This is a genomic window from Streptomyces sp. HUAS TT7 (assembly GCF_051550175.1).
In the GTDB taxonomy this organism is placed as follows: domain Bacteria; phylum Actinomycetota; class Actinomycetes; order Streptomycetales; family Streptomycetaceae; genus Streptomyces.
On the sequence record NZ_CP196175.1, the window covers coordinates 732,940 to 787,860 of the forward strand.

Here is a 54,921-nt window from a genome sequence, read left to right on the forward strand (position 1 = left end):
CGCGAACCGCAGCGGGAGATTGGCGATCGAGGGGTGGGCGCGGAGGGTCTCGTCGACGACGGCGTCCCAGCCGATCGCACCCGAGCGGACGGCCGCCAACTGCTCAGGGGCGTCCAGGAGCGCGACGATGGCATTGCCGATGAGGTTGACGGTGGTCTCGAACCCGGCGCCGATGACCAGGAGCAGCGTATGGACGAGTTCCTCGGCACTCAGCCGGTCGCCGTCCTCGTTGCGCACCTTGATGAGTTCCGTCGTCATGTCGTCGCCGGGCCGCTCGGTCTTGTAGGCCACGAGGGCGGGGAGCACGGTGGCGATCTGCTCCTGCACGAACGCGGCGTGCTGCGGGCTCGGGTCGGAGGTGTCCATGATGGCGGCGATCAGCGCCCCGGTGGACTCGGTCAAGTGGTCCGGCACGCCGAAGAGTTCGCAGATGAGGCGCATCGGCAGCGGGTGGGCGTACCCCGACTTGAGGTCGACGGGCCCGCCGGACGCGGCGGCCTCGCCGAGGCCGTCTAGGAGTTCGGCGGTGATCGCCTCGACCCGGCCGCGCATCGCCTCGGTGCGTCGCGCCGTGAAGCTGGGCGCGACGAGCCTGCGCAGCCGGGTGTGGTCGGGCCCGTAGGAGGACAGCATGTTGATCACACCGACCCAGCCCAGGATCCAGCCCCACTCCGGGTGTTGGCCCAGCTCCGGAAAGAGCGCCCAGTGCCGGCGCGGGTCCTTGCTGACCCGGGGGTCGAGGATCAGGTTCTTGAGGGTGTCGTAGCCGGTGGGCGCCCAGGCGGGGATACCGCCCGGTAAGGTGACCGGAACGATCGCCCCGAGCGCGCGCAGGCGGGCGCTCTCGGCGGCTATGTCCGCCCCGAACGGGTCGAGGGGCACACGGGTGGGCACGGTCGTCATCCTCGGTCACTCCTGACTATGTGGGTGATGAACCTGCCCAGTACACAGCGCTGTTGACCGCTCCAGCGCGCTTCCTGAGCGAGTCATGATCAAGTTAGCGAATCTCCCTGGCCTTTCCCCCGCGTCTTCACACCCTCCTCCAGTGCGTCCGCGACCTGGCCGAACCAGGCGGCGTGGGCGCGGGCGCTGCACGGGGATTCGGGGTTCCAGGCCAGGATGCGCGACCCGGCCTCCAGGGCGCGCCACGCGGCGTCGGACCGCAGCTCGCCGAGCGGGGCCGCGTTCGACCGGACATCGACGAGGACTATGTCGGGCCGTAGTTCGGCCGCCGCCGGCCACCCGGCCGTGAACCAGTTGGCGCCCGCTCCCTCCCCCGGTTCGATGAGATCCACGCCGTACTCCGCGAGGGCCCGCAGCTCGGGCCAGGCCTGCGGGCGCGCCAGGTGCACCTCGTCCGGACTCGCCGGGGAGAGGGCGAGGACGCGCGGCCGGGGCGTGCGCGCGGCGGCCGCACGCAGGCGGCTCTCGGCGGCGAGCAGAGCGGCGGCATCCTCCTGCGGACCTCCCAACGACTGTGCCAGGTCGGCGAATCGGCCCCGTATTCGGGCCGGCGTGTGCGCCTGGCCCACGTCCAGGACGACCACCGGGACCCGCTCCTCCAGGTGCTTGGCCGTCTCGGGGTCGAGCCCGTACACCTGGCCGCCGCCGTAGCTGACGGCGACGACGAGGTCCGGCCCCGGGGCGAGCAGGGCCTCCACACCCAGGTCCGCTCCCGCCCCCAGGTAGCCGACCTCGTCCAGCGGCAGCGCGCCGGACTTGGCCGGGTCGGGTTCCGGGCCGTCGTGGAAGGACCCGAACACCGCGAGGGGGCGTATCCCCAGGTCCTCCAGTGTCGCGCCGGCCTGGATGTAGGCCACCACGCGGGACGGAGGTGCTGCCGCCGCCGACATCTGTCCACGGTCGTCCGAGAATCGCCAGGCCGTCTGCTCCATGACGTCATCAGCCCCCAATGCGGTCGCGTTGCCGGCTCGTGCGAAGCCGGTTCCCCGCTTGACTGCCCAACGCATGGGATCGTCACGCCAGTTCCCGCTCCGGGCCGCCAACTGCCGCTCGGGCCAGGCTTCCTGTACCGAGGGCCACGCGTGCGGGGTGCGCCGTTTCCGCCGCGTGCCACCGCATCCGTCATGTCGACGCACGGCCCGGCGGGGGTCACCACAATCCCCGCGCTGTACTGCGAGAACCCGCCCGGACAGCACCTGCGCGGCGGAACCGCCCGGCACGGCCGTTTCGAGCCGTACGGCAAGGATGTGGGCGACGGCGGGCCCGGCGGCTTCTAGTCTGCGAGGCCATGAACACGACACGCCTCGTGGGTCTCGGCCTCGCCGCGGCCCTTACATGCGCCGGCGCCCTGTTGTTCAGCGTGGACACTCCGGCGAACGCCGACACGGCCGACCTGACGTTCAGCACCGACCGGGACGCGGTCACCCCCGGCTCCACCGTGGACCTGACGATGACGCTCACCAACACACAGTCGACGGAGATCCGGTTCGTCTACCAGTCGATCCAGCCGACCTGGGACACCAGCAGCCAGGCGGGCCTCAACTACGCCCTTGTCTCGTGCGAGACGGCGGGCACCGACTGCAAGGACACCGCCAAACTGGGCCTCAACTACGAGGTCCCGCTGGCTCCCGGGGCGAGCCGCACGGTGACCCTGACGTACCGCATCGCCGCGGACTCCGCCTGTGGGCGCGGCCTGGGCTTCTCCTCGTACCTCTACTACGAGTACGGCAGCGGCCTGTTCTCCACGAGCGACACCTACAGCACCCCGGACATCCGGGTGGACTGCCCGCCCGCGCACTCCTGAGCCGTGCCCTCGCACGGCTGTGGCCCCGGCATCGGCACCGGGGCCACGACCCTTGCCTGTGCGCTAGCTGTATTGACTCGCAGGGTTGTTGACGCGGGTGATGGGCGGGTGTCCGTCGAGTGCGGTGTGGCAGCGGTGGTGGTTGTAGGTGTGGAGGAAGTCTGTCAGGGCCGCTGTCCGCTCGTCGTTTGAGGTGTAGGGCCGCAGGTAGGCCCACTCGTCCAGCAGGGTGCGGTTGAAGCGTTCGACCTTGCCGTTGGTCTGCGGCCGGTAAGCGCGCGTGAGTTTGCCGGTCGCGCCGAGGTCGGTAAGGACGGCTTTCCAGGCCAGGCCCTTGCGGTAGGCCCACGCATTGTCCGTCAGGACCCGCTCGATGCGGGGGATGCCCTGGCTGTGGAAGAACGCGGCCGCGCGGGTGAGGAAGCCCGCGCAGGTCGCGACCTTCTCGTCAGGGTGGACCTCGCTGTAGGCCAGGCGGGAGTGGTCGTCGACGGCGGAGTGGATGTAGTCGAAGCCCATGGCGGAGCGGGTTGCCCGGCCGGCCTGACGGCCCAGGGTCTTGTGGCCGCCGTCGGGGATCCGGCCGAGTTTCTTGACGTCGACGTGGATCAGCTCGCCTGGGCGGTCGCGTTCGTAGCGGCGGATCACGGTGCCGGTCGGGCGGTCGAGCCAGGAAAGCCGGTTCAGCCGGTGGCGGGTGAGGATCCGGTGCACAGTGGATGCGGGCAGTCCCACGATCGGGCCGATCCGGGCGGGCCCGAGCTTGCGGGTCCGCCGCAGGCCACAGACCCGCTCTTCCAGTGCGGCCGGTGTCCGGTGCGGGGTTGTGGCCGGTCTGCTGGGCCGGTCGGCCAGGCCCGCGTCGCCTTCGGTCTTCCAACGTCGGACCCATTTGTGGGCTGTGGGCCGGGATATGCCCATCTCGGCCGCCACATGCGCGACAGGACGGCCGGAACGGACACGTTCGACCAGCAGCCGCCTGCCGTGCATGGTCAGGCGGGCATTACGGTGGGACACGAAGACCTCCGTGCGTGGTGTGGAGCCTAGACACCTCCACCACACCGGAGGTCTTCGCCATGATCAAGACCAACCAGCGTTAACAACGCTCGTGATCAATACAGCTAGCGCGTGGCGCCGCGGAAGCGTCGGTAGAGGACGCCGCCTCCCAGGAGCAGCGCGGCCGACGCGGGGATCGCGAGGCCGATGCCGTCGGCGCCGGTGTGAGCCAGCGTGGCGCCCTGCGCCACGGGGAGCGCGGGGGCGGCCCGCACCGGGGCGGGCCGCAGGTGGACGGGAGGCGCGGCCGGGTGGTGGCGAACCGGCGTGGAGTGGTTCACCGAGGTGTTTCCCACGGACGGGTTCAGCGCGCCGACGACGCTGACCGAGTTCCCGGAGACGTTCACCGGGAGATCAACGGGGAGCTGGAGGCCGTTGCCCGAGAGCACCCCGGGCGAATCCTTTCCTCGACCCGACGCGGAGGCTCCGCCGGTGCTGCCGGTGTGGCCGGAGTGCTCGGAACCCGCCTTGGCGCCGTGGTGGGCGCCCGAGGCGTTGACGCACGTGTTGCCCGCGCTGGGGTTGAGCAGCCCGAGCACGTCGACGGTGTTCCCGCACACGTTGACCGGGACGTTCACCGGAAGCTGCACGGAATTGCCCGCCAGCACGCCCGGGGAGGAGTCAGCGCTGCCGCCCGCGTTGGAGTCCGCGTAGGCGTAGCCGGTAGCGGCCAGCACACCGCCCGTGGCCACCACCGTGACCAGGCCTTTCATGGCGACCCGTCTCATTGGTTTCCTGCCTTCCGGAGGTTGTCACGGGCCACTCGCCCGCACCGCCATCAACTCCGGAGAGGCCTGATGGGTTATGCCTAATACGCCTTTCACCCCATCGAGTGGCCTGATTATCGATTTGAGTCAACTACGTAATGTTTGGTGGTTTATGTACCCTTATATACGCCCGCGACAAGGAGCCGCACACCTGGTCGAATGGGCCCGGGGGCGGCCCCCGACCCGTGTCCGCCCCATGGCAGGATCGACGACCGGAGGTCGGTGGGGAGTCCCTGGCCGGAGCGGGTCTGGGGGTTGTTGGTGAGCGTGGACGCGGAAGCCCGGATGCGGGCTGCGGGGCCGGAACCGGCCCTCGCCGGAGTTCGGCGGCCTGTCGCCGCCCCGGCGCTCCGACCGCTCGGCCGAGCCGAACGCAGCCTCAAGAGCTTCGTACGTTTCCTCGGACGAAACCTGCTCCGCGAGTTCCGCTCCATCGTCACCGAGCCGGTACGCGAGCTCGTGCGGCGCGGTCTGTCCGGCATTCTCATCGCGATCCTGGCATCCGCCGCGGTGCTCTCGCTGCACGCGGTGGACCAGTACCGCACCGGCGCGGTACTGGTGCGGTTCGTCTCGCACGTCCGGGGCGACATCCCGATCCCGCTCGTGCTGCTGCGTACGCCGCTCTCGCTGTTCGTCCCGGCCCGCGACATGCCCGCCCTGCCGGGCATCCCCGTGCTGTTCCTCGGATTCGCACTGGCCCAGCTGGTGCTGGGGCGCAGGCGGACCCTGATGGTGGCGTACGCCGTGTCGCTCGCGGGCACGCTCAGCGCCCGCGTCATGATCGCGGTGGGGCCCCAGTGGTGGGGGCTGCCGCCCGAGGCCGCCCATGTCGTCGACACCGGGGCCTCCGCCGCCGTGGTGGGCCTTTTCGCCCACATCGCCACGGTGAAGCGGGCGCCCGTCCTGTTCTTCTTCGCGGTCACCCCGACCGTGATCAGATCCTTCGAGAAGCCGAATCTGGCAGGACGCGAACACATCGTCGCCATCACGTTCGCCGTGGTCCTCGGCCTCCTCGCCACCCGCAGGCCCAGGAAGAGAGCACCCATCGGCACGGCTCGTCCGGCCTGAGGCCGGGACACGGCTCACTCGTCCTCGTTGCCGCCACGCGTGCAGGCCACGACACCGGCCACATCCGCGAACCGGGCGGTGAGGACGGCCGGGTCGCCGCGGCCCACCGCCGAGATCAGCACCTCCGCCGGATCCCCGGTGCCGCCCGCCCTCAGCATCTGGAGCCCCGCGACGGTGAACCCGGCCCGCTCGCACTGCTCCATGAGCTCCTGAAGCAGCCCGGGCCGCTGCTCGTACGCGATCCGGAAGGCCGACGCCACCGATCGCATGGCGGGCAGCCGGTGGGCTATCGGGCGGACCACGTAGGCGGCGACGAAGTACGCGGCGGTCGCCAGGACCGAGAGCAGCGGCAGGCCCGCAGCCGCGGCAGCGCCGACGGCCGCCGTCAGCCAGATCGTGGCCGCCGTGGTGAGGCCCTGGACGGAGCCCCGGTGCACGAAGATCACCCCGGCCCCGATGAAGCCGACCCCCGACACGATCTGCGCCGTCACACGGGACGGGTCGAGCTCGATGGTCCCGACGTGCAGGACATCGGCGAACCCGTACTTGCTGACCAGCGTGAACAGCGCCGCGCCGACGCCGACCGTGGTGTACGTCCGCAGCCCCGCGGCCTTCTGGCGGATCTCCCGCTCCAGGCCGATGGCCGCGGAGAGCAGGAACGCCAGGCCGAACTCGCCCGCCTGGAGCCAGCCCTGCCCACTCGGCTCCAACGCACCGGCCGCCAGCACCATCCCGTGCCCCTTCCCACGCCAACCGTACGAACAGGCTCCGCCTACCCGTACAGCCACATTCCATGGCGCCCCGCCCGCTCGGCTCAGCGGCAGCGGAGCGCGGCGTACAGGTCGAGCTTGTGCTCCAGGCGGGAGAGGTCGCGGCCGGTGAGGACCTCGATGCGCTGGATGCGGTAGTGGACGGTGTTGACGTGCAGGTGCAGGGCCTCGGCGGTGCGCGCCCAGGATCCGTTGTGGGCGAGGAAGGACTCCAGGGTCTCCCGGAGCATCTGCGAGGAGGTGTTGTCGTCGTCGGCCAGCGGACCCAGGACGCGGTCGTGGTAGGCGGCCCGGACATCGGCGGGGATGCCGGCGAGCAGCCCCTCCAGCGTGGTCAGGTCCTCCACGGAGCCCAGCCTCACCCCGTCGGGTGCCTTCGAACGGGCTGTGGCGAGGGCGTATCGGGCGCCGGTCAGGCTGGAGTTGAGCCGGTCCGGCGAGGTGACCTCGGCGCCGATGCCGCAGTGCAGCGGGACCAGGGGTGCGCAGGCGTGCACCACGGGCCACAACTCGCCCAGTTCTGCGGCCACTTCGGGCCCGCCCTGGACTACGGCCACCACCTCTCCGTGCGGGAGCCGGCCGAGGGCGAACGGCCGGCCGGAGGTGTGGCGCAGCGCCTCGGCGAGGGCGTCGGCCGCCGCGCCCTGGTCGGCGTCGGCCTTGGCGGCCGCGGTGACGACGTGGAACGGGCCGTCGTGGGACAGCCCGCAGGCGGTGAGCGCGCCGCGCAGCGCGGAGAGGTCGGGGGTCCGCGCGTCGATGAGCCGGACCAGGTCACCGGCCCGCCGCCGGGCCTCCTTCCTCGCCCGGTCCCGGGCGTACCGGTGGTCGGCGAACACGTCCGCCGTCTCGTGCAGGAGGCGGGGCGGGGCGGCAGCCGCGTCGGCGAGGTGCAGGTGCCAGCTGTCGTACGGCGAACTGTCGGTGTCTATCCGCAGGGTGAGGCCGTCGGGCGCCCGGCGCAGCAGCTCCCGGGCCCGCCGCGCGGGGATCTCGGGGGCCTTCGGGGTGCGAGCGACGGTGCGTCCGGTGGGTGTCAGTACGTAGCAGTCCGGGGCGCCGAGGTGGGCGAGCGCGCGGTCGAGCAGAACGTCGGGTTCCGCACCCGCCCGGACGAGGTCGCTGAGCTCGCTGCGGACGTTCTCCGGCAGGGCGTAGCGGTGCGAAGTGGGCCGCCTGCTGAGGTCGCCCCACTGGCGCAGATAGACGGCCTCGGTGATGGCCCGGAAGTTGGTGCGCGAGGGCACGGCGAGCAGCGCGATGCCGTTCTCGCGGCACGACCGGGTCAGCTCGTCGGGCACGGCACCGTGCGTCTCCTCGCCGGCCAGGAGCGCCGCCGCGCCCGCGGTCGCCAGCGCCGAGACGAATCGGCTGATTTTCTCCGTCCCGTTCCCGGGGCTCCACCACACCAGACCGCTGAGCACGACCTCGCCCGGCCGCAGAAAGCGGGTCGGGTCCTCCAGGTCGGTGGCGGTCACCCCGGTGATCTCCCGGACGAGCTGCTGCTCCTCGCCCCAGAGCAGTTCCAGGTCGAGCGATTCGAGACGCAGGAGGTCTTCGACGTGCATGAGTGGCTCCTTGGTGCGGATGCCGGGCCGCTGGCACCGGTTCTCGCATTCACCAGGTGAATATGAGTTTCTGCATCGTAGATGCAAGGTGAGCTGGCCGATACACCTCTTGTTTGATCCTCCAGAGATGACTCGGCCCGATGGTGGTTTTCCGCGTGACGCACCAGTCGCGCCGGACCCGGATACGTTGCTTCACTCACTCCTCGAACGGGCGGCGGACGACCGCGGTCCAGGGTGCGGATGCCCCCAGACCCTCAACTCCACTCCGCGCGGCGGGGGTTCCCGATGAGCGGGGCTTCAGAATGCCCCGGAAACACCGAAAGGCCGCATCGGAATGATTCCGATGCGGCCTTTGGCTACGACTCTCACGAGTCGGGACGACAGGATTTGAACCTGCGACCCCTTGACCCCCAGTCAAGTGCGCTACCAAGCTGCGCCACGTCCCGGTGCCCGCCTGACCTGGGGTTTCCCCCGGCCGTTCGTGCATGAGAACCATACCGCACTCTGGGACCGCGACAGGAACGGGGGACAATCGGCGCATGGAGAGTTTCGCGCACCGCGATCGTGATGCCGAGGGGCGGGCGCGCAACGCGCGGCCCCGGGACGGGCTCGGCCGGCCGCTGCCCTATGGCGCCGACGGCGTGGCCCGCCAGCCGGAGGGCGTGACCAGGTCCCCCGAGGAGACGGTGCGGGAGGCGCAGCGGCTGCTCGACGCGGGGATGCCGTTCCATGCGCACGAGGTATTCGAGGACGCGTGGAAGTCGGGCCCGGCCCAGGAGGAGCCGCTGTGGCGGGGGTTGGCTCAGCTCGCGGTGGGTCTGACGCATGCCGCGCGCGGCAACGCGAAGGGCGGGGCCTCGCTCCTCGATCGCGGCACGGGCTCGCTCGCCAAGTACGCGGCGCGCGACGGCGTACCGACCTACGGGATCGATCTGGCCGGGCTCGCCGTATGGGCACGCGAGCTGGCGGACCGGCTGCCGGGCCCGGTGGACGCGGCGGCCGAGGCGCCCCGGATCACCCGCTGAGCAGCACCACTTCGAGGGTGCGGGGGCCATGCACGCCCTCCACCCGGTCGAGTTCGATGTCGCTGGTGGCGGAGGGACCCGAGATCCAGGTCAGCGGGCGGCTCGGGTCGAGCCGGGACATGGCCTGCGGGACGGAGGCGACGACCTGGTCCGGGGCCCGTACGACGCAGATGTGGTGGTCCGGTACGAGGGAGATGCGGCGGCGCCCCTGGCCCGGGCCCGCGTCCAGGACGATGGTGCCGGTCTCGGCGATGGCCAGCGCGCAGCCGGTGACGACGCTGTCGACGGCGTCGAGTTCGGCCGCCGTGGAGTCCTGGGTGTCGTCGACGCGTACGGATGCGGCATGCGCCAGCCACTCCCGCGGCAGCCCGTCCGGCACCAGCACGCTCCCTGAGCCGCGCGCCATGAGCAGCTCGGCGATCAGTGGCCCCACCCCTGCCGCGTCCGTGCGGTGCACGACGGCGCGGTAGTCGGCGAGGTTCTCGTGCAGGAGGTCCAGTACGGCCGCCGGGTCGTCCGGGGTGTGGCTCGTCAGGTAGTCGCGGGAGACGGCGGGGGCCGCCGGGGCGTCGGCCACGGCGGCCCGGACGCGGGCCAGGATGCGGTCGCGTGAGCTCATGTGCGGTTCTTCTTCCACCAGTCACGGAAGGGTTCTTCGGGGAGTTCCGGCAGGTCGCGGCTGTCGGTCCAGGCCTTGGCGCCGGGCGGCCGCTTCGGATGCAGCGCGCGGGTCTTCGCGGCCGCCCGCTCCCCCGCCGCCATGACGGCGGGACGGTCCATGGCCCAACCGACGGCCTTCATCGCCGCCTTCTCCAGGCGGTGTCCCCGCCCGCCCTGGCCTGCGACCTTCTCGCGGAGGTGGACCAGGACTTCCGGGATGTCGATCGCCACCGGGCACACCTCGTAGCAGGCGCCGCACAGCGAGGAGGCGTACGGCAGCGAGGCGTCGATCTCGCTCGTCGTGCCGCGGAGTTGAGGGGTGAGGATGGCGCCGATCGGGCCCGGGTAGACCGAGCCGTACGCGTGGCCGCCGGCGCGTTCGTACACCGGGCACACGTTGAGGCAGGCCGAGCAGCGGATGCAGCGCAGCGCCTGACGGCCGATGTCGTCGGCCAGGGCGTCGGTGCGGCCGTTGTCGAGGAGTACGAGGTGGAAGGCCTGGGGGCCGTCGCCGTCGGCGGTGCCGGTCCACATGCTCGTGTACGGGTTCATCCTCTCGGCCGTCGACGAGCGCGGCAGGGTCTGGAGGAACACCTCCAGGTCCTGCCAGGTGGGGACGACCTTTTCGATGCCGACGACCGAGATCAGGGTCTCGGGGAGGGTCAGACACATGCGGCCGTTGCCCTCGGACTCGAAGACGACCAGGGTGCCCGTCTCGGCGACCATGAAGTTGGCGCCCGAGATCCCCACCTTCGCGCGCAGGAACTTCTCGCGCAGATGCAGCCGCGCCGCCTCGGCGAGGTCGGCGGGCGTGTCGGTGAGACCGTCGGGAGCGGGCCTGCCCCAACTGCCCATCTTTTTCAGGAAGATGTCGCGGATCTCGCCCCGGTTGCGGTGAATGGCCGGGACGAGGATGTGCGAGGGCCGGTCGTCGCCGAGCTGGACGATGAGCTCGGCGAGGTCGGTCTCGTAGGCGTGGATGCCTTCGGCGGCGAGCACCTCGTTGAGGCTGATCTCCTGGGTGGCCATGGATTTCACCTTGACCACCTCCGTCTCCCCGGTGGCCTTGATCAGGCCGGCGACGATCCGGTTGGCCTCGTCCGCGTCGGCGGCCCAGTGGACCACGCCCCCGGCCGCGGTGACCGACTCCTCCAACTGCACCAGATAGCGGTCGAGATGGCGGAGGGTGTGGTCCTTGATGCGCTTGCCGGCCTCGCGCAGCTGCTGCCAGTCGGCGAGCTCGGCGACCGCCTTGGCGCGCTTGTCGCGGATGGTGTGGGTGGCATGGCGCAGATTGCCGCGCAGGGTGGTGTCGCGTACGGCGTCGTGGGCTGCTCTGGGGAACGACGGCATTCCGACGAAGGTGCCGCTCATACGTGGGGCTCCGCTTCCGTGCTGAGAAGGATCTCGGCGATGTGCAGCGCCCGCAGCGGGGCGTCCCGCCGGTGGAGGATGCCGCCGATGTGCATCAGGCAGGAGTTGTCGGCGCCGCAGAGCACCTCGGCTCCGGTGGTGGCGGCGTTGCGTACCTTGTCGGTGCCCATCGCCGCGGAGACGTCGGGGTTCTTGACGGCGAAGGTGCCGCCGAAGCCGCAGCACTCCTCGGCGCCGGGCAGTTCGCGCAGCTCCAGGCCCTTGACCGCCTCAAGCAGCCTGCGCGGCCGGTCGCCGAGGCCGAGCATGCGCAGGCCGTGGCAGGAGGGGTGGTAGGTGACGGTGTGCGGGAAGTACGCGCCGACGTCGGTCACGCCGAGCACGTCGACGAGGAACTCGGTCAGCTCGTACATGCGCGGCACGAGAGATTCCGCGGCCTCGGCCAGGCCGGCGCCCCGCCCCTCCGCGGCGGCTCTGCGGGCGATGCGGGGATAGTTGTCGCGGACCATCGCCGCACACGAGCCGGAGGGGGTGACAATGTGGTCGTAGCTCTCGAAGACCCGGCCCATCCGGCGCACCAGGGGCTCGGTCTCGTGCCGGTAGCCCGTGTTGAACTGCGGCTGCCCACAGCACGTCTGCCCGGCCGGGAAGTCGACCTCGACCCCGAGCCGTTCGAGCAGCTTCACCGTCGCGATGCCGGTGGCCGGGTACACCGCGTCATTGACGCAGGTGACGAAGAGTGCGACTCGCATGGTCGGAGGATATGTCGCGCGAGTGGTTCAGGGTAGGACCGTGATCAGTGGAGATTACGGCCGAATCGGGGCATGTGTTCCGGAAGCCGTCCGTAGACATCGGACAACTCCCTTGTATTCAGAGGGAAGTTGATACGAGACTCACCACACCATCGGAAGTTCCTCCGGTGAGCGGTGGATCATCGTGGGGCGCATGACGACGGGTCTCTCCTCGGCCAGGCGCAGTCCCGGCAGCCGCGTCGTCAGCAGTTCCAGGGTGACCCGGAGCTGTTCGCGTGCCAGGGCTGCCCCCGGGCAGCCGTGCACGCCGTACCCGAAGGCGAGGTGGCGTGCGGGCGGGCGGGTGATGTCGAAGACGTCGGGGCGTTCGTGGCGGCTCGGGTCGCGGTTGGCGGATCCGTACGCCACGAACACCACCGCCCCGACAGGGAGTTCGGTGCCGGCCAGAACGACCGGGCGGGTCGTGATGCGGCGGAAGCCCTGGACCGGGCTGTCGTAGCGGGCTGCCTCCTCGACGGCGGCCGGGATCAACTCGGGCTTCTGGCAGAGGAGTTCCCACTGCGTGGGGTGGTGCATCAGGTGCAGCAGCGTCGAGCCGATCAGCGCGCTCGTGGTGAGGTGTCCGGCGAGCAGGAAGTTCTGCAGGTGGGCGACCATCTCGTGGCGCTCGTCCAGCGTGAGCTCGGTGGGCGACTCGCCACCCGGCGCGAGCGCGCTGATCAGCGAGGTGCACAGGTCGTCCTGGGGACGGGCGTGCCGTTCCCGTACGTAGGTGTCGAGGAGGTGCTGCATCTCGACGACGTCGCGGGCCGCCGCGAGCTGGTCCTTCTCGGACATCGGCCGGAAAAGGAGCTGCTCGGCGCGGTAGCCGCCGTGCACGACGAGCGGCACGTCCGCCTCGTCGAGGCCCACCAGGCGGCCGATCACCTGGCCGGGCAGCCTGAGCGCGAACTCCGCCATGAGGTCGGCCGAGCCGCGCTCCGCGAAGGCGTCGATCAGCGCGGTGGCGCGCTCCACGGCGTACGGCACGACCGCGGCGACGTGCGAGGGCGACAGGCCGTGCACGATCGGGGCGCGCAGCCGCTGGTGCTGGGCCCCGTCGGAGCTGACCACGACGGGGCGGCCGCCGAATCCTCGGCCCAGCTCGGCGAGCACCGTCGGCCCCGGCAGGACGTCGGGGCGCAGCACGTTGGCGGAGCTGAACGCCTCGGGGCGGCGCAGGACTTCGCGTACGTCCGCGTCCCGGGCCACCAGCCAGGCGTCGAGTTCCGGCACGAAGGTCAGGCCTTCTGCGTCCCGGGCCCGCGCATAGTGCGGATAGGGGTCGCGCTGCAGCGCGTCGAGCCGAGCGTGCTCATGCCTGTCCACAGGCCCATGGTCTACGACGTCCGGCCACATCGGAAGAGCGCCGCAGGGGCAGAACGGGGCGCTTTCGCCGCCGGGGCCTCGCCGGGGGCCCGGCGGCGAGCGCGTACACCTCAGGCGATCCGGTCGAGCACCCCGATGAGGCGGGTGACGGTCGCGGCCATCGCCTGACGGCCGACCGTCAGATAGGTGCGGGCGTCCACCGCTTCGGGGTGGGCGGCGAGATAGGCGCGGATCGCGTCGGTCATGGCGATGTTCAGCGCGGTGCCGATATTGACCTTGGCGATGCCGCCGGCCACCGCGGCCGACAGCGCGTCGTCGGGGACGCCGGAGGAGCCGTGCAGGACCAGCGGCACCCGCAGGGCGTCGTCGAGTCTGGCGAGGAGGGCGTGGTCCAGTTCGGCGGTGCGCGAGGTCATGGCGTGGACACTGCCGATGGCGACGGCGAGCGCGTCGACGCCCGACTCGGCGACGAACTGCCGTGCCTCGTCGGGGTCGGTGCGCGCGCCGGGCGCGTGCGCGTCCAGCGGGGCCCTGCCGTCCTTGCCGCCGACCTCCCCCAACTCTGCCTCGATCCAGAGCCCTTGGGTGTGCGCCCAATCGGCGGCGGCGCGCGTCGCGGCCAGGTTCTCCTCGTACGGCAGGTGGGCCGCGTCGTACATGGCGGAGCTGAAGCCGGCGTCGGCGGCCTGGCGCAGGAGTTCGTCCTGCTTCACGTGGTCGAGGTGGAGCGCGACCGGTACGGCGGCGGCTTCGGCGGCCGCGGCGGCGGCGCGGGCGAGCGGCAGGACCCGGCCGTAGCGGAACTTGACCACGTTCTCGCTGACCTGGAGGACGACCGGCGACTTGGCTGCCTCGGCGCCCGCGATGACGGCCTCGGCATGTTCCAGCGTGATGATGTTGAAGGCCGCGACGGCGCGGCGTTTGGCGGCGGCCTCGGCGACGAGTGTGCCGGTCCGGGCGAGTGGCATCAGTGCTTCCCCTTCACCTGTGTCACGTAGTCCTTCGCCTCTGTCATGTCATTCGGTGTCACGTGTTCGCGCCCGCTCACGCGCCGTCGAGGATGACCGAGCGGGTGAGGTGGCGCGGCCGGTCCGGGTCGAGTCCGCGGGCGGCCGCGACGGCGACGGCGAGGCGCTGGGCGCGGACGAGTTCGGCGAGCGGGTCGAGGCGGCCCTCGATCCACAGGGCGCCGGTGGCGGCCACCTGCTCGGCCAGTCCCTCGGGGGCTTCGCCGAACATCCAGGTGGCGGTCGTGGTGGTGGAGATGCTGATGGGACCGTGGCGGTACTCCATCGCCGGGTAGGCCTCGGTCCAGGACAGCGACGCCTCGCGCATCTTGAGGGCGGCTTCCTGGGCGAGGCCGTTGGTCCAGCCGCGGCCGAGGAAGCTGAACTGGGTCGATTCCACGAGGCCTTCGGGCAGCGGCTCGGCGAGCGCGGTGCGGGCGTCGGCGACGGCCTGCTCGGTGTGCAGCCCGAGGTGGGCGCGGAGCAGCGTGAACGCGGTGGTGGCGAAGCGGGTCTGGACGACCGACTCCTCGTCCGCGAAGTCGAGCACCACGATGTCGTCGGCGGCCCGCATCACCGGCGTGCTGGGGTCGGCCGTGATGGCGGTGGTACGGGTCCGGCCGCGGACCAGCGCGAGGAGGTCGAGCACCTCGGTGGTGGTGCCGGAGCGGGTCAGGGCGACGACCCGGTCGTAGCTGCGCGAGGCGGGGAATTCGGAGGCCGCGAAGGCGTCGGTCTCGCCGAGGCCCGCGCTCTCGCGGAGCGCGGCGACGGCCTGCGCCATGAAGAAGGAGGTGCCGCAGCCGACGACGGCGACGCGCTCGCCGGGGGCCGGCAGGGCGTCCTTGTGCTGGAGGGCCAGTTCGGCCGCCCGCTTCCAGCATTCGGGCTGACTGCTCAGTTCGTTCGCGACATGGCTCATGCCGGGCTCCCACCCTCTGGATCTGACACTCACTGGATCTGACGCGCACATGCTTGTTTCTGCAAAATATAGCTCGATTTCGAGCACAATCAAGCATCCAGCCGTGCGCTAAGGTCATTACGGACGGTTACCGGTACGAAGAATGGAGGGCGCGGATGTCTCGCGATGCCCGCTGGCAGGCGCTCCTCGAACTGCTTGTGGAGCAGGGCCGCCTGGACGTCGACGAGGCGGCGACCGCCCTCGGGGTCTCCGCCGCGACGATCCGCCGTGACTTCGACCAGCTCGCCGAGCAGCAGATGCTGGTGCGCACCCGGGGCGGCGCGCTCGTCCACGGCGTCTCCTACGAGCTGCCCCTGCGTTACAAGACGGCGCGCCAGGCCTCGGAGAAGCAGCGCATCGCGAAGGCGGTGGCGGACCTGGTCGCCCCGGGCGAGGCGGTCGGCCTGACCGGCGGCACCACGACGACGGAGGTCGCCCGCGCGCTGGCCGTTCGGCCCGAACTGGCCACCGGTTCACCGGCGTTGACGATTGTCACCAACGCGCTCAACATCGCGAACGAGCTCGCGGTGCGGCCCCAGTTCAAGATCGTGGTGACGGGCGGGGTGGCCCGCCCCCAGTCGTACGAGCTCACGGGCCCGCTCGCGGGCGGGGTGCTGAACCAGATCACGATGGATGTGGCGGTGCTCGGCGTCGGCGCGTTCGACGTGACGCATGGAGCCTCGGCGCACGACGAGGACGAGGCCGGTATCAACCGGCTGCTGTGCGAGCGCGCCGAGCGGGTGGTCGTGGCCGCGGACTCGACGAAGCTGGGCAAGCGGACGTTCGCCCGAATCTGCGCGACGAGCCAAGTGGGCACGCTGGTGACGGACACGGCGGTCCCGGAGGAGATGGTGACCGCGTTCACGGAGGCGGGGGTGACGGTGCTGGCGGTTTGAGCGGGCGACGGGGATGGCCTGACGGCCCATCAACTAGCGTTCGGGCGCGCCGAATTGTGCTGGTTGCCCGACAGGGGCGCGGGGGACTGCGCGACCAGCCACCGACGGTCCGCGGCCAAAGGGTGTCGACGCCGCCGGGCGTTCAGCGTGCGCCAGTCGGGCGCGGCAGCGCGGCGCGCCAGGCCGCCGGATGAGAAGCTCGCCGCGTCAGCCGATCCGCAGCGCCGGGAAGACGACCGAGTCCAGCAGCCCGAGCAGCGCGTCCTCCCCCTGGAAGCGGTCCTCGAAGAGCCGCTCGACACGCAGCATGCCCATGATCATGGGCGCGACGTACCCGATCGCCGGGTTGTCCGCAGCCACCTCGCCCCGCTCGGCCCCCCGCTGCAGCATCGCGTCCAACGCCGCGATCTCGGGGTTCAGAACGGTCTCGCGCAGGGCTTCGCGCAGGTCGGGATGCTTGATGTAGGCCTGGCCCACGGCCTCCATCAGCGCCGTGTCGGGCCCCTCGCGCCGCCCGACCAGCCGGGCCGCCTCACGCAGATCCCCGACGAGGGTGCCGGTGTCGATGCCGGTGAAGAACGAGCAGCGCTTCGCACCCAGCGCCGCCGTCACGAGCACCGGCTTGCTCTTCCACTGCCGGTACAGGGTGGCCTTGCCGCACTTGGTGCGCGCGGCAACGCCCTCCATGGTCACGGAGTCGTAGCCGCCCTCTCTCAGCATGTCGAGCACCGCGTCGTACAGCTCCAGCTCACGCTCGGGGCTGATCTTGCTGCGGCGGGCAGCGGCCGTGGCGGCCTGCGTCGACATCGTTCCCTCCGGAGAAAAACAAGGGGTGCTCCTGCACGTACGAGAGTAGGCTCCGCTCAATCGAGACGCAAACGTATCGAGACGTTTGCGTCTCGATGAGTTTCGATCTAGCCTTCCTACGTTTGCTTGTCTTTTTTCCATGTATCGATCCAGGTTCAAAGGGGCCGGAGAATGTTTGCCGGTATAACCACGGGGACGCGTCGCCAGACCCGTCCCGCCGGACCGGAGACGACCGCTTCCCGGCCGCCCCTGGTGCGCGAGTTGCTGCTCGTGACCGCGCTCTTCCTCGTCTACAAGTTCGGCCGCCGGCTGGCGAACGGGCACGAGGCGAGCGCCTTCGACAACGCCGACCGCGTGTGGAGCTGGGAGCGCGCGCTGCACCTGCCCGGCGAGGGCTCCGTGCAGCACCTGCTGCTGCACGGCGACACCCTCGTCAAGGCGGCCAACACCTTCTACGCGACGGTCCACTTCCCGGCCACGGTGGCCTTCCTGGTCTATCTGTATCTGCGCCGCCCGGGCCACTACCTGTGGTCGCGCCGGGTGCTCGCCGGGCTCACCGCCGCCGCCCTGGTGCTGCACATCACGGTCCCGCTCGCCCCGCCGCGCATGCTCACGACGGCGGGTCTCGTCGACACCGCACAGGTCTACGGGCCCTCCGTTTACGCCGCGACGCCGGACAACGACGCCATGGCGAACCAGTTCGCCGCGATGCCCTCGCTGCACTTCGGCTGGGCGCTGATGGTCGCGATCGGTCTGATCGTGGCGACCCGGAGCCGCTGGCGCTGGCTGTGGCTGCTGCACCCCGCGCTCACCCTGCTCGTGGTCGTCGGCACCGCGAACCACTACTGGCTGGACGCGATCGTGGCCACCGCACTCCTGGGGGCGGTCCTCTACTTCGTACCGGCGCCGAAACGGCTCACAAGGTTGCCTGCGGCATCCAAGGCGGCCCAGCAGGCACCCGCCGCTGTGCCCGCCCTCGCGTCCCAGCAGGCCCCCACTCCCCCGCGCGCATCAGCATCTGCGCCCCAGCTCTCCGAGGCCGTGCGATGAACGAATCCGCGCTGCTCGCCATCCTGCTCTCGCTCGCCTCGGCCGCCGGCTACGCGCTGGCCGCCGTCGGCCAGTCCCGGCTCGCCGCTCAAGGTGGCGGCGGAATCGGCCAGTTGCTCACCCGCCCGCTGTGGTGGTGGGCGGTCGGCCTCAACGCGGCCGGCGCCCTCATGCACGTGGCCGCGCTCCACTACGGCCCGCTCACCCTGGTCCAGCCGCTCGGCGCGCTCACCCTGGTCGCCGCGCTGCCGCTCTCCGCGTACTACGAGCGGCGCCGCGTCACCCGGCGCGAATGGCGCGGCGCGGCCTGGACGCTGGCCGGGCTCACCGGTCTGATCGCGGTCACCGGTCCCGCGAGCCCCGGCGACGCGCTCAGCCTGCGCGAGGCGCTCGCGATCGCCGCGGCCACCGCGCTGCTGCTCGCCTTCCTCGTACGGGCCGGGGCGCACTCCGCACGCGGCGGCGGCCTCGGCCATGCCACCGCGTCCGGCGTCGCCTCGGGTGTCGCGTCCGCGCTGACCCAGACCGTCACCGCCTCCCTGGCCCGCGAACTGCCCGGGGGCCCGCTCAACTGGTGGCAGACCGCCCTGCTCGCGGTGCTCGTCGCGACCTTCGCGGTCGGCGGGCTCCTGCTTTCGCAGGCGGCCTACCGCGGTGGCCTCGCCGCCCCGCTGGCCGTGGTCAACCTCGCCAACCCGGCGGCGGCCGCGGTGATCGGTGTCGCGCTGCTCGGCGAGAGCTTCCACGGCGGGCCGCTCGGCTGGCTGATCGCCGCCGCGTCGGCGGGTGTCGCGGCCCGCGGCGTGATCATGCTGACCGGCGCCACGCCCGCGGACCTCCCCGCGCCCGTGCCCGCGACCCTGCCCACCGACCTGTCAGCCCCCGAGCCGGCCGTCCGCATCACCGCCTGAGCCACACGCCTCAGACATCCAGAGTGATCGCGTTCTTTGCACGCTCCACGGATTCCTCGGCGGCCGGTCCGCCGGGGTTCTCCGTCGCCAGTGCCTGGTTGGCCTCGACGAAGGGCCGCAGGCGCGCCTCGTACTCCTCGAAGGCCGCACGGTGCTCACCGCCCGTGCGGCCGAGCGCGTCCGCGAGGACGTACGCACCGACCAGCGCGAGGCTGGTGCCCTGGCCGGAGAGCGGCGAGGCGCAGTACCCGGCGTCGCCGAGCAGCACGGCCCGCCCGCGCGACCAGTGGTCGAGCCGGATCTGGGCCATCGCGTCGCAGTAGAAATCGGGCGCCTCCCAGAGCGCCTTCTGGAGCCGCGGCGTCTCCCAGCGCAGCGCGCCCATCCGCTCGGCGACCTCCCGCTTCAGCGCTTCGGGGTCCCGGTTCGCGGGGTCGAACGGGCCGGACGCGAAGCCGAAGGCGACCCTCAACTCGCTGTTGTCGCGCACCGGATAGATCCCATAGCCCGCGTCGCCGTCGCGCTGCCAGAGCTGCCAGTTGTCCAGGCCGAGGAAGTTCTCCGCGCTGAAGATCGCGAGATGCGTGCCGAGGTGGTACAGGAAGTCCGCCTCGGGCTCGAAGACGAGCCCGCGCACAGCCGAGTGGAGCCCGTCGGCCCCCACCACGAGGTCGAACGGGCGGGACGCGCCGTGCTCGAACTCGACGCCCACGCCGTCCTGGTCCTGGTCCAGCGCGGTGACGCGGTCCCCGTAGATGAACTCGGCCTGTTCCTGGGCGAGTTGCTCCAGCATGCCGATGAGGTCCTCACGCAGCAGCTCGACGTCGCCGCTGTCGAGGCGGCCGCTGCTGAAGGTGGCCTCGGTGGACCGGTGGAGCTCATTGCCGTCGGCGTCCAGCACGGACATGCCCCGCATCCGGGTGGCCGCCGTACGCACCGGGCCGAGCAGCCCCATCCGCTCCACGACGTCGAGCGCCACTCCCCTGATGTCGACGGCCTGGCCTCCCGGCCGCAGCCCCGGGGCGCGCTCGACGACGGTCGGCTCGAAGCCGCCCCGGCTCAGCCAGTACGCGAGCGCGCAGCCGGCGACTCCGGCGCCGGAGATGAGGACGGTCTTCATGGCGGACTCCTTGATGGGCGCGATGAGGGAGATGGGACTACGAATACGACGTACGCGTCGTGAATGTACGGCGTACTCACACGTCTGCCAACTGGCCTTTTATCACAGCTGGACTAGGACAGAAGGCGCCCCAGACCGCCTCCCCGCTGCTAGCCTCTGCACTAGTACAGGCAGCATGGCCGCCCAAAAACTTCGCGGCCGCCGAGGGGAAGGACGTACAGGCATGGCCGTGCAGAGCGAACCGCCCTACCTGCGGATCGCCGCCGAGATCCGGCGGCGCATCACGAGCGGCGAGCTCGCGCCGGGCGACCGGGTGCCCTCGACCCGGGGGATCGTCAAGGAGTGGGGCGTCGCGCTCGCGACGGCCACCAAGGTGCTCACCACCCTGCGGCTCGAAGGGTTCGTGGAGACACTCCCCCGGGTCGGCACCGTGGTGAGCGACCGCGCCCCGGCGCCGCCGGTGAGGGCGCGTACACACCCCGAGCACGATCTGACGCGCGAGCGGATCGTGCGGGCCGCCATGGGCATCGCCGACACCGAGGGCCTGGCCGCGCTGTCGATGCGCGGGGTGGCGGCCCGGCTCGGGGTCGCCGTGATGTCGCCGTACCGGCATGTCGGCAGCAAGGACGACCTGGTGCTCCTGATGGCCGACGCGGCGTTCGGCGAGGCCCGCTATCCGGCCGTGCCGCCGGACGGCTGGCGGGCCCGGCTCGAACTCGGCGGCCGGACGCTCTGGTCACTCTTCCGCAAGCACCCGTGGCTGGCTCAACTCGCCCCGCTCACCCGCCCGTTGCTGCTTCCCAACCTCATGACGCACGCCGAGTGGGCGCTGTCCGCACTCGATGGCCACGGGCTCGACCCGGTCACCATGATGGACGTGCACGTGCTCCTGTACGGCTATGTGCAGGGGCTCGCGGTCGGCCTGGAGCAGGAGGCGCAGGCCGCGGCCACCACCGGGGTGAGCGAGGACGGGTGGATGGAGCAGCAGGCCGCGGCGCTCAACTCCCTTGTGGCATCCGGGAGATACCCGGTCTTCAGCCGGGTCACGGAGGCGCTGGCGGACGGGTACGAGCTGCGCTTCGACGAGCTCTTCGAGTTCGGGCTCGGCCCGCTCCTTGACGGCTTCGCGACCGTGATCGAGGGCGGCCGGCCCGGGCCGGCCGCCCTCGCGACGCCCGTCAGGCGTTGACGTCCACGACGGTACGGCCGCGCACCTGACCGGCCAGGATGCGCCCCGCGACGGAGGGCACCTCGTCGAGACCGACGACGGCGGTCATCCTCTCCAGGCTCGCCGGATCCAGATCGCGAGCAAGGCGTTCGTACGCCCTGATCCGGCGCTCCATCGGTGCCTGTACGGAGTCGATGCCGGCCAGCGTCACCCCGCGCAGGATGAACGGCAGGACGGTGCCCGGCAGGTCGGCGCCCTGGGCGAGGCCGCAGCTGGTGACGGCGCCGCCGTAGCGGGTGCCCGCGAGGACGTTGACCAGGGTGTGGCTGCCCACCGAGTCGACCGCCCCGGCCCAGCGCTCCTTGCCGAGTGGGCGGCCGGGCTCGGAGAGTTCGGCACGGTCGATGATCTCGGCGGCGCCGAGTTCGTGCAGGTAGCCGGCCTCGGCGGGCCGCCCGGTGGAGGCGAGCACCCGGTAGCCGAGCCTCGCTAGGAGCGCCACGGCGACCGAGCCGACCCCGCCCGCGGCGCCCGTGACGAGCACGTCGCCGCTCGCCGGGGTGAGGCCCGCGTCTTCGAGGGCGAGCACGCTGAGCATCGCGGTGTATCCGGCGGTGCCGATCGCCGCCGCCTGCCGGGTGGTGAGCCCGGCCGGCAGCGGGACCAGCCAGTCGCCGCTGACCCGGGCCTTCTGCGCGAAGCCGCCGTCGTGCCGCTCACCGACGCCGTAGCCGTTGAGCACCACCTTGTCGCCGGGTGCGAACGAGGCGTGGGTGGACGACTCGACGGTGCCCGCGAAGTCGATGCCGGGCACCAGCGGATACGTCCGCACGATGCCCTTGTCGGCGAGCGCGAGGCCGTCCTTGTAGTTCACGGTCGAGTAGTCCACGGCGACGGTCACATCGCCCTCGTGGAGTTCGTTCTCCTCCAGCGTGACGGTGTCGACCCGGTGGCCCTGCTCGTCCCTGGTCACACGGATGGCGCGGAATGACATCGAATCGATCTCCTGGCGGTCGGGTGCCTGTTCAGCCGTACGTCGATCTTGCCCCAGCCTCCCCTCCGCACGTGCGGAGGGGCCGCACCGGACGGCTCACGGCACGGCCCCCGACCCGGTGGCGGACGATCAGGTCACGCGATCTCGACGGAGAAGCCGTGGCCGGTCGACTGCGACGGCGTCTTCACCTCCGTCACGCCGGTCGCGGCATCGACGTACCAGCCCGAGCCCGCCGCGGCGAGCTCCGCCGCGGAGCCGTACCGGTGCAGCCGGTTCCCACCGAGGGCGACGACCGAGGGAGCCGCCTTGGTGTGGACGGTGAGGCGGTACGAGCGGGTGGACGGCTTGCCCTGGTAACTGCCGACGCTGGCACCGACGTTGACGACCGAGGCACGCCCGGCCGAGGTGACCTGGACCCGCTGGGTGGCCGAAGCGCCCTGGGCGAACTGCCGGGTGACGCCGTCGTCCTCGTACAGCGTGTAGGAGGACGTGCCGAGCTGCGGGTAGATGTCGTAGTCGAGCTCGCCCTTGTCCCTGGTCTGCCAGGACGTGGTGCCCTTGGGCCACATCGGCACGATCGAGCCGCCCTTCACGAACAGCGGGAGGGTGTCGAGCGGGGCCGCGTAATTGTCGATGGTCGTGGGGCCCTGGTAGGTCTTGCCGGTCCAGTAGTCGGTCCAGGTGCCCTTGGGCAGATAGATGCCGTTGCGGACGCTGGTGTCGCTGTAGACGGGGGCGACCAGGAAGTCGGGCCCGGCCAGGAACTCGTACTTGGCGTTCGCGCCGAGGGTGCCCGGGTCGTCCGGGTACTCCAGGGAGAGCGGGCGGACCGCGCCGACGCCGGTCTTCGTGGCGTCCTTGGAGAGCCCGTACATGTACGGGATGAGCCGCTCCTTCAGCTGGAGGTACTTGCGGTTGATGGAGGCGTACGGCTCGCCGTCGAGCCAGGGCTGCTGGTCGGCGGCCTTGCCGGTGGTGAGGTCCTTGGCCCAGCCGTCCATCGTCATGATGGCGGGCAGGAACGCCTTCCACTGGAGGTCGCGGGTGTACATCTTCGGGTCGTGGCCGAAGATGCTGCCGACGTCGCCCGTGTTGTACGCGATGCCGGAGAGCGTGGCGCCCGCGTAGGTGGGGATCTGCCAGCGCAGGTAGTCCCAGCTGAGCTTCTGGTCGCCGCTCCACAGGACGCCGCAGCGCTGTGCGCCGGACCAGGAGACGGGCAGCCACACGAAGCCGCGCGCGTCGCTGTTGTCCTCGATGCCGGCCTTCGCCTGGTCGCAGGCGTTCAGGGCGAAGCCGTAGCCGTTGCCGACCCAGGCCACGTCGAGTTTCGCGACCCGCTGGCCCGCCTTGACCTGGTCGGCGAGCTTGTCGAGGCCGTCCTGGGTCCACAGGCCGAGCTGGGCGTTGTGCGCCTGGAGGCCCTTGCCGGTCTCGGCGAGGTTCTCGTAGCCGCAGCCGTAGCCGTCGTTGACGAGCATCCAGCCGAGCGGCATCTGGTTCTGCGTGTAGCCGTCGGCGACCTTGAGCGCGTCCAGGGTGTGCCGCTCGCCCCGGTTGGCGTTGTGCAGATAGCAGTCGGAGTCGCCCGGTTCGAGTCCGTACACCGGCGGCATGAACGGCTTGCCGACCAGCGAGGTGTACTTGCCGATCACGGATTTCACGTCGCCGGTGAAGTAGTAGGCGTCCAGACGCCGTTCCTGCTGTCCGGTGCGCACCCGCGGCCCGAAGTCGTACACGCCCGGCGTGAAGGTGTTGCGGAACACGCCGTATCCGGCGGAGGAGATGTAGAAGGGCTGGGAGTTGTTCCAGCCGCCCTCGTTCCAGTTGGTGTTGTTGCCCACGTTCATCACTTGGTCGCGGTGCGAGAAGCTTCCGTTCTGCTCGCCGCCGCCGAAGAACTGCTCGTCGGCGCCGCGGGTCAGGCTCTGCCGCATGCCGCCGGAGGTCCAACGCAGCGGGTCGGCCTCGGACCAGATCACGGTCTTGTCGTCGCCCTTGTAGAGGGCGAAGCGGAGCGGCTTCTTGTAGACGCGCAGGACGACGTCCTTGCTACGCACCCCGTAATAGGCGCCCGCGTCGAAGGACCTGGTGTCCCTCTGCGGCTTCGGCTCCGTCTGGATCATGCGGCTGCCGGGCGGGTCGGTGAAGGTCCCGTCCGGGGCGGCGCGCAGCCGCAGCGTGTCGTCGGCGAGGAAGTCGGCGCGAGCCTTGAGCGCCCCCGCGGCGATGTCGTAGGTGCCGTCCTTGCCGCCGAAGGACGTGAGGTTCCCGGCGTCGGCCGGCTCCGGCAGATACGCCTTGCCCGTGAACGAGTTGTGGTGCACGTCGTACGGGACGACGACCACGTGGTACGTGCCCGACGCCTTGGGGATGACGGTCGCCTCGGGGTCGGCGGTGCCCGCGCTGGAGGCGACCTGCTTACCCGCGTCGTCGTAGATGTACAAGTCGAAGTCGTCGGTGGGGGTGGCCCATTGGATGGACACGGGCACACCGCCCTCCGGGTTGTCGTCCCACTGGCCGGCCGGGGGCTTCACGGTCAGGTCGAAGCGGGCACAGACGGCGCCGTCCGGGTCCTGCGCGGGCGGCGGGCACTTGTCGGGCGAGCCGACCGTGCCCTTCTCGTAGACCGGGCTCTGCCAGGTCAGGGACTTCGTGCCGCTGTCCAGGACGCCGCCGGGCGGCGTCGCGGCCTCGGCGTGGGCGGCGGGGACGGCCAGGGCGGTGAGGCCGAGCGCGAGCGCCGCGAACACGGCGACGGCGGGCCTTCGGGGCGGGTGGGAGCGATGCCAGGGGGTCCGCAAGGGTTCGTTCTCCGTTCGTACCGAGCAACAGCCGGGCGCGGCGTGCGCGTTCATGCTTGGAACAGTGGAGTTTCGAGCATCAAGATTCACCGTGGGCCGGGTACATGTCAACGCCTGGGGCGCTTGAGGTGCTCAACCGTCCTACAGAAAGAGCAGTTTCGCGACACGGCCGACGCGAGGACGGCGCAGAACCGGCCGATCACAACCCGCGCCCGAGCAGGCGCTGACACCTCGCCACACCCCGACCGACAGGCTTCCGCCATGTGGGGTTCTTCGCGTTCGGCATGGCACTGGCCGTGCTCGTCGCCCACGTCGACAACACCGGGCGGCTCCCCTCGCCGCACGTCACCGGCCCCGGCCCCCTGCGAAGGCGGGCGGGCCGGGGCCGGCGCAGGCCGTCACGGCAGGACGAACCAGTCCATCCCGAGCGCCGCGGCGAGGCCCACCACGAGGAGCCAGGAACCAAGCCGGGTACGCCCATTGCGGCTCAGCTCGATGACCACGCCACACAGGATCAGCGCGAGCCCGTACACGCCGACGACGAGCACGGAGGACCGCGTAGCAAGCCGCACGACGAGGATCACCCCCATTGCCGCCATGAGCACTCCGGCGGCGACCATGCGGATGCGCCGCGCCTGCCGCGGGGCCATGCCGTGCCGCTCGGGCTCGTCGGCGGCAGCGGTGAGCTCGGGGTCCTCCAAGTCCCCGGCAGGATCGGCCGGCTGAGGACTCCGGGGCTGCTCGGAGGATGCGGAGGGCGCATCGCCCCCGGCATCCCCGGCGGCCTTCGCATCCTCGGCGGCGTCGGCGGATTCCGCGCCCCGCCCCTGCGGTGCCCGCTCGGCCGTGGGCCGACCAGGGGCCTGGTTCACTACCGTCGCGTCCGCCGCGCGGGACGCTCCCCGCGCTTTCGGGGTCGCGTCCACCGCTTGTTCCTGATCCGAGGTGCTCATGAGCCCGGATCGTAATCGCTTCCCCCGTTACGGTGTTCCATCCAGGTCACGGCCGCGACACACCTCGACGTGAGTCCCCTCACAGGCCGTCACCTGCCGGTTGTCCGCAGGCCCCCGCCACCTGCGGCGCTCCCTCCGGGCGCGGATCACCACGCGACATCGGACGACCCGCTGTCAACTCACCGTTATCTTCCGGGACGTTGACCCTTATAGCAGGGCGAAATAGTCTTCCTCCATGTTCTCTACGGGGGTAGAGCACTGCTCTTGGGAGCGATGGGCGAGAGATCGACGGCGAAGAACGCCGATCATTCCGCCGATCCGCGGCCCGGTCGATTCGCCGGGCACACCTGATCCACTCGCCGGGCCCGCACGGCCTGTCGTCGTGGATTCCGTTTTTTGCACGCAGCACGGGGGAAGCACGTTGAAAGTTCGCCTGCTCGGGTCCCTTGAATTGACCGATGGACACATCACGTTCAAGATTCCCGGCGAAAAACTCAGGGCGATCGTGGCGGCACTCGCCCTTTCGCCCAACCGTCCGGTATCCCGAAACGACCTCATCGACGAACTGTGGGGAGAGGAACTCCCGCGCAACGCCGAGAACTCCCTGCAGGGTCATGTGGCCCGGCTCCGCCGTGTCATCGAATCCCGTACGGGCCACAACGGTCTGCGGGAACTGATCCGCACGTCCGGCTTCGGCTACGCCCTCGCACTCCCGGAGAGCGACGTGGACGCCTCGCTGTTCGAGTCACTGGTCCGCGAGGCGACCGCGCTCGGCCGGAGCGACCCGGACCGCTCGGTGCGGCTGCTCACCGAGGCGCTCTCGCTGTGGCGCGGGCCCGCGCTGCTCGACGCCGGGCAGGGGCTGATCAGCCGCATGGCGTACACCCGGCTCACCGAGATCAGGCTCACCGCGTACGAGCACCTCTTCGACGCCGAGCTCGCCCGCGGCCTGCACCGTGAAGTCATCACGGAACTCCAGCAGTTGCACGCCCAGTACCCGCTGCGGGAGCGGTTCTGCGAGCAGCTGATCACCGCGCTGTACCGCTCGGGCCGCCAGGCCGAGGCCCTCGACGCCTACCACCGCACCCGGCAGCGGCTCTCGCACCACCTGGGTCTGGAGCCCGGCGAGGCGCTGCGCGCCAGGTTCCAGGGCATCCTGCGCCAGGAGCCGGTGCCCGCCGGACGCTGAACACACCCTACTTCAAAGGGAGTTGGTGACCCGCAGCAGCTGCCAGACGGCGCCCGCCCTGGCCCTTCCCTGGAAGGCCAGATACTCGGGCAGGACCAGGTGTGGCGCCCATTTCTCCTTGTACGCCAGCTGGCTCGCGGCGGGGTACACCTTCTCGCCGTGAGCCGCGAGCTGCCGCAGGAACCAGGCCGTGGGCCGGCTGGCGGAGGGCGCCTCGCGCTCGGGCGTGAGTCCGGTGAACGGGGTGAACCCGAGGTGCAGCCACTCGGCGCCCTCCGCGCGGAAGGCCTCCACGGCCGTCAGATTGATCGCCTCCAGGACGCCCGGCGCGGTTCCCGGCAGCCGGCGGCTGAGGTCGTGCAGCAGGCCGGCGCGCTTGCCGAAGGCCGGCGAGTACGAGATGTAGGCGACGAGTTCGCCGCCGATCCGGCCGGCGAACAGCCGGCGGTGCACCTGTCCGGAACCGCCGAGCTGGCCCACGAGGAACTCGATCTCCTTGACGTGGCGCCCCTTGCCGCGCAGCCACTGCCGGTCGATGGTCCGCACGTCCTCGGCGATGTGCTCGTACGGCACTTCGGCCACCTCTAGGCCGCTGCGGCGCGCCCGCGACACCTTGTTGCGCAGTTTCACGAACCGCGAGCCCTTGAGCCCGAATTCGGGCAGGTGCAGGGAGTAGGAGGCACCGACCTGATTCACGGTGAATCCGCAGCGCGCGTAGAGAGCGACGTCCTCGCTCTGCAACTGGACGGCTGCCACCGTGCTCCGGCGCGCCTGCGCGAAATCGAGGAATCCGCGCAGGAGTTCCTCCCGCGCATGCTCCGGCGCGAACACTCCGCCGAACTGCATCAGATACTTCCCCGCACTCCGATAGGCGATCACACCCGCACTGCCGGGCACGGTGAAGTACTCGTTTCCCGTGTTCATCGCCAGAAACGCGCTGGGATTGTCCGCGTAGTCCTGCAGTTGATGCAGAACGCTGTCAATGGCGAGGACATGACCGGTCATCGAAGCTCCTCCGCTGGTCGTCCGGCGAATCGTCCCACCGTGCCGTGTCGAATTCTCTGAAGCCACCGTCTCAGTGCCGTCTCAGGTGCTTCTCAGCCAGGGCTGAAAAATTTACGGCGAAACATTCAAGCAATTCCGCCGCGCAGTGCGGGGCGGACATAAACGGGGGCCTTGCGTGACCGGAATATCAGCGAAATCGCGTGCGCTGCTGCATCCCGACGACGTGCTGCTCGCCCAGGGGGCGCGCTCCTACGGCTCGTACGTGGCGGGGAAGAGCGTGCCGGGTGAGGAGTGGGTGTACGTCGTCGACTCGGCGGCTCTCCTCGACGACGCGTTCACGAGTCTCACGCTCAAGCGGAAGCTGGAGAAGGGCTGGACGCCGATCGGGCCGCTGCCCGGCTCGATCGTCGCCCGCGTGGCCAAGGCCTCCGCCGACACGGTCGAGGAGGCACTCGAAGCGGCCGCGGGCGCCGCCGCCGAGTGGGGTGCGACGCCACTGGAGCTACGCCTCGACCAGGTCTGCACCCTGCTGCGCGAACGCATCGCCGAGCGCACCGACGAGATCATCGAGGTGCTCGTCCAGGAGGGCCACCCGCTGGCGCTTGCCCGGTGGGAGGTGTCCGGGATGCTGCAGTGCTGGAGCCCGGAGTCGATCGGCTTCTACCACTCGCAGATGATCCAGGAGTTCCGGCACGGGGTGCGTGAGATCTCCGTGCGGCGCAGGCCGGACGGGGTGGTGTGCCTCAACCCGCCGCAGAACGCGCCGATGGCCAGCGCCCTGCTCGGCGTGTACTCGGTCTTCGCGGGGAATGCCCTGGTGGTGCGGGCGCCGCGCAGCGGGCCGCTCGGCGTGATGTACGCCCTGCAGGAACTGGTCGCCCCCGTCCTCGACGAGGTGGGCGCGCCGCCCGGCACGCTCGGGGTGGTGTGCGGGGACCCGGGGCCGATGCTGAACTCCTGGCTGGCCAGTGAGCATGTCGACGACATCATGTATTTCGGCAGCAGCGAGAGCGGCATCCGGTTCCAGGAGCGGTGCATCGCCGCCGGAAAGAAGCCGATTCTCGAACTCGCCGGCAATGACATCGTGACGGTCTGGAAGGACGCCGATGTCGAACTCGCCGCCGAGGCGCTCACCGAAGGTTTCTACGGTTCCGGCCAGCTCTGCATGATTCCCAACCAGGTCGTGGCCCACCCCGACGTCGCCGACCGGCTGGTGGCCGAACTGGCCCGCCAGGCCCAGCGGATCAGGCCCGGCCGCGCGGCGGACGAGGGGGTGCTGCTCACCCCGGTGCTGCGCAACGAGAAGTTCTTCGAGTGCCTCGACGACGCTCTGGCGCACGGCGCCGAGCTGGTCTGCGGCGGCCATGCCATGCAGATCGACGGGACGCGGGACGCGAACGGCATCTTCCTGGAACCGACCGTCGTCCGCGTGAACGGGCTCGCCCAGGCGCGGCGGGTGCAGGCGGTGCGGCACGAGACGTTCTTCCCGCTGCTCCCGGTCGTCGTGGCCGAACAGGCCGAGGACGACGAGCTGTTGGCGTCGTTCATCGACTTCGTGAACACCAACTGGTACGGCCTGCGCAACTCGCTGTGGGCCAAGGACCGCGCGGTCATCGACCGGTTCGTGGGCCGGGTCACCGAGGGCGGGCTGCTCAAGGTCAACGACTCGCACATCGGCTTCCTGCCCTATCTGCCCTCGCACGGCGGTACCGGTCTGACCGGCGGCGTGTTCGGCGAGGCCAACTATCCGATGCTGCGCACCACCCATGTGCAGGGCGTGAGTGTCGCACCCGGCGGGATCCGGCCGCGCGACGCCGTGTTCGGCACCGGCAGCAGTGCGGCCTGAGGAGGTTCCGATGCGTTCGACACAACGGGCCGCGGAGGTCTGCGAGCGATTCCTGCCCGGGCTGCTCGGCAAGCTCGCCGACATCCCGCTGAGCGAACTTGAGGCGCCGGGCAGCCCGGCCCTCGCCCACTTCAAGGCGTGCAGGGGCCCGGGTCTGGTGATCCCGGAGGCTTACCAGGGCAGCGGTGCCACACCGCTGGAGGCACTCGCCGTGGTGCGGGCGATCGCGGCGGCCTCGCCGTCGTTGGCCGTGGGCACGACCATGCACCACTTCTCGGTGGCGACCCTGTTCACGCTCGCCGACAGCATCAAGAGCAGCGGCATGGAGTGGGCGCTGCTCGAAGGCATCGCCGAACAGGGCCTCCTGGTCTCGTCGGGCTTCGCCGAGGGGCGGCCCGGACAGGGCATCCTGTCGCCGACCATGACCGCGGCGAAGGCCGAGGGCGGCTATCTCATCAACGGTGCGAAGAAACCCTGCAGCCTGGCGCACTCCATGGATCTGCTCACCGCGTCCGTGGCACTGCCCACCGATTCCGGCACCGAGATGGCGGTGCTCCTGGTGCCGCGCGGCACCCCGGGCATCACCGTCCACCCGTTCTGGAAGAGCTGGGCGCTGGCTGGAGCGGAGAGCGAAGAGGTGCGGCTCACGGACGCCTTCGTGGACGAACAGCTCGTCGTACGGCCGGAGTTGGGCGACGAGGGCGAGCTGGACGAGCTCCAGACCATCGGCTTCATCTGGTTCGAGCTGCTGATCTCGGCCTCGTACCTGGGCATGACCGGCGCCCTGGTGGAGCGGGCGCACGCCGCGGGCCGGGGCAGCGTCTCCGACCGGGCCGAGCTGTTCATGACGTACGAGAGCGCGGGCCTGCTCCTGGAGGGTGTGGCCCGGATGCTCGGGGACGGCGAGCACGGCAACGAGGCGCTCGCCAAGACGCTGGTGGCCCGGTACGCGGCGCAGGACGCGCTCGGCGTGGCGGTGCGGCGGGCGGTGGAGATGCTCGGCGGCATGGCGTTCATCGGCTCGTCCGACGTCGCCTACCTCGCCGCGGTCTCGCACGGCCTCGCCTTCCACCCGCCGTCGCGGGCGAGCTTCGCGGCGCCCTTCCTCGACCATGTCGACGGCCACCCGCTGCGGCTGGCCTGAAGGGGGTGGACACCATGACGGTCACGACGACGCCGGTCAAGGAGCTGCCCGACCGGGACGACCTCGGCCGCCTGTACCGGGCCCGGCTCAGCAAGGGCCGGGCGATGCTCGGCGAGATGTTCGGCGGCCATGTGGAGGTGGCGTCCGAGGGGGCGTGGGTCACCACGGCCGAGGGGCGCAGGTTCCTGAACTGCGGGGGCTACGGCGTCTTCATCACCGGCGCGAAGCACCCCACGGTGATGCGCCACGTACGGGAGCAGCTGGAGCAGCATCCGGTGGCGACCCGGCTCTTCATGGAGCCGCAGATCGCCCTCGCCGCCGACGCCCTGGTGTCCGTCGCCCCGCCCGGCCTGGAGCGGGTGCACTTCGCGGGCTCGGGCGCCGAGGCGGTGGAGGCCGCGATCAAGGTGGCTCGCACGCGCGGCAGGACCCGGCTCATCGCGATGGCGGACGGCTACCACGGCAAGACGATGGGCGCGCTCAGCCTCACCGGCAAGGACGTCTTCCAGGACCCCTTCCGCCCACTGCTCCCGTCGGTCACGCATGTGCCGTACGGGGATGTGGAGGCCCTGCGCAAGGAACTCGCGGCCTGCCCGGGCGAGGCCTGCGTCTTCGTCGAACCCGTACAGGGCGAGGCGGGGGTCGTCATTGCGCCGCCCGGCTATCTGGGCGCGGTCGAGAACGCGTGCCGCGAGTACGGGGCGCTGCTCGCCGTCGACGAGATCCAGACCGGTCTCGGCCGGCTCGGCACCTGGTGGGGCTGCGGCCCCGAGGGGGTGCGCCCCGATCTGCTGCTCGTCGGCAAGGGGCTCAGCGGCGGCGTGGTCCCGGTGTCCGCGGTGCTCGCGACACCCGAGGTGTTCGGCGCCTTCGACCGAGACCCGTATCTGCACACCTCGACGTTTTCCGGCGCGCCGCTCGCGATGGCCGCCGCGCGTGGCGCGATCGCTGCGCTGCGCGAGGACAACCTGGTGGGGCGGGCGCGGGTGCTCGGCGACGAGATCCTGCGGGTCGTCGGCCGGATCGTGCGCGGCCACTACGGAACGGCCGTGCGCGAGGTGCGCGGGCGGGGGCTGATGCTGGGCATCGAGTTCACCGAGCCCGGCCCGGCGGGCGACCTGCTGATCGAGCTGATCCAGCACGGCGTCATCGCCAACCACTCCCTCAACTCCCATCTCGTCCTGCGCTTCACCCCGCCCGCGGTCCTGACCCGCGGCGATCTGGACTTCCTGTACGAGGCGGTGGACCGGGCCTGCCGGGCCCAGGCCGCCCGCTACACACCGACCTGTGAAAGTGGCTGAGACAACCATGCGCAGCACGCAACTGAAGGTCCGCGTCGAGGCGGTCTGCCCCAACTCGGCCTACGACCGCATCAAGGACTACGCCCGCTACCCGGAACTCACCCCGGTCGTACGGTCCGTGACGGTCCGTGAGGTGACGGACGAGGAGATCCACAGCGACTGGGAGGTGTACTTCCGCAACGGCATCCTGCGCTGGACGGAGACCGACCGGTTCGACGAGGCGAAGCTGCGGATCTCCTTCCGTCAACTGGAAGGCGACTTCGCCGAGTTCACCGGCACGTGGTCGGTGACGCCGGACGGCGACGGGTGCCTGGTGGACTTCGCGGCCGAGTTCGACTTCGGCATTCCGAGCCTCGCGGGCATTCTCGACCCGGTCGCGGCACGGGTCCTGAAGGAGACCATCGGCGTGGTCGTCACCAGTCTCTTCGAGCGGGCCCATGTGGTCGGGGACGACCCGGTGGCGCGCTCGGTCGCCCGGGCCGCCGCGGACGCGCCCCACCGGGACGTCCCCGGAGCGGCCGCCTGATGGACGCGAAGAACCTCTTCGAGACGCCGGTCACCTATCGCCTCGTCCGGCTCGAGTACGCGGTCGGGCTCGCGGTGGCCGCCGGGCTGCTCCTCGCCCACCTCGGCGAGGTGCGATGGGGGGTGGCGGCCGGGCTGTTCGTGTACATCGACCTGATCGGCTACATCCCGGGGGCGATCGCCCATCACCGCAGCCCCAACGGCCGTATCCCGCAGGCCTATTACGTGCTCTACAACGTGATGCACAGCCTGGCCACGCAGACGCTGGTGGCACTGGCGTGGATCTGGCTGTTCGGCGCCGAGTGGGCACTGCTCGCGCTCCCCATCCATCTGTTCGGGGACCGGGCGATCTTCGGGAACTTCCTGAAGCCGTTCGGCGTGAGCTTCGAACCCGTGGCGCACCCCGCGTACCAGCGCTTCAGCAGCGAGTACACGGCCGGAACCACGGGCCGCAAGCACCACGCGGTACGCCTCGACGCGAGGCCGTCATGACGGCGCCGGGGAGCGTGTCCACCCGTACGGGCTGGCGGTTCGCGTCGGGGGTGTCCGTGCTGACCTGCGGGGCGGCGGACCGGGCACACGGGGTCACGGTCAGCACCCTGTCCGTGGCCTCGGTCCACCCGCCGATGGTCTCGGTGGCGCTGCGCCGGGGCAGCCGGGGGCTCGGCGCACTGCTCACCGCGGGCCGATTCGTGGTCAACGGCCTCTCGGCCCAACAGGCCCCGCTTGCACGGTACTTCGCACGCAAGGACCGCAGCGACGGGCTCGCCCTGTTCGGCCCGGAGGCCCAGTCGGCGTGGGAGTCGTACACCGCCGACGGGGTGCCGCTGCTGGCCGGAACGGTCGGGCGTCTTGAGTGCCGGATCGAACGGACGGTGCCCGTCGGCGACCACGAACTGCTCATCGCCCGCGTGCTCGGCTCGTACCTCGGCAGCGGCACTCCCCTGCTCAACATCGACACCAGGAGCTGAATCCGATGACCAACTTGGAGAGCGGCCTGCCCGCGATTCCCGCCGAGGCCGACTGGGAGCGGGCGCCGTCCCTAGTGGACGGGGCGATGCAGCTGGAGCTGACGGCCGCCGACTGCGATCTGCGGTACTGGCTGCGGGCCGTCCCGCAGGGCACCCTGCGCGGCCAGGAACTGGGCCACGCCGACGACGTCCGCCCGCTGGCGGTGACCAGCGAGCCGGGCCCGCTGAACGACGCCCTCACCCAGGAGCTGGCGTTCCGCTCGATCGCGGAGGAGAAGGCGACCCGGGCGATCTCCTATCTGGTGGCGCTCGCACCCGACATCGACAGCATGGAGTTCTACGCCACCCAACTCCTCGACGAGGCCAGGCATTCGATGGTGTTCCGCTCGCATCTGATGTCCCTCGGCGTGACCGAGCGCGAGCTGTGGCCGACGGTGGAACGGCTGGCCGGCGCGGACCGCGAGGCGGTTCTGGCGCCGCTGGAGGAGCTCGGGCTGCGGGTGCTGCGCGACGAGGGCGATTTCATCGGGGGCGTGGTCGTCCTGACCATCCTGGTCGAAGGGGTGCTCGCGCCCGCGGCGGAGCTCAGCGAGCGCAAGTGGCGGATCTTCGACCCGGCGGCCGCCGACATCGAGCGGGGCGCCGCCATCGACGAGATCCGGCATCTCACGGTGGGCAGCTCGATCGCCCGCGAACACCTTCTCGCCCACCCCGAGGACAAGACCCACATCCTCGAACTGATCGCGCGGGGAAGGGAGTTGTGGGGTTCGCTGCCCGCCACGGACATGATCTTCCGCCGCGAGTCCCTGTTCCAGGAGGGGCTGCGCAAGCACGCCGAACTTGCCGGCGACTACGAGATCTGGCCGGGCCGACGTCTGGTGGACACCGATGTCGAGGAGCGTATGACGACCGCGCTCGGCTGGGCGGATGCCATGCAGCGCCGCCGCCTGGAGTACATGGGTCTCCAGGAGGCACTGTGACGACCACCGTCCCCACCCCGTCCGGCACGCTGGACGAGGTCACCCGGATCGTACGGAACGCCGGCCTGATGGACACCCGTCCCGGCTACTACGCCTGGAAGATTCCGTTCAACTTCCTTCTCCTGTCGTCTGGTTGGGTACTCTTCGCGATCCTGGGCGACAGCTGGTGGCAGCTGGCCGTGGCCGCGTATCTGGCGTTCTGCTTCGGGCAGACGGGCCTGATCGGGCACGACGCGGGCCACCGGCAGATCGTGCGCACCCGCCGGGGCACCGATCTGCTCGGCCACTTCCACGGCAACCTGTTGACCGGGGTGAGCTTCGGCTGGTGGGTGGGGCACCACACCGCCCACCACAACTACCCGAACCATCTGAAACTGGATCCTGACATCCTGCGCCGCCAGGTCATCTTCGACGCGGGCCAGCGCGAGCAGCGGACCGGCCGGGCGGCCCGCTTCATCGTCCGCCACCAGTCGTGGATGTTCTTCGTCCTGATCACGCTGGAGGGCGTACGGCTGCACATGTCCGGGTACGTGGCCGCGCGGCGGGGCGCCCTGAAGAAGTACCGCAGGACCGAACTGGCCGTGCTCACCCTGCACTTGGCGGCCTACTTCGCCGCCGTCTTCTACGTCCTGTCACCCGTGAAGGCGGTCGCGTTCATCCTGGCGCACCAGCTCCTCTTCGGCTTCTACATGGGGCTCCTCTTCGCCCCCAACCACAAGGGCCTGCCGGTGCGCGACGGCGAGAGCGAGGAGCTGGACTGGCTCACCCGCCAGGTGGTCACCTCGCGGAACCTGCGCCCGGGCCGGGTCACCGACTTCTTCTACGGCGGCCTGAACTACCAGATCGAGCACCATCTGTTCCCGTCGATGCCGCGTACGGGCCTGCGGCGCGCCCAGCCCCTGGTGAAGGAGTTCTGCCTGCGCGCCGGCCTGCCATACGCCGAGGTGTCGCTCATCGCGTCGTACCGGGAGGTCTCCGGATACCTGGGCGACATCAGCGCGGAGGTCGCCGCATTGGAGGGGACGGCGACCTCCGCCACACCGTAGCCTGCGGGCTTCATGGGGTTCGGGCCTGTTCGGCCAGGGCGCGCACGACCGCCGCGGCGGCCACGGCGTGCCCTCGGCCGTTGAGCCGGCCGGGCTGCGTGCTCCACAGCCGCTTGGAGTCGAGGCCCTTCTCATACGCCATCAGGTCGATGTGCAGGGCCCCATGACGGAGTGTCACCACCGTGACGCGCTCGACGAGAAGGCGCTGCCGGGTGCGGACGCGATCGCGCTGGGCGTCGGCCACCTGGCCGGAGCCGGACCAGTCGAAGGGGCTGACCACGGCCGCGTCCCGGCAGGTCGCCCCCTTCAACGACGTCAGGATCCGGCTGAGTTCGGACTCCACGACATCGGGGTCGAAGCTCCGGGCCCGCAGATCGGGGCCGCCGCAGGCCAGTACCGCGAGGTCGGCTTCGAAGGCCAGCGCCTGCGCCAGTTGCCGGGACCGCACCTCGGACAGGACCAGGTCGCGCCGGGGGCGCAGGGACAGACAGGCGAGTTCGGGCGGCCCGGCCTGCCTGAGCAGGCAGGCCACCCGCTCGGGCCAGGCTTTCGCCCGCTGGTCGCGGACCACGGCCACCGGCACGGGGCCCGCCTCGCAGCCGCCGAACACCACGGCCCGCCGCCACGGCAGCCCCGCGAGCAGTTCCTCGGCCTCGCCCGGTCGCAACACGTGCGGATCGGGACCGTACGGATCTGAGCCCTGCGGATCGTGATCCTCCATGGCGTTACCTCGCTCATCGATCAACCGGTGTTCTTCTCAAGGGTGTTGATCCGGGCAGCGTGCCCCGGCAGCTGCTCCTCGGCCCGCATGCGAACGATCTCTCCCCACGGGACGGACCCGCTGAACAACTCCTCCCCGGCACCGTTCACCAGCCGCACCCGTACGTCGGCGGCCCGGCACCGGTCCGGGGTGCGGGCGAGCAGCCCGACCAGCTCGGCCGCGTTCCGCCGGACCAGCTCGACCAGGACGGCCCGGTCCGCCGCCGCGACGAGCGCGTCGACCGCCGCGGGGTCGGTGGCCGCGGAATTGTCGAGCTCCGGCGCCGCCGCCCCGTCGAGCACCTGCCGCGCGACGTCCGCCAACAGGCGGTCGCTGAGGGCGAGATGAGCGAGCGTACGGTCGACGTCGTCACTTGCGGAGTCGATGCCGGTCCGGGAGGCCGCGGCACGGAACAGCCCGTCGTACGCGGACTCAAGGCCGGTCGTGTCCCACATGACCTCGGGCTCGCGGAGCGGGGTCGACCGGGGGTCCGCCGGCCTGATGTCGGAGCTCGTCGGCGCGGGCCGCACAGCCTGAACCCGTCGGCTCGCCGTCCCATCCCCCAGATCACCCAGCGCCAGCTCGACGAGTCGTGAAACCCCCGGCGCATCCAACTCCGTGAGGTTCCCCACCAGTTCGACGACTTCCGGCTTGCCTCCACACCGCAGGAACTTGCGGCGGGCCAGTTCCTCGTGGCTCGGCCCGTCCGTGCTGCCCGCAGCGCCCACGGCGGTGCGGCGCCCGGCCCGGAGCTCGCGGCCGTCGCGCAGCCGTACGGTGACCCGGGCGCCCAGGTCCTTCGTCGCCCAGCGGAAGTCGTCCGCCGGAGCCAGCCAGTCGGGTGGCAGCGCGTCCACGGCTTCTGGGCCGGCCGCCCCGGCCCAGCCCGCGGCGCGCTGCCCCGCGCGCCGCAGCGCCTGACCCAGCGGGGCCGTGGCGAGCAGCGCCGCGCGGCTCAGCGCGGGGTCGTGGACGGTCCGTACCTTCGCGGCGAGCGCCCAGCGTTCCGGCCGGGCCACGTCGGGCTGCGCGAGGTCGGCGGGTTCCAAGGAACCTGTCAGCAGGGCGGTCGCCACGTTGTAGGACACGGAGAAGTTCAGGGCGGCGACGCTGGAGTGGGGACCGACGGACTCGGAACGGGTGAGCCGGTCGAGGCCGCTGGTGAACAGAGAGCCCTCGACCACGACTTCGGCGATGTCGTCGACCGTCAACTCCCTTACTTCTGCGTGGAGTTCAGCGGCGCAGTCGATGGCCGCGCTGAGGTAGGCGCTGCCGGGGTAGACCTTGTACGAGAGCGTCTCGGTGTACCAGAGCGTGCCGAGCCCGCCCACGGCTTCCTCGGGGAGCGGCAGCGCGGCGAACCGGTGCAGGAAGCCCTGGGGATGTTCCAGGACGTCGGCCGGGCCGCCGAGCCCCGCCTTGGCGCCGTCGCAGGCACTGAGCCCGATACGGACCGGAACGGCAGCCGTGTACAGCTTGGCGTCGGTGGTGAAGAAGCCGCGCGGGAGCGTCCAGGTGGGGGTGGTGAAGGCCAGGCCGAGCGCGTTCACCCAGGTGTCCGCGAGAGCGCCCTCGGCGCGCAGCCTGCCCGCCACCGCACCGGCGAGGTGGGTGTGCCCGGCGGTCTGGCCCCGGAACGGGCCGAGCGTGGCGGCGGCGGTGATGCGGGCCGCGCATTCGTTGGCCGCCAGGATCGCGGTGGCGAGCCGCCGACCGTCGAGGCCGAGCGACCCGGCATACATGAGAGGGACGTTGACGCAGGAGTGGGAGAGGTGGCCCGCGTACGCGGTGTCGTCGAAGTCCAGGCAGATGGTGGCCATGGCCAGGGAGTGCGCCGCGCGCTCGGGGTCGCCCTGGAGAGGGCCCCCGTACGCCTGGCTGATCTTGGCACCCAGCGGGTGGCCGTATCCGGCGCGGGCGGCGGCGAGCTGGCTGAGAAGTTGGCTCCCGAGGTGGGCGTGGACTCGTTCCGGGGCATCCTCGACGTCCAACTGGCTTGCCCAGAGGGCAAGTTGAGCCAGCAATGAAGGCTCGCTCATCCCTGCCTCCGGCCCATGGCTGCCTCGGGCTGCCCCGCCTCGGCCTGCTTCGGTACGGCGTCGCCGCCTCGTCGGCGCAGGAAGACCAGGGCACACAGGCCGCCCACGAGCGTGCCTGCGGCGGCGACCTCCATCACCAGGTGCATGCCGTCGATGAAGACGGGGCTGACGGCGTCCATGACCGTGCCGCGCACGCCGGGTGGCAGCGTCCCGGCCTGCGACAGGTCGCCGCCGCTGAGCTGGTCGTACGCGCGGTCGCGGACCTGCTGCGGGAGGGGGGCCGCCGAGAGCGCTCCCGGCAGCGCGTCCCGCAGGTGGCGAAGCAGCAGGGCGCCGGCGAGCGCGACCCCGAACACCGCGCCGACCTGCCGGAAGGTGTTGGAGATACCGGAGGCCGTCCCCGCCTGCTCGGGCGGGACCGAGCCGAGCAGGGCGACCGTGGCCGGGGCACCGGTGAAGGAGACGCCGACGCCGAGCAGCGCCAGGGCCCACCAGTAGCCGCCGAAGCCGGTGTCCACGTCCAGCGCGGTCAGGCCGTAGAGCCCGGCCGCGGAAAGGACGGATCCGGCGACGATGGGCCAGCGGGAGCCGGCCCGGGCCGCGACCACGCTCGCCGCGAACGAGGCGATCATGATGGGTACGGTCAGCGCGAGGAAGCGGACGCCGGTCTCCACACTGCTCAGCCCCTGGAGGCTCTGCAGGACGAGGGTCAGCAGGAAGATCGCGGCGAACAGGCCGAAGAGACTGAGGAAGTTGACGGCGCCGGCGACCGCGACGACCGGGCTGCGGAAGAGTTTCAGGGGGAGCATCGGGTCGGGCTGTCGCAGTTCCCAGAACACGAACATCACCAGGGTCACCGCGGAGAGCGCGAACGATCCGACGATGAGCGCCGAGGCCCAGCCCCTGCTGTTGCCCTCGATGAGCGCGTAGGCGAGCGCGGCGATCGCGACGATGAACAACGCCTGTCCCACCAGGTCGAGTTGGCGGGTGCGCGGGGAGCGGTTCTCGGTGAGCAGCCGGGCGAGGACGAGCGCGGCGAGCACGCCGATGGGCACGTTGATCCAGAAGATGCTCTGCCAGCCGACGTGGTCGACGAGCACTCCGCCGGCCACGGGGCCGGCGGAGAGCGCGACCCCGCCGATGCCCGCCCAGATGCCGATGGCCTTGGCCCGGGCGGCCGGTTCGGTGTAGGCGGCGGAGACCAGGGCGAGCGACACCGGGATCATGACGGAGCCGCAGATGCCCTGGAGGGCCCGGCCCACGAGCAGCACGCCGATGGATCCGGCGAGCGCGCACATCACCGAGCTGAGGGTGAAGCCGATGAGACCGCCGAGGAAGAGCTTCTTGCGGCCGAGGATGTCCCCGAGGGTGCCCGAGGTGAGCAGCAGGCAGGCGAACGCGAGCGCGTAGGCGTCCACGATCCACTGCAACTGGGTTATTCCGGCGGCGAGTTCGTGCTGGATGTTCGGCAACGCCACGTTCACGATCGTGGCGTCGAGGTACACCATGAACACGCCGAAGCAGAGGAAGGCGAGCAGCAGCCCCTTCCTGGGGGCCTTTACTGTGCCGGCGCCGATGGTCTCGCTCATTGCGGATCCTCACGTGAGGGGGTCCGGGGACGGTCTGGCATTCGCAACATAATGACCGACGGTCAGTCAGTCAATGCGCAATGACTGGCGGTCAGTCACCAGGAGGGTAGATTGGGCCATGACCAACTCCCCGCAACCGGAGGCGAGTTCATGGCCACCACCAGTCCCCCGCTCCGTCCGCGCCGCAAGCGCGTCACCAGGAGCCCCGAGGACCGCCGCGCCGCGCTGCTGAACGGCGCCGCCGAGGTCTTCCGCGAGAAGGGCTTCGCGGACTCCACCGTCGCCGAGCTCGCCGAGGCGGGCGAGGTCGCGAAAGGCACGTTCTACCTCTACTTCGACTCGAAGGACCATCTGCTCGGCGCGATGTGGGAGGAGTACGTCGACCGGTTCCTGGTGACCACCCGGGCGCTCCTCGACAAGGGCGGGGCCTGGTGGCCGACGCTCGACCGGCTGGTGCGCGCGCTGGTGGCGCACGCCGTCGAGAACGCCGAGCTGCACCGCATCGTCTACCGTTCGGCGAACGCCAAGTCCCTTGATCTGTGCCGGAGTTCGAACCAGCGGGTCATCGATCTGATGGCGGAGTTCATCGGCCGCGGCGCACTCGCGGGCGCCTTCCGGGCCGGGGATGTCGGGCTCGCCTGCCGCATGCTGTTCCACGGCGCGCACGGCCTGCTCGACGATCTGATCAGCAGCGCGGAACCCATCGACGTCGAGGCGGTCACGGCCGCCGTCCTCGAACTGGCCCACCGGGGCCTCGGCGCGCCGGAGCCGACCGTCTGAGACCACGCCGCCCGCGGTCTCAGTGCCGTCTCAGCGAAATCTCAGCCCACCCCCGCAGGATCGGAACGTACGCGGAACGAGGCGTACGGGGAGAGGTACCCGAAGCGGCCCAACGGGGTTCCGGTGCTTTCCGGTCCGGGTGTGAAAGCCCTCGCAGGTTCGAATCCTGCCCTCTCCGCCACAGCCGAAGAGCCGCCTGTCGCGACGAGGTGCCCGCCGATGACTCCATCTCTCACGTCCGTTCTGGTAGTGGCCAATCCGGCCGCGGGAACGTACACACCGGAGATGTCGGAGGCAGTCGTCCGGCGGATTGCGGGGGTCGGCGCGACAGTCGAGCTGGCTGTGACCGAGCGGCCGGGCCATGCCCACAAGCTCGCCTTTGCGGTGGGCGAGCAGGGCGGCCCGGCCCTCGTGGTGTCCATCGGCGGCGACGGCACCGCCCATGACCTCATGACCGGCCTGTACGAGGGCGCACCCGCCGAGCAGCGCGTCCCGCTCCTCGTGCTCCCCTTCGGCACGGGCAACTCCTTCTACCGCGAGATCTGGTCCGACCGGCCCTGGCAGGAGGCCCTGGAGAGCGCGCTCTCGCGGCCGCGCGTGCGCCGGGTCGATCTGGCACGCGTCGCCGAGACGGACGGCCTGGCGCTGCTCGGCGCCTCGTCCGGCCTCGCCGCCCAGACACTGGTCACGGCACGCTCCGTCGCCGACACGGGCCGGGCCCGCTACGAGGCGGCCCTGGCCCGCACCGTCGAGGCGTTCCGCCCGTACCCGGGCCGGGTCACCGTCGACGGCGAGGTCGTCCACGCGGGCCCGACGGTGTCGGTCGGCGTGGGAGGGGGCCGCCATCGCGGCGGCCGGTTCATGCTGCTTCCGCGGTCCGTCATGGACGACGGACTGCTCGACGTCTGCGTCGCGGGCACGGCCCTGCCTCTCCCCGAGCTCCTGCGGCTGTGCCGCGACGGCAGCCATGTGGGCGGCCCCGGAGTCGTGTACGCGCGGGGCCGTCGCGTGGTGGTGGAACGCACCGACGGGGAGCCCCTCGTCTTCGAGTACGACGGCGATCTGCTCGCGGGCGCTGCCGCCCGCTACACCCTGGACGTGGACCCGCACGCACTCCCGGTGCTCGCCCCGTAACCGGCCTCGGCCGCGCCGGGGCCGCTCGGGGCTTCTCCGGCCCGGAAAACACGGAAAGCCGCCTCCGCATTGCTGCGAAAACGGCTTCCGACCTGCGAAAAAGCTGGTCGGGACGACAGGATTTGAACCTGCGACCCCTTGACCCCCAGTCAAGTGCGCTACCAAGCTGCGCCACGTCCCGATGCCCGTCTGACCTGGGGTTTCCCCCGGCCGCTCGTGCATGAGAACAATACCGCACTTCCCGGGGTGGTCACGAACCCGTTTCCCGGACGCCACACGGTGGCCCCGCCCGGCGCCCCGGCCCGGCCTTCCGGCTCAGTCGGTCTCGTGCCGCTGCCCCCGTTCGAAGTACGCCACGAGCTCGGGGTCCAGCCGCGGCACCTCGCGCGGGGTGCCGCCGGCCCGCAGCGAGGCCGTGGCCTGGTAGCCCGCGGCGACCGCCATCCGGGCGGCGACCGGCGAGGTGTCGGTGACGCCCCCGTCGCGCACGAAGCGCAGGAACTCGTCGATGATCAACGGGTCCGCGCCGGCGTGCCCCTGGTCGTCCTCGGGCTTGGGGATGTCGTATGTCTCGTCGGGCTCGGCGCGGTACTCGGAGCGCCGGGAGTTCCAGACCTTCACCTGGCCGCCGGGGCCGTCGCCGAAGTTCTCCAGGCGGCCCGCATCACCGATGACCGTGTAGTTGCGCCAGTAGTCGGGGGTGAAATGACACTGCTGGTAGGAGGCGAGGACACCGTTGTCGAGGCGCATGTTGAGCAGCGAGACGTCCTCGATGTCGATGACGGGGTTGAGCGCACGCTGGGTGTGCGGCGGCCAGTGGCCGTCCTCGGTGTACCAGTCGTCGGTCTTGGGCTCGCCGGGGGCCCGGCGGTGCGGGTTGTCGCCGTACACCATCAGATCGCCCATGGCCTGGACGTCGCGCGTGTAGCCGCCGGACAGCCAGTGCAGTACGTCGATGTCGTGCGCGGCCTTCTGCAGGAGGAGGCCGGTGGTGTACTGGCGCTCGGCGTGCCAGTCCTTGAAGTACCAGTCGCCGCCGTAGCCCACGAAGTGGCGCACCCACACCGTCTTGACGGTGCCGATGGCGCCCCGGCCGATGAGGTCGCGCATCATCCGGACGACGGGCATGTGGCGCATGTTGTGGCCCACGTACAGCCGGGTTCCGGTCTCGCGCGCGGTCTGGAGGATCTCGTCGCAGCGCTCGACCGTGATGTCCAGAGGCTTCTCGACGAAGGCCGGCTTCCCGGCGAGCAGGGCTGCGCAGGCGAGGTCGGCGTGCGTGTGGTCGGGGGTCAGGACGAGCACGGCGTCGAGGTCCGGCGCGTCGATCACCTTGCGGTGGTCGGTCGTGACGAGCGCGTCGGGGAAGGCCGCGGCGGCCGCCTCGCGGGCCCGGGGGTCGGGGTCCGCGACGGCAGCGACCACGGCGCCGCGACCGGGCCGGTGTGCGGTGCGCGCGATGGTGCCGCGCATGCCGTATCCGATGACGCCGATACGGAGGTCGGTCATGTCAACTTCCTTCACGTCGGGCAGTGTTGCCGTGGGTCGGGTGGGGGCGCCGCGGGACGGCCGGGCCGCGCCGGCGCACGGGGGACCTACCGACCGGCGGGCACCATCGCCCAGGGGCATGCTGCGCATTGTTCTCGATGTGGGTGCCCACGGCAGGTACATCGCGGCAGCCGCCTGTCGGCGTCGGCCGGGGGGTGCTCGTCCGGCCCATGGGGTGGCCGGAATCCTCACCACTTCCCCACACCTCAGGGACCGCCGGCGCCCGTGCGGCAGCGGGGGCCGCTCGGTCAACCCCTGTTTCGCGTCGGCGGCCGGTGTCCGGATGCGGGCGCTCACCGGCCGGACCGTGTCGGTGCCCCACGACGCCGGCGAAGGCGACCTCCGGTTCCGCATCGCACGCTCCGGCATGCACCCCGCACCACTTCCGCACACCGTACGCGCGGGGCCGCACCCCAACGCGCCGCCCCCGAGCGCAACCGTGAGGGTGACGGAGAGGTATCGGTGCCTCTTTCAGAACCGATCAACTCTCGTCCAAGGAAAGGGAGTTACGGATCAAGACAGTCGGCCGGGCGCTCCCTCGCGGATTTGTCCCGGACCGTCGGCGTGACGCGCCACGCGGCAGGGCGAGATCCCCAACCTCTCTTCGCTGCCGCCGATCCGAGATCCGCCATGCCGTACGCCGCACGAGAGACAGGCAGGTCAGCACCGCGATCGAGCGAATCACGCACCCTTCTCGACGGACCGCCCGACCCCGCCGCGTCCGGCACAACTCCCTTACCTAACCGAGTGGTTCGCCACCCGACGCCACCCCGGCGAAGCGAAGGCGCAGGCGGGTGCGGCACTGCGGGCCTCCCTCGTTCACCCACATGCATCAAGGGAAGGTCGATTTCGTCGATGTCGAAGCCGAATCGGTTCTGCACTTGTCCCCGGATGTCACGACCGTGCCCATCTGATTCCGCTTCCTGGCCCTCAGTGCCACATGCCCACGAAACCTTTGCCGTTGGCATGTGGCAGAAAGTTGTGTGAAGGGGATGCAATCGACTGGGACCGAACGGGCCGGCCCGCACACAACACATCGCCATTCAAACGTCAACACGCCTGATTCTGGCCAAAGTTGACGGCGAATGTTGTACGAACCGAAGGTGATCCACAGCATTGAGGAGGTCGGCCTCTTCGGGACGGGACCACTGCCGATGCACCACCTGCCGGTGCCTTGCCTGGCGGGCGTTTCGCGGAGGAGGGCTCGCGGATGGACGCATATTTCAACAGCCGACTGCACCAACAACTCAGGGAAGATGTACGCCACTTCGCGGAACGCGAGGTCCGGCCGCGGATAGCGGAGATGGAGACGGCCCGCACCGTCCAGCACGAGCTGTCGCGGCTCATCGCCCGGCAGGGCTGGATAGGAGCCACCGTGAGCCCCGCGTACGGCGGTATGGGGGTGGGGCACCTCGGCAAGACCATCATCATCGAGGAGCTGTCCCGGGTGAGCGGCGCGATGGGCGCCATGGCGCAGGCCTCCCAGCTCGGCGTCGCCAAGATCGTGCATTTCGGCAGCGAGGAGCAGAAGAAGAGCTGGCTCCCGGCCGTTTCCGCGGGTGAGTGCCTGCCGACGATCGCGGTCACCGAGCCGGAGTCGGGCGGTCATGTCCTGGGTATGGCGGCGAGCGCGGTCCGCGACGGCGACGAATACGTACTCAATGGCCGAAAAGTGTACGTCGGCAACAGTCACGTCGGTGATCTCCACGGGGTGATCCTGCGTACCGGACCGGGTTCGAAGGGCTTATCGGCGTTCCTGGTGGAGTCGGACCGGCCGGGCTTCTCGCTGGGCGAGCACCGCGAGGCGATGGGCCTGCACGGCTTCAGTTTCGGCGAGGTCCACTTCCACAACTGCCGTGTCCCTGTGGCCAATCGGCTCGGCGAGGAGGGCGACGGGCTCGCCGTCGCGTACTCCTCCAGCGTGCTCTATGGGCGGGCCAACCTCACCGCCGTGTCGCTCGGCATCCACCAGGCGATCCTTGAGGAGACCACCCGGTTCTGCACGGAGCGGATCCGCTACGGCAAACCGCTGTATGAACTCCCCAACATCAAAATCAAGTTGGGGCAGTTGAAGTCCCGCCTGATGACGGCCCGGCTTGTCGCCTACCACGCAGTCCATCTGCTCGACCAGGGGCTGCCCTGCGACGCGGAGCTCATGAACGCGAAGGTCGTCAACGTCGAGTCGACGCTGGACTCCGCACGCAACGCCATGGAGATCCACGCGGCGGCCGGCCTGTTCACCGACCGCCCCATCGAGCGCTATCTGCGCGACGCCCACCACATCTTCGCCCCGGCCGGCACCTCGGACGTACAGCTGCTGAGACTGGCCGAGGTAGCGCTGGGTACGGCGAAGGGCCAGTGGTCGCAGCGGCTCTCCGAGCTGGTGCGCATGGAGGAGCTGGCCGCGGCCCACTGACCGTATGTGCACCGCGAGGGCGGCTAGATACGGCCGTCCTCGCGCCGGTGGATCTGCTCGACGAGCTCCGCCGCCATGGACTTGATGGTCTCCAGGCCGGCCCGGCCCCAGGGCCTCGGCTCGGTGTCCACCACACAGATCGTGCCGAGCGCGATGCCCGTGCGGTCGATGAGCGGCGCCCCGAGATAGGACCGGATGCCGATCTCGTCCACGACGGGATTGCCCGCGAAGCGCGGGTAGTCGCACACGTCCTCCAGGACCAGCGCCTTGCGCCGGACGACGACATGCGGGCAGTACCCGTGGTCGCGGGCCATGATCCGGCTCACCCCGCCGGACGCGGCCGCCAGGTCCGAACCGGTGTGCGCGCCGTTCGGGGTGTGGAGACCGGCGAAGAACTGCTGGTTCTCGTCGATGAAGTTGACCATCGAGAAGGGCGCTTCGGTCACCTCGGCGAGCTTGCGTGCGAACTCGTCGAAGGCGGGGTCGGGCCACTCCCCCATGCCCAGCTGCCGCAGCCGCTGGACGCGGACCGGCGCCTCCCGGTCGACGGGGGTGAGCAGGAGGTGTCCGGTCGGGTCGTACGTCATGTCAAGCTCCATGGCTGGTGGCTGCCGGGATGGTGGCGAGCAGATGCTGGACCAGGGTGACCAGCGTCCGGATGCCGGAGCTGCCGATGCGGGCGTCGCACAGCACGACGGGGACCTCGGGCTTGAGGTCTATGGCGGCCCGCACCTCCTCCGGCTCGTAGCGGTACGAACCGTCGAACTCGTTGACGGCGACGAGGAATCCGATGCCCCGCCGCTCGAAGAAGTCGACGGCACAGAAGCATTCGTCGAGCCGCCGGGTGTCGGCGATGATCACCGCCCCCAGGGCCCCCTCGGACAGCTCGTCCCACATGAACCAGAAGCGCTCCTGCCCGGGTGTGCCGAACAGGTACAGCACGTGGTGGTCGTCCAGGGTGATGCGCCCGAAGTCCATGGCGACCGTGGTGGTGGTCTTGGACTCGACCCCTTCGAGGCTGTCGTGGGCCACGCTGACCGTGGTGAGGAGCTCTTCGGTGGAGAGCGGTTCGATCTCGCTGACCGCGCCGACGAAGGTCGTCTTGCCGACCCCGAACCCGCCCGCGACAAGGATCTTCAGCGCGGTCGGGAACTGGTCGACGGCGTCCCCGTCGGACAGGGCCTCAAAGCCGTCGTCGTAGGCCATCGAGCACTGCCTCCAGCAGAGATCGGTCGGTGGGTGTGTGGTGGAAGCGGGGGGCCCGCGCGGTCACCGCCCCGCAGTCCACCAGGTCGGAAAGGAGGACCTTGGTGACGACGGCCGGCAGCCGTAAGTGCGCCGAGATCTCCGCCACCGAGGTGGGCCCCTTGCACAGGCCGAGGGCCTGCGAGTGCTCGGGGCCCAGGAGCGTCTGGGGGACCGTGCCGGTGGCCATCACCTGCGAGAGCAGGTCCAGGGTCGCGGTCGGCCGGGTGCGGCCGTTGCTCACCGTGTAGGGGCGGATCAGCCGCCCGGCCGCGTCGTCGAGCCACGGCCCGTCCTGAGGGGCCGCCACGGTCAATTCCTCAGGCCGCTCGGTGTCCCTGCTCCTTGCCTGGCCGGCGTCACGAGGTAGGGCCGTACGCTCTTGACGAGCATGGCCATCTCGTAGCCGAGGACCGCGGCGTCGGCCTCCCGGCCGGCGAGCACGGCGAGACAGGTGCCCGATCCGGCCGTGGAAACGAACAGCAGGGTGGAGTCGAGCTCCACCACGACCTGCCGGACCTCGCCCCCGTCGCCGAAGCGGGCCCCCGCGCTCCGGCCGAGCGAGTAGAGGCCGGAGGCGAGGGCCGCCATGTGGTCGGCGCTGTCGGTATCCAGGCCATGAACGGATTTCACCAGACCGTCCGAGGAGAGCAGAACCGCATTGCGGGTGTAGGGCACCCGCTGGACCAGTCCGCTCAGCAGCCAGTCGAGGTCCGAGACGTGTCCGGTCGGCGCATCGCTCGCCATGGTGCATCTACTCCTTGGAGTGTTCGGCGTCAGTTTCCGACTGGAGCGCCTGGGGGGACTGGTAGGTCGGCTGTGCGGGGTGGCTCTGCTGTGCCTCGGCGAGGCCGATGCCCCGCTGGAAGGCGGCCATCAACCCCGGGTCGTGCAGGGCGTGTTCGTCGTCCTTGCGGGGTGCGGGGGCGTCCCGCAGCTGGGGTACGAGGTGTTCCTGGCTGCGGCGCCGGGGCAGATCGGGGCGGCCCATGGTGCCGCGCACGGCTCCGTTCTGGACTCTCGGGGTGACGGGCACCCGGGTCTCGACGGGCTCGGGGGCCGCGCCGTGGTGGATGCCGGGGGGCGCGGCGGCCGGGTTGGGCCGCTCGTCGTGCGCCCCGCGCACAGGCAGCGGGCCGCTGCCGTGGCCGGCCGTGGTGGGCTCCGGCAGATGCTGGCGGGGCGGGGGCAGCAGGTCGGTGGCGGGCCGGGCCTGATGTGCGGGCTCCGGCTGCACGGGAGCGATGGCGGGTGCGGGAACAGGGGCCGGGAGGGGCGCGCTCACCTCGGCGGGCTGGGTCATCTGCGGGGGCGACGGCATAACGGGGATCTGGCCGGTGCTCTCCCGCTCCGGGCTCTGCACCGCCTGCGGCTGGGGGCGCCCCTGCTGGCTGAGGCCCTCGGGCTCGGCGCCCAACAGGCCCTGCGGCAGCACTAGTACGGCCTGGACTCCGCCGTAGATGTTGGTCTGGAGGCGGACGGCGATGCCGTGCCTGCGGGCCAGCGCGGAGACCACGAACAGACCGATGCGGCCGTCCTGGAGGAGGTGGGCGACATTGACCTGGTCGGGGTCGGAGAGCAGCGCGTTCATCTTGTTCTGCTCGGTGACCGGCATGCCGAGGCCCCGGTCCTCGACCTCGACGGCCAGACCGGCCGTCACGAACTGGGCCCGCAGCAGGACTTGGGTGTGCGGGGCCGAGAACACCGTGGCGTTCTCGACGAGTTCGGCGAGGAGGTGGATGACGTCGGCGACGGCATGGCCGCGCAGTGTTCCGTCGATCGGCGGCACCAGCTTGACCCGGGGGTACTGCTCGACCTCGGCGATCGAGGAGCGCAGGACCTCGGTCATGGTGACGGGGTGGGACCACTGGCGCCGCGAGATGGCACCGCCGAGCACGGCGAGGTTCTCGGCGTGGCGGCGAATGCGGGTGGCCAGGTGGTCGACGTGGAAGAGGCCCTTGAGCAGCTCGGGGTCCTCGACCTCGTTCTCCAGCTCGTCCAGGAGCTGGATCTCACGGTGGACGAGGGACTGGAGCCTGCGGGCGAGGTTGACGAAGACCTCGACCTTCTGTTCGTTGCCGACGCTGCTGGAGAGCTGGGAGGCCTGCACGACGGCGACCACGGCCGCGTCGTGCGAACGGGTCAGTTCATGGGCGAGCAGCTCGAACTCGTCGGCGCCTGCGGGCAGTTGGGCCGGTGCGTGACGTGCCGGCGGTCCTTCGCCGCGGCGCAGCGCCTCGACGACCGTACGGAGGTCGGCGGCCGAGCGGGCGCTGCTCCGGCGCAGTCCGTTGGCTCGGCCGAGCACGGTCTTGGCCGCCCGGTCGGCGCCGATCCCGGCCGCGATGAGCGCGGCGATCGCGAGCACGGCGAGGCTCGCGAGCACGGCCCAGAGCCCCACGGTGGGGTGCCGGCCGGTGGAGTGCAGGGTGAAGGCGACGGCGGCCGCGCCGCACAGCACCGCCACGGTGGCGGGCAGCACGGCGGCGCGCAGCAGCTGCGGGCGTATGCGGGACTCGGGTGACGGGCGCGGCCCGGGGGGCATCGGCGCCCGGGCCGCCGGGGCCGGATGCCCGGCGTCGGCGGTGGGCTGCTGCGGCCGGGTGGCGTTGCGGCCGTGCCGCCCGCCCTCGCGGCGGTCCGGCCGCGCGGCGGGTGCGCGGAGATGAGACATCGGTGTCCTCGGTGCGTGGGGTCCCATGGATCATTCTGGCAGGCCCAACTCGGCTGATGTAAGGCCCACTTTGATCGTCGACCACTCACCGTAGTCGCCAATACATCACCCTCGGTGCGCAGTTGGCAAAGTTCCACGCACAGCGTCCCGCTCTGGTATGACGCATCGTACGACAGACCGATAACGTGCGGGATCTTCAACTCCCCTCTGCGGAACGGGCGATGCCATTTCCCGCTCTCCCGGGTTCCGCTTCCCGGCAACGGGCGGATGGATGACCGGGACGCCTCCGATGTGGGTTCGAAGGGCGGCCGCGGGGACGTCCGGGCGACGGGCACGCCATCGCTATCCGGCCACGCTGCCCAGCCACAGCACATCGCGTGCGCGGGTCATCGCGACGAACAGCCGGCTGCGGACCAGCTCGGCACGCTCCCGCGCCGTTTCGGCCATGTCCGCCGCACCGGTGTTGCCACCGGGCAGGAGGGTGTCGTACTGCGGCAGATACACGTGCTTGAACTCCAGACCCTTGGCCCTGCGGTACGAGCCGAGCTTGACCGCGTCCACCGGGTTGCCGTCGTAGTGCTCGAGCAGACACACCGGGATTTTGGCCTGGGTGAGCAGGCGCTGGTAGCGGTCGATGGTCCGCGCGGACGGGCACAGGACCGCGGCGTCGGCGAGCGCACCGGAGGGCAGGGCCGCCAGGGCGTCCAGAAGGGCTTGGTCGTGTTCGGCGAGGCTTGGCCTGGTGACTCGCACCACCTGGCCGTCGTGGTAGGTCAGGTCGACTTCGCGCCGGCCCGGTGTGCGCAGGCCGTCGATGTCCTCGAAGGCGTCGTCGGCGACGACTTCGAGCGCCGCCTCCAGGATCTGCTTGCTGTTGCGGTAGTTGGTGCGCAGCACCTGCCCCCGGTCGCCGCGGATGTCGATACCGGCATCGGACAGACGGAACCCGCCGGGATAGACGGCCTGTTGTCCGTCACCGACCAGAAGGAGTCCGTTGGGCGCGTCACCGACCAGGGTGTGCAGCAGACGCACCCCGACGAGGGTGAGGTCCTGCACCTCGTCCACGACGACGGCCGCGTACGGCGGGGTCGGAGCGCACCGCCGGGCCTCCGCCAGGGCGAGGGTGAGCACATCGTTGAAGTCGTGCACCCCGCTGTTGATGCGCAAGGACTCGTACGCCTCGTACAGGGCCCACACCGCTTGCCGGTGCGTCTCGCGCAGATTCGTCCGACGACGCCGCCGACGCACGGCCGCGTACTCCTCGAAGGTCGTGATTCCGCGCCCTTTGATGACGTAGTCGATCTCCTCCTGCCAGTAGTTCGACACCGGGTCGATCTCGGCCAGGCGGCTGTCGCGCCCGACGTGCATCCAGGCGCGGCTGAAGGCGGTCGTCGCCTTGTCTCCGTGCAGCCGGACCGGGACACCACGCCCGCGCAGGAACTCCTGGGCCCACGCGTGCAGGCTGCTGAAGTCCACCCGGTCCGCGACGGCGGGAGCCATGGTCTTCAGGAAGGTGCTCTGCACCCTGGGCAGGTTCTTGGCGAAGGTCACGTACAGGACCCGGCCGGTGGTGCGCCGGGCGAGGTGGGCGGTGCGATGCAGGGCGACGACGGTCTTGCCCGTGCCGGCGGGACCGCTGATGCGCGCGGGGCCCGCCCAATTGCGTCGCACCAGTGCGAGCTGCTCGGGGTCGAGGAAGGTCATCCACTGCTCGATGGGCGCCCGCAGCGCCTCGTCCAGGGCCGCGTCCCGCAGGCCTTCGAGGTCGAACAGGCCGTCGGATGCGACCTGTTGGGGCTGAGCCGGGGCCTCGGTCCGCCGGACCGTCGATCCCTCGTAGTCGGGGAAGACGCGCTCCAGGTGGTCGGCGATCGCGCGGACCGGTTCGGGGCGCATCCGGCGGCGCTCGGCCATCAGCGCCGGCCCCACCTCCCGCTCCCCCAGCACCCGGATCCTGCCGAGCCCGGCGTCGAGCTGCCTCCCCGCGAAGACCATGAGCGGCTGGACCGCCACCGGGGACAGGCCGAGGGAGGCGACCGCGCCCTCGGCCACCCTGGTCACGGCCAGCAGTTTGGCCGCGTGATCGTCGCGCGGCTCGCCTCCGGCACTGAGCCGGCCGCCCGAAGTCCGAGGCGGGGAACGCCAGTTCTTGACGTCGATGACGAAGACACCACCCGGTCCGACGAGGATCATGTCCACATTGGCGGCCCTCGTGCCCGGCCAGCGGCGGTCCACCAGTAATCGCCACCCGTACTCGGTGAGCATCAACAGCTGGGCGTGGACCCGCTGTTCACCCTCGCTGGCCGCTTCCCACCGGTATGCCTCCCGGCGGGCCGCCTGCCACTGCTCCCGGAGCAACCGCTCCTGCCGCCGCGCCTCCTGCGCCCGCCGCCCCGCCGATCCACCTGCTGCCATGCCCCGGCCCCCTCTTACACGGAGCAGTGATCATAAAACCGTGTGCGACTCCTACGGCAGGGGGCATCGACGTCATGTGCGCGCCGGGGTCATGTGCGCGCCGGGAGGTCGCGCGTCAACGCTGCTTGGGGAACGCGGCTCGCACGTGGGACCCGTTGACCACGAAAGCCGTCGCTCCCATGGTGAGGGCGCACACGACCTGCATCGCGACGAACCACCCCGGCAGGCCGCCGATGATGTCGACGACGACGATCGCGATCGGCACGACGACCGAGATGACTCGCACGCGCACATAGGCCCATCGCTTTCCCTGTGCGGCCACGGCGGTCAGCCAGTACGTCACCGCGGCGCTCGCCAGTACTCCGCCCGACCGGCCCCACATGAACGAGCTCACTGTGTGGCCGGTGAGTGCGCGGATGACGACGGTGAGCAGGACCACTGAGCTCAGCGCACCATAGACCGCGACGATCAACTTGGCCTTGCGGAAGGTGAGTTGGGTGCGGGGGTGGGCGATGTGGGCGGCGGCGGATGTGGTGTGGGTGGTGGTTTCCATGGTCTTCGGCTTCCTTCGTGATGTCTGTGTCCGGCTTCGTTTCGACGTTAGGGAGCGCGTCGATCCGCCGGTATGGGTCTGGGCGCCCGGGTGGGTGGGTCCAGCCCCACTAGTGGGCCGACCTGGGGCGTAGCGGGCTCCGAGCGGTGCAGAGTGGGGGTCACGAAGCCATGCCGACCTGATGGGTGCCGTACGGGAACTGCCGTACGGCGGCGGTCGGGTTGTGAGGGAGAAGGATGGTCATGCGTCAGCTGGGGACGTGGGTGGCAGGTGTCTGTGTGGGGTTCTGGCGAGCCTGCCTGGTGGTGGCGGCCACCATGGCGATCCCGGCTGTGTGGGCCGGCGCCATAGCGCTGGCGATCTGGTGGGGAGCGGCGAACCCCTGGTCGTGGCTCGCGCCGGTCGTGCTGGTGTGTGTGGGCACGCTCGGCCTGTCCCGCCCGGTCTGCCGGCTGGTCCGCCACCTCGTCGCGCGGTGGACCGGCACGGCCATCCCCTCCGGATACCGGCAGCCGGGGCCGGTGACACGACTGTCCACCGGGTACTGGTGGAACGGCTTCAGTTACGAGCGGACCAGCCGCGATGCCGTTATGGACCAGAAGATGCGGCTGCGGTGGAGCGACCCGGCCAACTGGCGCGACCTGCGGTTCACGGCGATCGTGGCGGTCAGCGCGGGCGTGGTGGCGGCCGTACCCCTGGCCGGGGTGGTCGCGGCGGTCCTCGGATTCGGCGGGTCGGGGCTCGCCCCGCACCTCGTCGGGGTGCTCGGCGTGGTCGTGGCCCTCGCCACCGCCCCGTACGCCTGGCGGCCCGTCGAGCCCGTGGCCGTACGGTTTCTTCGGGCGTCGGCGGCGATGGCCCTTGCCGACCGGGTGGACGAGCTGACCGCTCAGCGGGCGGACACCACGGTCGCACAGGCCGCCGAGATCCGGCGGATCGAGCGGGATCTGCACGACGGGGCGCAGGCGCGCCTGGTCGCGCTCGGCCTCTCGCTGGCCACCGCCGAGAAGCTGATGGACACCGACCCCGACCGGGCAAGGGCGCTGATGCGCGAGGCCCGGGTCGGCGCCGCCACGTCCCTGACCGAGCTGCGCGAACTGGTCCGGGGCATCAACCCGCCCGTCCTGAACGAGCGCGGCCTCATCGATGCCGTACGCGCCTTCGCCCTGGACAGCCCGCTGGAAGTGGCGGTCGACGCCGACGTCGAGCTGCGCCTGGACCCGCCGGTCGAGTCCGCCCTGTACTTCGGCATCGCCGAGCTGGTGACCAACGCGGTCAAGCACGCCCGGGCGAGCCGGGGCAGGATCTCCATCGCCGTGGACGGCACCGTCATCGTCGTGGAGGTCGAGGACGACGGCCGGGGCGGGGCCGACGTACGCGCCGACGGCGGACTCGCGGGGCTGCGCCGCCGGATCGCGGTCTTCGACGGCACCCTGGAGATCACCAGTCCTGCGGGCGGGCCGACGCGGGTGAGGATGATGGTGCCATGCGAATCGTTGTAGCCGAAGATCTCTACCTGCTGCGCGACGGAATGGTCCGTCTCATCGAGGCGTACGGACATGAGGTGGTGGCGACGGCCGCCACCGGGCCCGAGACGCTCGACGCCCTCCTGGAGTGGCGGCCGGACGTGGCCGTCGTCGATGTGCGCATGCCACCGGGCCAGTCGGACGAGGGCCTGCGCGCGGCTCTCGCCGCCCGCCGCGAAGTGCCTGCCCTGCCGGTCCTGATCCTCTCCCAGCATGTGGAACAGCTCTACGCCCGCGAGTTGCTGGCCGACGGTACCGGCGGCATCGGCTACTTCCTCAAGGAGAGCGTGTTCGACGCGGACCAGTTCATCGACGCGCTGGAACGCGTCGCCGCCGGCGGGACCGCCATGGATCCTGCCGTCATCGCCAAGCTGCTCTCCAGCGGCTCC

Annotated in this window: 51 protein-coding genes and 3 tRNA genes (2 of these 54 cut by a window edge); 23 read left to right on the plus strand and 31 right to left on the minus strand. The window is 70.9% G+C overall.

Going from position 1 to position 54,921, the window contains the following annotated elements; genetic code table 11:
- Both ACSHXC_RS03490 and ACSHXC_RS03495 read right to left on the minus strand, forming a co-directional pair.
- A protein-coding gene (locus tag ACSHXC_RS03490; protein ID WP_438290104.1) for a cytochrome P450 family protein crosses the window boundary here: on the minus strand, positions 1–903 show its 5' portion. It extends 333 nt beyond the left edge of the window; 903 of the gene's 1,236 nt are visible here — the first part of the coding sequence; it begins with the start codon at positions 901–903; the stop codon falls past the left edge of the window.
- An 89-nt stretch (positions 904–992) separates the two neighbouring features.
- Positions 993–1,895, minus strand: a complete 903-nt coding sequence (locus ACSHXC_RS03495) for an ABC transporter substrate-binding protein (RefSeq protein ID WP_438290105.1) — start codon at positions 1,893–1,895, stop codon at positions 993–995.
- Positions 1,896–2,087: 192 nt separating this feature from the next.
- Between ACSHXC_RS03495 and ACSHXC_RS03500 the strand changes: the two genes are divergently transcribed.
- Positions 2,088–2,240, plus strand: a complete 153-nt coding sequence (locus ACSHXC_RS03500; RefSeq protein ID WP_438290106.1) for a hypothetical protein — start codon at positions 2,088–2,090, stop codon at positions 2,238–2,240.
- A gap of 11 nt (positions 2,241–2,251) precedes the next feature.
- Positions 2,252–2,767, plus strand: a complete 516-nt coding sequence (locus tag ACSHXC_RS03505; protein ID WP_438290107.1) for a hypothetical protein — start codon at positions 2,252–2,254, stop codon at positions 2,765–2,767.
- A gap of 63 nt (positions 2,768–2,830) precedes the next feature.
- Here ACSHXC_RS03505 and ACSHXC_RS03510 read toward each other — a convergent pair whose 3' ends face one another.
- Positions 2,831–3,784 (minus strand): IS481 family transposase, encoded by a 954-nt coding sequence (locus ACSHXC_RS03510; RefSeq protein WP_438290108.1) that lies wholly within the window; start codon positions 3,782–3,784, stop codon positions 2,831–2,833.
- Positions 3,785–3,888: 104 nt separating this feature from the next.
- Positions 3,889–4,551, minus strand: coding sequence for a chaplin (locus ACSHXC_RS03515; protein ID WP_438290109.1), 663 nt, complete (start codon positions 4,549–4,551; stop codon positions 3,889–3,891).
- A 300-nt stretch (positions 4,552–4,851) separates the two neighbouring features.
- On the opposite strand from ACSHXC_RS03515, the gene ACSHXC_RS03520 reads away from it, so the two are divergent.
- Positions 4,852–5,658 carry a hypothetical protein gene (locus ACSHXC_RS03520; protein ID WP_438290110.1) on the plus strand — a complete coding sequence of 269 codons (807 nt, stop codon included), beginning with the start codon at positions 4,852–4,854 and terminating at the stop codon, positions 5,656–5,658.
- Between the two features lie 14 nt (positions 5,659–5,672).
- Here the strand turns inward: ACSHXC_RS03520 and ACSHXC_RS03525 are convergent, their stop codons facing one another.
- The 3 genes from ACSHXC_RS03525 to ACSHXC_RS03535 all read right to left on the minus strand — a co-directional run bounded on the left by ACSHXC_RS03525 (position 5,673) and on the right by ACSHXC_RS03535 (position 8,442).
- Positions 5,673–6,389 carry an MgtC/SapB family protein gene (locus ACSHXC_RS03525; protein WP_438290111.1) on the minus strand — a complete coding sequence of 239 codons (717 nt, stop codon included), beginning with the start codon at positions 6,387–6,389 and terminating at the stop codon, positions 5,673–5,675.
- Positions 6,390–6,472: 83 nt separating this feature from the next.
- Entirely contained in the window at positions 6,473–7,996 is a 1,524-nt protein-coding gene (locus tag ACSHXC_RS03530) for a helix-turn-helix domain-containing protein (RefSeq protein WP_438290112.1), read from the minus strand.
- Between the two features lie 372 nt (positions 7,997–8,368).
- Positions 8,369–8,442, minus strand: a tRNA-Pro gene (locus ACSHXC_RS03535).
- 93 nt (positions 8,443–8,535) lie between these two features.
- On the opposite strand from ACSHXC_RS03535, the gene ACSHXC_RS03540 reads away from it, so the two are divergent.
- Positions 8,536–9,021 carry a DUF309 domain-containing protein gene (locus tag ACSHXC_RS03540; RefSeq protein ID WP_438290113.1) on the plus strand — a complete coding sequence of 162 codons (486 nt, stop codon included), beginning with the start codon at positions 8,536–8,538 and terminating at the stop codon, positions 9,019–9,021.
- On the opposite strand, the gene ACSHXC_RS03545 is transcribed toward ACSHXC_RS03540, so the two are convergent.
- From ACSHXC_RS03545 to ACSHXC_RS03570, 6 genes are all read right to left on the minus strand, one after another.
- Complete coding sequence (locus ACSHXC_RS03545) at positions 9,011–9,640, minus strand: LutC/YkgG family protein (RefSeq protein ID WP_438290114.1); 630 nt, start codon at positions 9,638–9,640, stop codon at positions 9,011–9,013. The genes ACSHXC_RS03540 and ACSHXC_RS03545 overlap by 11 nt on opposite strands.
- Positions 9,637–11,055 carry a LutB/LldF family L-lactate oxidation iron-sulfur protein gene (locus ACSHXC_RS03550; protein ID WP_438290115.1) on the minus strand — a complete coding sequence of 473 codons (1,419 nt, stop codon included), beginning with the start codon at positions 11,053–11,055 and terminating at the stop codon, positions 9,637–9,639. Before ACSHXC_RS03550 ends, ACSHXC_RS03545 begins: the two co-directional genes overlap by 4 nt.
- The gene (locus ACSHXC_RS03555) at positions 11,052–11,807 is read right to left on the minus strand and encodes a (Fe-S)-binding protein (protein ID WP_438290116.1); all 756 of its coding nucleotides are present in this window, start codon (positions 11,805–11,807) and stop codon (positions 11,052–11,054) included. The genes ACSHXC_RS03550 and ACSHXC_RS03555 overlap by 4 nt, the downstream gene beginning before the upstream one ends.
- Before the next feature lie 141 nt (positions 11,808–11,948).
- The gene (locus tag ACSHXC_RS03560; protein WP_438290117.1) at positions 11,949–13,175 is read right to left on the minus strand and encodes a cytochrome P450; all 1,227 of its coding nucleotides are present in this window, start codon (positions 13,173–13,175) and stop codon (positions 11,949–11,951) included.
- A gap of 110 nt (positions 13,176–13,285) precedes the next feature.
- Positions 13,286–14,143, minus strand: a complete 858-nt coding sequence (locus ACSHXC_RS03565) for a class II fructose-bisphosphate aldolase (protein ID WP_438290118.1) — start codon at positions 14,141–14,143, stop codon at positions 13,286–13,288.
- 76 nt (positions 14,144–14,219) lie between these two features.
- The gene (locus ACSHXC_RS03570) at positions 14,220–15,104 is read right to left on the minus strand and encodes an SIS domain-containing protein (RefSeq protein ID WP_438290119.1); all 885 of its coding nucleotides are present in this window, start codon (positions 15,102–15,104) and stop codon (positions 14,220–14,222) included.
- A gap of 155 nt (positions 15,105–15,259) precedes the next feature.
- Between ACSHXC_RS03570 and ACSHXC_RS03575 the strand changes: the two genes are divergently transcribed.
- On the plus strand, positions 15,260–16,039 hold the full coding sequence (locus ACSHXC_RS03575; protein WP_399482320.1) for a DeoR/GlpR family DNA-binding transcription regulator: 780 nt from the start codon (positions 15,260–15,262) through the stop codon (positions 16,037–16,039).
- 207 nt (positions 16,040–16,246) lie between these two features.
- Here the strand turns inward: ACSHXC_RS03575 and ACSHXC_RS03580 are convergent, their stop codons facing one another.
- Positions 16,247–16,846: a TetR/AcrR family transcriptional regulator gene (locus tag ACSHXC_RS03580; RefSeq protein WP_438290120.1), complete on the minus strand. Its 600-nt coding sequence runs from the start codon at positions 16,844–16,846 to the stop codon at positions 16,247–16,249.
- 171 nt (positions 16,847–17,017) lie between these two features.
- Between ACSHXC_RS03580 and ACSHXC_RS03585 the strand changes: the two genes are divergently transcribed.
- Both ACSHXC_RS03585 and ACSHXC_RS03590 read left to right on the plus strand, forming a co-directional pair.
- The gene (locus ACSHXC_RS03585; RefSeq protein ID WP_438290121.1) at positions 17,018–17,896 is read left to right on the plus strand and encodes a phosphatase PAP2 family protein; all 879 of its coding nucleotides are present in this window, start codon (positions 17,018–17,020) and stop codon (positions 17,894–17,896) included.
- Positions 17,893–18,807 carry a DMT family transporter gene (locus ACSHXC_RS03590; RefSeq protein WP_438290122.1) on the plus strand — a complete coding sequence of 305 codons (915 nt, stop codon included), beginning with the start codon at positions 17,893–17,895 and terminating at the stop codon, positions 18,805–18,807. Before ACSHXC_RS03585 ends, ACSHXC_RS03590 begins: the two co-directional genes overlap by 4 nt.
- Positions 18,808–18,817: 10 nt before the next feature.
- Here the strand turns inward: ACSHXC_RS03590 and ACSHXC_RS03595 are convergent, their stop codons facing one another.
- Entirely contained in the window at positions 18,818–19,927 is a 1,110-nt protein-coding gene (locus ACSHXC_RS03595) for an FAD-dependent monooxygenase (RefSeq protein ID WP_438290123.1), read from the minus strand.
- 223 nt (positions 19,928–20,150) lie between these two features.
- Between ACSHXC_RS03595 and ACSHXC_RS03600 the strand changes: the two genes are divergently transcribed.
- A complete protein-coding gene (locus tag ACSHXC_RS03600; protein WP_438290124.1) occupies positions 20,151–21,116 on the plus strand; it encodes a TetR/AcrR family transcriptional regulator C-terminal domain-containing protein in 966 nt (321 codons plus the stop codon).
- Here ACSHXC_RS03600 and acuI read toward each other — a convergent pair.
- From acuI to ACSHXC_RS03615, 3 genes are all read right to left on the minus strand, one after another.
- Positions 21,106–22,089, minus strand: coding sequence for an acrylyl-CoA reductase (NADPH) (acuI, locus tag ACSHXC_RS03605; RefSeq protein WP_438290125.1), 984 nt, complete (start codon positions 22,087–22,089; stop codon positions 21,106–21,108). The genes ACSHXC_RS03600 and acuI overlap by 11 nt on opposite strands.
- 134 nt (positions 22,090–22,223) lie before the next feature.
- Positions 22,224–24,416 (minus strand): TIM-barrel domain-containing protein, encoded by a 2,193-nt coding sequence (locus ACSHXC_RS03610; protein WP_438296416.1) that lies wholly within the window; start codon positions 24,414–24,416, stop codon positions 22,224–22,226.
- 875 nt (positions 24,417–25,291) lie between these two features.
- Complete coding sequence (locus ACSHXC_RS03615; protein ID WP_438290126.1) at positions 25,292–25,846, minus strand: hypothetical protein; 555 nt, start codon at positions 25,844–25,846, stop codon at positions 25,292–25,294.
- A gap of 451 nt (positions 25,847–26,297) precedes the next feature.
- On the opposite strand from ACSHXC_RS03615, the gene ACSHXC_RS03620 reads away from it, so the two are divergent.
- Entirely contained in the window at positions 26,298–27,035 is a 738-nt protein-coding gene (locus tag ACSHXC_RS03620) for an AfsR/SARP family transcriptional regulator (RefSeq protein WP_438290127.1), read from the plus strand.
- A gap of 12 nt (positions 27,036–27,047) precedes the next feature.
- Here the strand turns inward: ACSHXC_RS03620 and ACSHXC_RS03625 are convergent, their stop codons facing one another.
- Positions 27,048–28,040, minus strand: a complete 993-nt coding sequence (locus tag ACSHXC_RS03625; protein WP_438290128.1) for a bifunctional lysylphosphatidylglycerol flippase/synthetase MprF — start codon at positions 28,038–28,040, stop codon at positions 27,048–27,050.
- Between the two features lie 184 nt (positions 28,041–28,224).
- Here ACSHXC_RS03625 and ACSHXC_RS03630 point away from each other — a divergent pair, with 184 nt between their 5' ends.
- Genes ACSHXC_RS03630 through ACSHXC_RS03665 form a run of 8 tightly spaced genes read left to right on the plus strand, consistent with a single transcriptional unit; the run spans position 28,225 to position 35,853 of the window.
- Complete coding sequence (locus ACSHXC_RS03630) at positions 28,225–29,886, plus strand: aldehyde dehydrogenase family protein (RefSeq protein WP_438296418.1); 1,662 nt, start codon at positions 28,225–28,227, stop codon at positions 29,884–29,886.
- A gap of 10 nt (positions 29,887–29,896) precedes the next feature.
- The gene (locus ACSHXC_RS03635; protein WP_438290129.1) at positions 29,897–31,030 is read left to right on the plus strand and encodes an acyl-CoA dehydrogenase family protein; all 1,134 of its coding nucleotides are present in this window, start codon (positions 29,897–29,899) and stop codon (positions 31,028–31,030) included.
- Between the two features lie 14 nt (positions 31,031–31,044).
- Positions 31,045–32,331 (plus strand): aspartate aminotransferase family protein, encoded by a 1,287-nt coding sequence (locus tag ACSHXC_RS03640; protein ID WP_438290130.1) that lies wholly within the window; start codon positions 31,045–31,047, stop codon positions 32,329–32,331.
- 7 nt (positions 32,332–32,338) lie between these two features.
- Complete coding sequence (locus ACSHXC_RS03645; protein WP_438290131.1) at positions 32,339–32,857, plus strand: type II toxin-antitoxin system RatA family toxin; 519 nt, start codon at positions 32,339–32,341, stop codon at positions 32,855–32,857.
- The gene (locus ACSHXC_RS03650; protein ID WP_438290132.1) at positions 32,857–33,348 is read left to right on the plus strand and encodes a hypothetical protein; all 492 of its coding nucleotides are present in this window, start codon (positions 32,857–32,859) and stop codon (positions 33,346–33,348) included. Before ACSHXC_RS03645 ends, ACSHXC_RS03650 begins: the two co-directional genes overlap by 1 nt.
- A 14-nt stretch (positions 33,349–33,362) precedes the next feature.
- Positions 33,363–33,827, plus strand: a complete 465-nt coding sequence (locus ACSHXC_RS03655) for a flavin reductase family protein (RefSeq protein WP_438290133.1) — start codon at positions 33,363–33,365, stop codon at positions 33,825–33,827.
- Positions 33,828–33,832: 5 nt separating this feature from the next.
- A complete protein-coding gene (locus ACSHXC_RS03660) occupies positions 33,833–34,807 on the plus strand; it encodes a VlmB-like protein (RefSeq protein ID WP_438290134.1) in 975 nt (324 codons plus the stop codon).
- Positions 34,804–35,853, plus strand: coding sequence for a fatty acid desaturase family protein (locus ACSHXC_RS03665; RefSeq protein ID WP_438290135.1), 1,050 nt, complete (start codon positions 34,804–34,806; stop codon positions 35,851–35,853). The genes ACSHXC_RS03660 and ACSHXC_RS03665 overlap by 4 nt, the downstream gene beginning before the upstream one ends.
- Positions 35,854–35,863: 10 nt before the next feature.
- On the opposite strand, the gene ACSHXC_RS03670 is transcribed toward ACSHXC_RS03665, so the two are convergent.
- From ACSHXC_RS03670 to ACSHXC_RS03680, 3 genes are read right to left on the minus strand one after another with little or no spacing between them, the layout of a single operon-like run.
- A complete protein-coding gene (locus ACSHXC_RS03670) occupies positions 35,864–36,574 on the minus strand; it encodes a hypothetical protein (RefSeq protein WP_438290136.1) in 711 nt (236 codons plus the stop codon).
- A 20-nt stretch (positions 36,575–36,594) separates the two neighbouring features.
- Positions 36,595–38,652: an MmgE/PrpD family protein gene (locus tag ACSHXC_RS03675; RefSeq protein WP_438290137.1), complete on the minus strand. Its 2,058-nt coding sequence runs from the start codon at positions 38,650–38,652 to the stop codon at positions 36,595–36,597.
- On the minus strand, positions 38,649–40,241 hold the full coding sequence (locus tag ACSHXC_RS03680; protein WP_438290138.1) for an MFS transporter: 1,593 nt from the start codon (positions 40,239–40,241) through the stop codon (positions 38,649–38,651). Before ACSHXC_RS03680 ends, ACSHXC_RS03675 begins: the two co-directional genes overlap by 4 nt.
- A gap of 150 nt (positions 40,242–40,391) precedes the next feature.
- Here ACSHXC_RS03680 and ACSHXC_RS03685 point away from each other — a divergent pair, with 150 nt between their 5' ends.
- The 3 genes from ACSHXC_RS03685 to ACSHXC_RS03695 all read left to right on the plus strand — a co-directional run bounded on the left by ACSHXC_RS03685 (position 40,392) and on the right by ACSHXC_RS03695 (position 42,155).
- The gene (locus tag ACSHXC_RS03685) at positions 40,392–41,021 is read left to right on the plus strand and encodes a TetR/AcrR family transcriptional regulator (RefSeq protein WP_438290139.1); all 630 of its coding nucleotides are present in this window, start codon (positions 40,392–40,394) and stop codon (positions 41,019–41,021) included.
- An 89-nt stretch (positions 41,022–41,110) separates the two neighbouring features.
- Positions 41,111–41,202 (plus strand) — tRNA-OTHER (locus ACSHXC_RS03690).
- Between the two features lie 38 nt (positions 41,203–41,240).
- Positions 41,241–42,155 (plus strand): diacylglycerol/lipid kinase family protein, encoded by a 915-nt coding sequence (locus ACSHXC_RS03695; protein WP_438290140.1) that lies wholly within the window; start codon positions 41,241–41,243, stop codon positions 42,153–42,155.
- A 104-nt stretch (positions 42,156–42,259) separates the two neighbouring features.
- Here ACSHXC_RS03695 and ACSHXC_RS03700 read toward each other — a convergent pair.
- Positions 42,260–42,336: transfer RNA gene (locus ACSHXC_RS03700), tRNA-Pro, on the minus strand.
- A gap of 134 nt (positions 42,337–42,470) precedes the next feature.
- Positions 42,471–43,664 carry a Gfo/Idh/MocA family protein gene (locus ACSHXC_RS03705; RefSeq protein WP_438290141.1) on the minus strand — a complete coding sequence of 398 codons (1,194 nt, stop codon included), beginning with the start codon at positions 43,662–43,664 and terminating at the stop codon, positions 42,471–42,473.
- Between the two features lie 1,249 nt (positions 43,665–44,913).
- On the opposite strand from ACSHXC_RS03705, the gene ACSHXC_RS03710 reads away from it, so the two are divergent.
- A complete protein-coding gene (locus tag ACSHXC_RS03710; protein WP_438290142.1) occupies positions 44,914–46,119 on the plus strand; it encodes an acyl-CoA dehydrogenase family protein in 1,206 nt (401 codons plus the stop codon).
- Positions 46,120–46,142: 23 nt separating this feature from the next.
- Here the strand turns inward: ACSHXC_RS03710 and ACSHXC_RS03715 are convergent, their stop codons facing one another.
- The 7 genes from ACSHXC_RS03715 to ACSHXC_RS03745 all read right to left on the minus strand — a co-directional run bounded on the left by ACSHXC_RS03715 (position 46,143) and on the right by ACSHXC_RS03745 (position 53,006).
- Positions 46,143–46,706, minus strand: coding sequence for a GAF domain-containing protein (locus ACSHXC_RS03715; RefSeq protein ID WP_053730981.1), 564 nt, complete (start codon positions 46,704–46,706; stop codon positions 46,143–46,145).
- Between the two features lies 1 nt (position 46,707).
- Positions 46,708–47,325 carry a GTP-binding protein gene (locus ACSHXC_RS03720; protein ID WP_438290143.1) on the minus strand — a complete coding sequence of 206 codons (618 nt, stop codon included), beginning with the start codon at positions 47,323–47,325 and terminating at the stop codon, positions 46,708–46,710.
- Positions 47,303–47,674, minus strand: coding sequence for a DUF742 domain-containing protein (locus ACSHXC_RS03725; protein ID WP_438290144.1), 372 nt, complete (start codon positions 47,672–47,674; stop codon positions 47,303–47,305). Before ACSHXC_RS03725 ends, ACSHXC_RS03720 begins: the two co-directional genes overlap by 23 nt.
- A gap of 2 nt (positions 47,675–47,676) precedes the next feature.
- Complete coding sequence (locus ACSHXC_RS03730; protein WP_189966702.1) at positions 47,677–48,111, minus strand: roadblock/LC7 domain-containing protein; 435 nt, start codon at positions 48,109–48,111, stop codon at positions 47,677–47,679.
- Between the two features lie 7 nt (positions 48,112–48,118).
- Entirely contained in the window at positions 48,119–50,038 is a 1,920-nt protein-coding gene (locus ACSHXC_RS03735; protein WP_438290145.1) for an ATP-binding protein, read from the minus strand.
- 342 nt (positions 50,039–50,380) lie between these two features.
- Entirely contained in the window at positions 50,381–52,453 is a 2,073-nt protein-coding gene (locus tag ACSHXC_RS03740) for a UvrD-helicase domain-containing protein (protein ID WP_438290146.1), read from the minus strand.
- Positions 52,454–52,568: 115 nt separating this feature from the next.
- Positions 52,569–53,006: a hypothetical protein gene (locus ACSHXC_RS03745; RefSeq protein WP_438290147.1), complete on the minus strand. Its 438-nt coding sequence runs from the start codon at positions 53,004–53,006 to the stop codon at positions 52,569–52,571.
- Positions 53,007–53,248: 242 nt separating this feature from the next.
- Between ACSHXC_RS03745 and ACSHXC_RS03750 the strand changes: the two genes are divergently transcribed.
- Entirely contained in the window at positions 53,249–54,508 is a 1,260-nt protein-coding gene (locus ACSHXC_RS03750) for a sensor histidine kinase (protein WP_438290148.1), read from the plus strand.
- Positions 54,493–54,921, plus strand: the 5' portion of a protein-coding gene (locus ACSHXC_RS03755; RefSeq protein ID WP_438290149.1) for a response regulator transcription factor. It continues 219 nt past the right edge of the window; the window shows 429 of its 648 coding nt (coding positions 1–429); the start codon lies at positions 54,493–54,495; the stop codon falls past the right edge of the window. The genes ACSHXC_RS03750 and ACSHXC_RS03755 overlap by 16 nt, the downstream gene beginning before the upstream one ends.

Excerpts from the sequence above, each read along its gene's own strand:
- ACSHXC_RS03570 (WP_438290119.1), bottom strand. The coding sequence starts at position 15,104 with ATGAGCCATGTCGCGAACGAACTGAGCAGTCAGCCCGAATGCTGGAAG.
- ACSHXC_RS03540 (WP_438290113.1), top strand. The coding sequence starts at position 8,536 with ATGGAGAGTTTCGCGCACCGCGATCGTGATGCCGAGGGGCGGGCGCGC.
- ACSHXC_RS03680 (WP_438290138.1), bottom strand. The coding sequence starts at position 40,241 with ATGAGCGAGACCATCGGCGCCGGCACAGTAAAGGCCCCCAGGAAGGGG.
- ACSHXC_RS03685 (WP_438290139.1), top strand. The coding sequence starts at position 40,392 with ATGGCCACCACCAGTCCCCCGCTCCGTCCGCGCCGCAAGCGCGTCACC.
- ACSHXC_RS03735 (WP_438290145.1), bottom strand. The coding sequence starts at position 50,038 with ATGTCTCATCTCCGCGCACCCGCCGCGCGGCCGGACCGCCGCGAGGGC.
- ACSHXC_RS03715 (WP_053730981.1), bottom strand. The coding sequence starts at position 46,706 with ATGACGTACGACCCGACCGGACACCTCCTGCTCACCCCCGTCGACCGG.
- ACSHXC_RS03750 (WP_438290148.1), top strand. The coding sequence starts at position 53,249 with ATGCGTCAGCTGGGGACGTGGGTGGCAGGTGTCTGTGTGGGGTTCTGG.
- ACSHXC_RS03500 (WP_438290106.1), top strand. The coding sequence starts at position 2,088 with ATGTCGACGCACGGCCCGGCGGGGGTCACCACAATCCCCGCGCTGTAC.
- ACSHXC_RS03585 (WP_438290121.1), top strand. The coding sequence starts at position 17,018 with ATGTTTGCCGGTATAACCACGGGGACGCGTCGCCAGACCCGTCCCGCC.
- ACSHXC_RS03580 (WP_438290120.1), bottom strand. The coding sequence starts at position 16,846 with ATGTCGACGCAGGCCGCCACGGCCGCTGCCCGCCGCAGCAAGATCAGC.
- ACSHXC_RS03695 (WP_438290140.1), top strand. The coding sequence starts at position 41,241 with ATGACTCCATCTCTCACGTCCGTTCTGGTAGTGGCCAATCCGGCCGCG.
- ACSHXC_RS03640 (WP_438290130.1), top strand. The coding sequence starts at position 31,045 with ATGACGGTCACGACGACGCCGGTCAAGGAGCTGCCCGACCGGGACGAC.
- ACSHXC_RS03590 (WP_438290122.1), top strand. The coding sequence starts at position 17,893 with ATGAACGAATCCGCGCTGCTCGCCATCCTGCTCTCGCTCGCCTCGGCC.
- ACSHXC_RS03565 (WP_438290118.1), bottom strand. The coding sequence starts at position 14,143 with ATGCCACTCGCCCGGACCGGCACACTCGTCGCCGAGGCCGCCGCCAAA.
- ACSHXC_RS03575 (WP_399482320.1), top strand. The coding sequence starts at position 15,260 with ATGTCTCGCGATGCCCGCTGGCAGGCGCTCCTCGAACTGCTTGTGGAG.
- ACSHXC_RS03595 (WP_438290123.1), bottom strand. The coding sequence starts at position 19,927 with ATGAAGACCGTCCTCATCTCCGGCGCCGGAGTCGCCGGCTGCGCGCTC.
- ACSHXC_RS03670 (WP_438290136.1), bottom strand. The coding sequence starts at position 36,574 with ATGGAGGATCACGATCCGCAGGGCTCAGATCCGTACGGTCCCGATCCG.
- ACSHXC_RS03555 (WP_438290116.1), bottom strand. The coding sequence starts at position 11,807 with ATGCGAGTCGCACTCTTCGTCACCTGCGTCAATGACGCGGTGTACCCG.
- ACSHXC_RS03625 (WP_438290128.1), bottom strand. The coding sequence starts at position 28,040 with ATGACCGGTCATGTCCTCGCCATTGACAGCGTTCTGCATCAACTGCAG.
- ACSHXC_RS03515 (WP_438290109.1), bottom strand. The coding sequence starts at position 4,551 with ATGAGACGGGTCGCCATGAAAGGCCTGGTCACGGTGGTGGCCACGGGC.
- ACSHXC_RS03720 (WP_438290143.1), bottom strand. The coding sequence starts at position 47,325 with ATGGCCTACGACGACGGCTTTGAGGCCCTGTCCGACGGGGACGCCGTC.
- ACSHXC_RS03615 (WP_438290126.1), bottom strand. The coding sequence starts at position 25,846 with ATGAGCACCTCGGATCAGGAACAAGCGGTGGACGCGACCCCGAAAGCG.
- ACSHXC_RS03525 (WP_438290111.1), bottom strand. The coding sequence starts at position 6,389 with ATGGTGCTGGCGGCCGGTGCGTTGGAGCCGAGTGGGCAGGGCTGGCTC.
- ACSHXC_RS03660 (WP_438290134.1), top strand. The coding sequence starts at position 33,833 with ATGACCAACTTGGAGAGCGGCCTGCCCGCGATTCCCGCCGAGGCCGAC.
- ACSHXC_RS03550 (WP_438290115.1), bottom strand. The coding sequence starts at position 11,055 with ATGAGCGGCACCTTCGTCGGAATGCCGTCGTTCCCCAGAGCAGCCCAC.
- ACSHXC_RS03505 (WP_438290107.1), top strand. The coding sequence starts at position 2,252 with ATGAACACGACACGCCTCGTGGGTCTCGGCCTCGCCGCGGCCCTTACA.
- ACSHXC_RS03740 (WP_438290146.1), bottom strand. The coding sequence starts at position 52,453 with ATGGCAGCAGGTGGATCGGCGGGGCGGCGGGCGCAGGAGGCGCGGCGG.
- ACSHXC_RS03705 (WP_438290141.1), bottom strand. The coding sequence starts at position 43,664 with ATGACCGACCTCCGTATCGGCGTCATCGGATACGGCATGCGCGGCACC.
- ACSHXC_RS03495 (WP_438290105.1), bottom strand. The coding sequence starts at position 1,895 with ATGGAGCAGACGGCCTGGCGATTCTCGGACGACCGTGGACAGATGTCG.
- ACSHXC_RS03635 (WP_438290129.1), top strand. The coding sequence starts at position 29,897 with ATGCGTTCGACACAACGGGCCGCGGAGGTCTGCGAGCGATTCCTGCCC.
- ACSHXC_RS03675 (WP_438290137.1), bottom strand. The coding sequence starts at position 38,652 with ATGAGCGAGCCTTCATTGCTGGCTCAACTTGCCCTCTGGGCAAGCCAG.
- ACSHXC_RS03645 (WP_438290131.1), top strand. The coding sequence starts at position 32,339 with ATGCGCAGCACGCAACTGAAGGTCCGCGTCGAGGCGGTCTGCCCCAAC.
- ACSHXC_RS03530 (WP_438290112.1), bottom strand. The coding sequence starts at position 7,996 with ATGCACGTCGAAGACCTCCTGCGTCTCGAATCGCTCGACCTGGAACTG.
- ACSHXC_RS03545 (WP_438290114.1), bottom strand. The coding sequence starts at position 9,640 with ATGAGCTCACGCGACCGCATCCTGGCCCGCGTCCGGGCCGCCGTGGCC.
- ACSHXC_RS03745 (WP_438290147.1), bottom strand. The coding sequence starts at position 53,006 with ATGGAAACCACCACCCACACCACATCCGCCGCCGCCCACATCGCCCAC.
- acuI (WP_438290125.1), bottom strand. The coding sequence starts at position 22,089 with ATGTCATTCCGCGCCATCCGTGTGACCAGGGACGAGCAGGGCCACCGG.
- ACSHXC_RS03650 (WP_438290132.1), top strand. The coding sequence starts at position 32,857 with ATGGACGCGAAGAACCTCTTCGAGACGCCGGTCACCTATCGCCTCGTC.
- ACSHXC_RS03730 (WP_189966702.1), bottom strand. The coding sequence starts at position 48,111 with ATGGCGAGCGATGCGCCGACCGGACACGTCTCGGACCTCGACTGGCTG.
- ACSHXC_RS03600 (WP_438290124.1), top strand. The coding sequence starts at position 20,151 with ATGGCCGTGCAGAGCGAACCGCCCTACCTGCGGATCGCCGCCGAGATC.
- ACSHXC_RS03710 (WP_438290142.1), top strand. The coding sequence starts at position 44,914 with ATGGACGCATATTTCAACAGCCGACTGCACCAACAACTCAGGGAAGAT.